The organism is Photobacterium aquimaris (assembly GCF_002954455.1).
In the GTDB taxonomy this organism is placed as follows: domain Bacteria; phylum Pseudomonadota; class Gammaproteobacteria; order Enterobacterales; family Vibrionaceae; genus Photobacterium; species Photobacterium aquimaris.
The window spans coordinates 1,859,580-1,903,540 of the sequence record NZ_MSCC01000001.1 but is presented as its reverse complement, the minus strand read 5'-3'; the positions used below and the strand labels follow the sequence as shown (position 1 = coordinate 1,903,540).

Below are 43,961 nucleotides of genomic sequence, written 5' to 3'. Positions count from 1 at the left end.
AAAGACCAATATAATGCCAAGAAACAAGACTTTGAGAGTGCATTTATTTCTTCTGATATTCCTTATGACAGCGAAGATCTAATAAATAAAACGTCGCTAAAATACAAGATTGAAGGGGGTGGTGATGCATTTAATATGAAAGAGCTCAACATCACTGCGACCGCAGAAGATGTTGAGGAATTTGACCTTTTAAATCCAGAACGAGCAGGAAGCTTAAAAGTTGGAGGCGGTTTACCAAAGCTTAGCCCACATGATTTACGGCGGAGCTTTGTTGTCTTTATGGTGAAAAACCGACTGGGCAGTGCACTCACAGTTAAATATCAGCTTAAACACCGCAATATAAACATGTCTAACTGGTATGCAAATTACTCTGAACTAGCACGTACCACCCAACTGTTGATGGATGAGCAGCTAATGCGTGATTTTGATGAAGCCATTGAAGTGTCTGCTGTGGATGCATGGGATGAGATTTATAACGTATCCGACACCTTAAGCGGCGCAGAGGGCGAACGCATCGCCAAGAATAAAGCAGAGCGATTAGCACAGGGTGAAGGAATTGTTATGTCACGAAGTGAGTTGCTCGCTTTGGTTCGGTCTGGTGATAAATCCATTGTATTACTTCCTACTGGTGGTTATTGCACCAATCGTAATTGTGAGCGTCTTTGCTCTCTGATGGATATTGTTGAAGCCCCCTGTGAGCATAAGGTAATCACTGATAAAGCGGCTAAAAGGCTATCAAGAGAGCGGGATAACCTAATTGCCTCATTCAGAGCTATAAATGACATGAGTGATTATGCCAATGAATTAATTCTGGATGCCAGAAAGAAGAAGATTTTGTCTATTGAACCAACGCTGGCAAAACACAGCATACCATTTGATGAATTTAATGATGATATTAAGGCAGTATGGTCATGAATGTAGAATATAAAGCAACCTGTAAGGCAGAAGGGTTACTGGTCAATGCATTTCAGCGCTTATTGGATGGTAAGCCGCTTCATGTTAAGGCTACGGGCAAACTTACGTTAAACCGAATCAACAATGAAGCCCAGCTAGGCAATAGCTATGTCCATAAGTTCAAAGAGTTCGTGGCTTACGCAAAACCTGTTATCGATGAGTACAATCTCAACCGCGATAAAGCAATGACAACAGGGTTAGATATTGAACTAGATGTCCCTTTATCTGAGTTTGATAGGCTAAAACTCCAGTTAAAAAAAGCCAATGAGTTAAAAGATAAGTACAGGATTCAACGAGACAATGCAATTGAAGCCCGAAAGCAGTTAGAGGCTGAAAATGCTAGGCTCCGCTTCAGGGTGTTTGACCTCCAACAAGAATTATTAGATGAAAATTCAATTGTGACACCAATCAAGTCTTGAATTGATAAGTAACTACAACTGGATCTCACGCTGGAAGTGTAACGGGGCTAAGGGGTATAACGCATTTCTGTCCAAAAGTTTGCTACGCGAGGTTATGGTCGTATGGTTCAAAGGAATAGCTATAAGGTTGAGTGTTTTCTCGTATCGTAGAGCGCTGACAAGAATTAAAATGCCGTGATTTTCTTTGATCGAGTTGATGGGATAGTTGAGAATTTTTGGATGATTTTCTCAGGTTTTGGTTAGAGAAAGGGCTTTTTGTTGAGAAAGCTCTGAATCCATTGAGATTACTGGCTTCTCTCATGATTCATAAAAGTTAAAGTTAATTATTGCACATTTTGAACCATCCCAACCGTATCAGTGAATAAAAGACTCATTGCTGATTAGATAAAAAACGCCTTCATCACTACAACAGTGATCGAGGCGTTTTTATTTATAGAGAGTAAGTTATAACACGTACGTTGTTATAGGCTAAAGCGCTCGCCTTGAGCTGGAAAATGGAAGTTGACTCCAAAAGTATTAGCAGCAATAAGTTGCTGTTTAATGATAGCTTGTGGGTTTATGTCTTTCAGTAAGCTGTATTTTATATGAGTAATCACAATTGGTAGCCCAGTTAAACTGCCTTTACCGCCAGCCTTATATTCAAGTATCGCTAATTCTTCTAATAATAATTTAGGGGTTAAATGGCCATATAAAGAACGTTCTGGCACTTTATTGGTGAAAGAGGTTTCAATCATGATCCCTTTTAATTGTTTATTCTTAATATAAGGCGCTAACGTTGACCATAAACTATTGAGGTGATCGCTTTGCTCAACGCTATCAGCCCCGGTGTCACCAAGATAGACCATGACTTGTTGTTGGTTATTTTTAATAATAAATGCCGATGATTCAACTCCAGCATGACTTAACGGTAAGGCTTTCACCTTCAAAGATGTGTCTTTAATTGGTAACCATGTTTGAGCTGATAAATCACGGTATTGGTATTTACCTAATTGATAACCTTGGCCTTTATTTCCAAAATTTGGCCATGCCTGCCAATTAAAATAAGTTTTAGCGATGGTTTCATTTACTGACGGTAAACTATAGATATTTTTATGACTGTCATCGGGGGAGGCAATGATCATTCCTGCAAGATGATCAAGATGCGCATGGCTAATTAAATAACCTTTTATTTTTTCACGCAGGATATAACCGACGTTGGTATAAGGTGAATTTTTTGGAATATCAATATCTTTAAAGGCTTGTTTTTCTTCTGCAACAATGAGGCCATTAACCACCGTTCCGGCATCAAGGGTGACGTAATTAGTATCACGGCTGTCTTTGAGTAGAAAAGCGGTTAAATTACCATCTTGAATACCGCCCTTACTCCCTAAAGTGATAACTTCAAATCCTGCCTGTGCATAAGCTGAAAAGGAGCACAGTAAGACCAACAAACTTTTTTTGAACATTCTATTTTCCCTATAGAAATAAAACTAACTTCGTTTATATAAGTAACTATCTTGAAAAACACCGCTATATTTGGAGTATGACGGTATACGAATAGTAGTGGAGAGAAAACCTATAATTGTAAATAAATGTGATTATAGAAAACGCTACAATAACAACGGCTCATTAATAAAAACATGAGCCGCTATTTGGAATATAAAAACACTATTAATAGTGATCAGTTGAGCGTGAATTAAGGCTGAGTAAAGGTGTTACACGCACGAGGATCGCCGCTTTTAAATCCTTTTTTGAACCATGCAATCCGCTGTTGTGAACTACCATGGGTAAAGGCATCCGGTTGTACCGCTTGTCCTGCCATTTTTTGTAAACGATCGTCACCAACGGCACTAGCAGCATTGAGGCCTTCTTCAATATCGCCCTCATCGAGCATGCCTTGTTGGTTAACGTAATAACCCCAGACTCCGGCATAGCAATCTGCTTGTAGCTCTAATTTTACACTGAGCTGATTGGCTGTGCGCTTATCACTACGCCGCTGCAGTTGGGATACTTTATCGCTGGTGCCGAGTAGTTTTTGAACATGGTGACCCACTTCATGTGCAATAACATATGCAAATGCAAAATCGCCAGGTGCACCAAGTTTTTTTAATTCATCGATAAAGCCAAGATCAAGATAGATTTTTTGATCCGCAGGGCAATAAAAAGGGCCTGATTGTGCAGAGCCGGTACCACAACCGGTATGGGTTATATTGTTATATAACACCAATGTCGGTGGTTGGTATTTACCTGCCAGTTGTTTATTCCAAACACTCTCAGTTGAGCCCAAAATAGCTGCTACAAACTGTTTATTTTCATCATTTAACTGTATTGGTGCTGTTTTAGATGACTGTGATTGTTGAATACCAACAGAGTTACCGCCACCAGTAAAATATTGGTAAGCAAAGAATAGAGCGCCAATAACTAATATAATTCGTCCGCCTTTACTGCGCATGAGTAAAGGGACTAAGCGTAATAATCCCGCACTGGGTGTACTGGCTTGCTGCGGGCTGTCACCACGTCGATCTTCAATATTTGAGCTTTGGCGGGAGTTCTTCCAACGCATTATTAATCCTTTATTGTTATAGATAGCTGATTAAATAATGGCTCAAAAATTCGCAGCTGTGGAATAATTTTATTGTGGAAGGTGTTATTGAGTGCGGGACTGAAGCGTTTGTTTATTCCTCCTCTATACATGCGTTAGTAAAAGAGGAGGAGATAATCACTATTACAACTGCTGTTGAGCTTGTTGTAATCGTTCAATAATTGGCGCAGCTTTATTTAGGCAACGAATATCGGTGAATAATAGCTTAGCTTGTGGGTACTGATGGCGTAGATAGGCGAACCATTGTTTGACACGGTTAGGATAATATAAGCCTTTATCGCCTTTAATCTCAAATTGAGAATAAGTTAATAACAGGGCTAATACTTGCTCCCACGTCATTGGTGCTTGGTTATGTTTCACCACATTGCCTAAGTTAGGTAAGTTTAATGCGCCACGACAAACCATTAAGGCATCAGTATTGGTAGCTGCTAAACAAGCTTGACCATCGGCATAGTTCCATACTTCACCATTGGCAATAATGGGTAATTTTACATGTTGGCGCAATTGGCGAATATAATCCCATTTGATGGTATCTGCTTTATAGCCATCATCTTTGGTACGTGCGTGGATAACCATTTCATCAGCGCCAGCTTGGGCAATGGCATCGGCAATCTCAAAACATTGCTGAGGATCATCCCAACCTAAGCGTACCTTTGCTGTCACCGGTTTGGTTGGATTTACTGCTGCGCGGGTGGCTTTAACGATTTGATAGATTAACTCGGGCTCTTTAAGTAATACGGCACCGCCACGGCTTTTATTGACCGCTTTAGCTGGACAACCAAAGTTAATATCGACACCTGCTGAACCAAGATTACAAGCACGATGAGCATTTTCTGCCATCCATTGAGGATATTGACCCAGTAATTGCACTCGCACTGGTGTGCCTGAGCGTGTTTGGCCGCCTTGGTGTAATTCAGGACATAAACGATAGAAAACACTATTAGGTAAGAGGCTATCAATAATACGTACAAATTCAGTGACACAAAGGTCATAGTCATTAATTTCGGTTAGCATCTCGCGCATTAGGTGATCTAATACGCCTTCCATCGGGCCTAAAATAACTCGCATAGGGGGGGGCTCTACTCAGTAAATACGCTAAGGGGCAAGAGTCTAGTGCGAGTTAGATAATTTGTCATCTTTGTTTTTATATTGATCGTAAATGATGACCCGAAATAATCGTTGTCGGTTGAAGGTGGTGCTTATCACAAGCGATGGCCATTTTTACCATGCAAGTTGCCACATTTTCAGCTGGAATTGGTGTGAAGTGTTTGAGTGGACCTACCATTATTGGGTGAATGGTTTCAAAGATACGTTGAATGGCGATCTCATCTTTACGTGGCGTATTGCGTTCACCTTTAAGTGGACCTGGGCGCACAAAAATACAATGTTCAAACCCTAGTGCTGTTAGGGCTTGCTCCATTTTACCTTTACAGCGTAAATAATGCGATGGTGAGTGTTTACATGCTCCTAAGCTTGAAACAATGATGAGGTGTTTAATCCCAAGATTTTTCATGGTAATTGCTACGCTTTTGACTAAATCGACATCTATTGCTTCAAGGGCTTGATTGGTACCGGCCTTTTTTTTAGTTGTACCTAAACAAATAAAACCATATTCAGGAACGGGTTGATCATCTTCCCAAGCAATAATACGTAATTGACTGTCTATAATTTGATGTAATTTCTTACTATGAAAAGGTAGTGACTGACGTGTCAACGCGTAAATGTGGTTAAAACGAGGGTGATCGAGTAATTGATGTAATAACTCTGTACCGACTAAGCCACTGGCTCCGGCTATAATCGCATTCAGTGAATGGGGTGACATAGGTGTATCCATCATAATAAGTCGAAGGCTATAAATAACGTATTTTTATCTAATTTGCTTTTAAGTGCATCAAATTTCAATCATTGAAGGCGATTTATGGTGCAGTAATGGCTGTTGTCACACATATTCGACGTATAATATCCCTAAAATGAATCAAAAGAATTAACTAGGACAGCCCATGAATACATTAATGACCTTACCTGCACAGTGGCAAGGTATGTCGGCAGCTTTTATTGAAGGTGCTTTATTTGCCGCAAATGCTAACCCTAAGCCAATGGAGCCAGAAGTATGGCTATCAGCTTTAATCAACGGTGGCGGCGATGATGCTGCAACGGTAATGGTTAATGATGCCGATAAAGTGGCGATTCTTAATCAATTTGAAATGCAATATCGATTCGTTAAAGCGGGTGAATATCAATTGCCTGCGAGTTTGGTTTGGCAACAAGACGGTGCTAATCAAGTTGCATTACGTGAGTTTGCTCAAGGCTTCTTAGCTGTATGGGTATTTATTGAGCCAAATTGGCAACAGCAAACAGTGTCAGATGGCACCATGCGAATGTTATCGGCGTTATTAACCACTTTAATGTTGCTGGTGGATGAAACTGAAACATTAGCATTAATGGAACAAGCTGGTGTAACGGATGCCCCTGTGCCAACTGAGTTGTATGCTCAATTACCTTTAATGCTAACAGAAGTCATGATGGCGGCAGATCAATTACAGATTGGCGCTAGCGCACAAGCAATTAATCCGTTTAAAGGTATTGGACGTAATGATCCATGCCCATGTGAAAGTGGTAAAAAGTTTAAAAAATGCTGTGGAAAAACGCTGTAATGACAGAGCATAAACCGCATTTGGTTGTCGTGGCAGGTGTCATTGAAAAAGACGGTTGTTATTTTATTGCGCAGCGGTTAGAAAATGCGAGTCAAGGGGGCTTGTGGGAGTTCCCTGGTGGCAAAGTTGAGTTAGGTGAAACGCCAATGCAAGCACTTGAGCGAGAACTATCTGAAGAATTGTCGATAGTCACTAAGACAGGTATGTGGCTTGCTGATAGCGTATGTGATTATGGTGATAAAGTTGTTGAACTGAAAGGTTATTTATCCCAGTGGCAGCAAGGTGAGATTCAATTAAATAGCCATCAACAAATGGCATGGGTTGCACTAGCACAATTGGATAATTACCGTTTTTGTGCGGCAGATTATCCGATAATCACTGCTCTACATGATCATCTTGCATTGGTGAATACCGCTAAATTATAACGTGTTTGATGTTGCTTCAATAGATGATCAAAAAAGCGAAGCCTTAACTTCGCTTTTTTATTTATTTGAATGTTCGATTAACGTTTGTGACCAAAAAATTGTGCAATAACCATTACTGCCCATACAATCAGATTAGCAGCAAAAATAATCACCAGCCATTGTGGCATTGACAGGTCAAGGAACGTCCAAACTACCTTGGCGCAATCACCATAAGCTTCAAACATCCACGGAATCCAATGATTTAATGGTGCCCATGATGGAAATTGGACAAACAAATCACAGGTTGCAAATGGTGATGGATTAAACTGGTATCCTACATGTTCATAGGCTAGCTCTAAACCACGGAATGCGCCATAGCCCCAACCCGCTAAACCAATCCAACGTAATATACCATTGCGAGGTGCAAGCAGACCGATTAGCGCAGCAATGCCAATCCCCATCATAGCAACACGTTCATAAACACACATTACACAAGGTGCAAGGTTCATGACATGTTCAAAAAACAGTGCTGAACTTTCAAAGAAAATAATTGATAACAGCAGTAGTAACCAAGCTAAACGTGTTTTTGAAAAAGAATTAAGCACTTGCATTATCGGTACTCTAATGACTAACTGGATAAAACAAGACCCTGAATATCAGGGCCTTGAAAGTTATTGAGTGTTATTCAAGCATAGCTCTAAAGATAAGTAAATCAGCATTAACTCGTTATCGCTTTTTAATGACCGACAACAGGAATAGCTGCAGCTGCATCGACTGTTGTTTGTGTTAACCAGCCCATGCTGTAGAACCAATCTGTCATTGGAACCAATAATAATTCAATACCTGCTAAGCCAACAAAGGTCAGCATAATCGTATAAGGTAGAGCCATATAAACCATACGTCCATAAGACAGACGGATTAACGGGGCTAGTGCAGAGGTGAGTACAAATAAGAAGGCAGCTTGACCATTAGGGGTTGCTACTGACGGTAAGTTAGTACCAGTATTAATCGCAACCGCTAACATATCAAATTGATTACGATTGATCACACCATTAACCAATGCTGATTTTACTTCGTTAATATAAACAGTACCGACAAACACATTATCGGAAACCATCGATAATAACCCATTTGCAATATAGAACATGGTTAATTGTGCGCTACCTTCAAGGGTTAATACCCAGCTGATAATTGGCGTAAATAGCTGTTGATCAATGATCACGGCAACTACTGAGAAGAAGACCGCTAATAACGCGGTGAAAGGTAATGCTTCTTCAAATGCTTTACCCAAAGCGTGTTCTTCGGTTATGCCCGTAAACGCTGTTGCAAAAATAATCACTGTTAGACCAATTAATCCTACAGCGGCCAAGTGCATCGCCAGACCTACAATAAGCCACACCGCAATAATGCCTTGGACGATAAATTTGGCATAATCAAGGTTAGTACGGTTTTTACGCTCTTCGTTATCAAGATCAACTAAAATGGTACGCACATTTTCAGGTAATTTTGCACCATAACCACAGACTTTAAACTTCTCAACCAAAACACAAGTAAACAGACCACAAATGAATACCGGAATAGTGACAGGTGACATACGAATAATAAACTCACCGAATTGCCAGCCTGCTTGATCGGCAATGATTAAGTTTTGTGGCTCACCAACCATTGTCATCACGCCACCAAGTGCAGTACCTACACCAGCGTGCATTAATAAACTACGTAAAAAGGCGCGATAGTTTTCCAGATCATTTCGGCTAAGTTCTTGAACATGATCATCATCAGTATGATCATGATGAGCATTAGGATCCTGTCCTGAAGCGACTTTGTGATAGATGCTATAGAAGCCAACAGTAACGCTGATGACTACAGCAATAACCGTTAGTGCATCAAGAAAGGCTGATAGGAAGGCAGCCATGAAACAAAAAGCCAGTGAAAGTAGGATCTTTGACTTAATGCTTATGAGTATTTTAGTAAAAATAAACAGTAGCAGCTGCTTCATAAAGTAGATGCCAGCAACCATAAATACCAGCAGTAATAATACTTCGATATTAGCGACAAGCTCATGTTTTACTTGTTCAGCACTGGTCATGCCGATAGCGACGGCTTCAATAGCAAGTAAACCACCAGGTTGAAGAGGGTAACATTTAAGTGCCATTGCGAGAGTAAATATAAACTCTACTACCAATAACCACCCAGCAACAAAAGGATCAACGAGAAAGAAAACCAATGGGTTAATGATAAGAAAAGAAATGATTGCAATCTTGTACCAGTCAGGTGCCTTACCTAAAAAGTTTTTTATAAAGGCATTCCCTAGCGATATAGCCATGTTTAAATCTCTTATTAGTGCAAATTTGAAGGTATAAATGGTACGAAGGCTTGCTAGCACTAATCAGCTGACAATTAATGGCATCATGCTAAAAATTTTCAGTAGTGATTAAGTTCTCTAAGATAAACACCATAGATAAAATGATGATATTTAACTTAAAGCAGGCAGCAGCGTCCATTTGCTCCCAGTGTGTAATGATAACTCTACCGACTGAATTCTATTAGTCAACCGAAGACACATATATGTAAAGTTATTATGACATTTTCATCACAAACTGAGGGTGATACCTAAGACATTAGCGCTACAATATACAGAATATTGCAGGCTAAATATTGCAAGCTAATAAAATAGTGCCATTAATCGAGCTATTGATGGTGTAAATGGTTTATTTTTGTACATATCTATCTGCTTAGTGTCAGAGTTATAGACTAGATTTCAGCAATTGAAGAACTAGTGGTATGATGAGTGTTAATAAATAACATAAGCAAGAAGCGAATTGGATTGAACTTAGATGGTTATTAAGGCTGATAGCCCAGCGACGTTTGCTGAGAAATACATTATTGAAAGTATCTGGAATAATCACTTTCCTCAGGGCTCGATTCTTCCTGCTGAGCGTGAACTTTCAGAATTGATTGGTGTAACTCGCACAACATTACGTGAAGTATTACAGCGTTTGGCACGAGATGGTTGGCTAACGATTCAGCATGGTAAACCGACTCGTGTAAATAATTACATGGATACTTCAGGTTTAAGCATTCTCGATACGTTAATCACATTAGATGGACAGGATGTCCAACGAGTTTTGGCCGATTTATTGGCTGCTCGTACGGATATCAGTAGTGTTTTTATGCGCTATGCTGTCAAAGGTAATCCTGAAAACTCTAGCGAATTAATTCAACATGTAATTGAATCATGTCAGCGATTATTAGCCGCTGAGAGTTTTGCTGAGTTTATTGAAAATAGTGACGATCGAGTAAACTTACTCCAAGAAGTAAAAAAAATCGTTGATAAATACGGTAAAAATGACCCTCAATTGTGTGAGGAAATTTGTCGAGCACGCGCTTTTAACTACTATGATTACCGCTTGTTCCAAGGTATGGCTGGTAAATCAGGTAACACGCTTTATGTGCTAACAATCAATGGACTTCGTAAAATTTATACTCGCGTTGGCGGTTATTACTTTATGAATCCTGAAGCTTGTCAATTAGCTCTGAATTTTTATGGTGATTTACAAGCTTATTGTAATAACCATCAACCAGAATTAGTTGCTGATCGTATTAAAAAGTATGGTCGAGAAAGTGGCGCGATTTGGTATACCCACCGCGTTAAAATCTCTAAATATTTATACGAAGAAGAACAATAAATATACATCGTGCAGATATCAATAAAAAGAGAGCTTATTAGCTCTCTTTTTTATAAACGTCATATCTTATTGGATAAAGATGTTAAAAGTAATATTGTCATGATCAGCAGTAAAATATATCAAATTGGCCCTATCCGTTATGACCGTTCAACGCGAGTATTGACACATGAAAATGGCTATACCGAGTATTTTATGCCAAGAGTGAGTGATGTCTTTATCATAAAATAATAAAACCGCCTTGATATAACAAACAAGGCGGTTTTTATTAATTATATATCGGTATTATATTGAGTATTGGCAGGGCAGGTTGCAATTATTTTTCCACGTCCATCTGGTAATTCTTCTTCTAAAGTAACGTTAAAGCCCCATAACCGATGTAAATGTTTTATTACTTCAGTATGACTTTCCGCAAGCGGAATACGGTTATGGGGAATATAGCGTAATGTCAGTGAGCGATCACCGCGTAATGCGACATTCCAAATTTGTAAATTAGGCTCATTATTGCTGAGATTATATTGTGATGATAATTTTTCACGAATCATGCGATAGCCTTCCTCATTATGTATCGCACTGACTTCGACATAGTTATGACGGTCATCATCGTTAACAGCAAACAGTTTAAAATCACGCATTAATTTGGGTGATAAAAACTGGCTAATAAAACTTTCGTCTTTAAAGTTTTCCATCGCAAAATGTAATGTTTCAAGCCAATCAGAACCCGCGATATCTGGGAACCAATATTTATCTTCATCGGTTGGGTTTTCACAAATACGACGTATATCTTGGAACATTGCAAAACCTAACGCATAGGGATTAATGCCACTGTAGTAGGGACTATTATATTCAGGTTGTGCGACTACGTTAGTATGGCTGTGCAAAAACTCAATAATAAATCGGTCAGTAACCAAACCGTCATCATAAAGATGATTTAAAATAGTGTAATGCCAAAATGTAGCCCACCCTTCGTTCATTACTTGGGTTTGTTTTTGCGGGTAAAAATATTGGCTAACTTTACGAACAATACGCACTAATTCTCGCTGCCAAGGTTCAAGCAATGGCGCATGTTTTTCAAAGAAATACAGAATATTTTCCTGAGGATCGGCTGGGAAACGCTCTTCTTCAATAATTGTTTCTTTTGCTTGGTGTTGAGGGATTGTTCGCCATAGAGAATTCACTTGTGATTGCAGGTAATCTTCTCGCGCTTTTTGGCGAGCGGTTTCTTCTACTAATGATATTTTTTGTGGGCGCTTGTAGCGATCAACACCATAATTCATTAGCGCATGGCAAGAATCGAGGAGTTTCTCAACATCATTTACACCATACTTTTCTTCACATTCAGTAATATATTTACGAGCAAAAAGCAGGTAATCAATGATTGAACTGGCATCAGTCCAAGTTTTAAAAAGATAATTGCCTTTGAAGAAAGAATTATGTCCATAACAGGCATGTGCCATTACTAACGCCTGCATAGTAATGGTATTTTCCTCCATCAAATAAGAGATACAAGGGTCTGAATTAATCACTATTTCATAGGCTAATCCCATCTGACCGTGTTTATAGCCACGTTCGGTTTCAATAAAACGTTTACCAAATGACCAGTGATGATAATTGATTGGCATTCCAATACTGGAATAGGCGTCCATCATTTGTTCGGCAGTGATAACTTCAATTTGATTTGGGTAAGTATCAAGACGATAGTGTGCAGCAACACGTTTAATTTCAACGTGGTATTGGTCAAGCAAATCAAAAGTCCAATCTGGTCCATCACTGAGTGGTTTTTTTTTGTCGTTATTGCCATCACTCAATCTCCCCATGTTTATTCAATTATCTAACTGATAAAGAGTGATAATCGGCACGTAGTTTATCGTGGTGCCGATTATATTCAGTTTGATGAAATGGTATGAATTTAACTAACTTGTTTTTTAAATAATTCCCTAAACACAGGGAAAATATCATCCACAGTTTTTATATTCTGCATTGCAAAGTTTTCGTGACCACTATGCAAGGTTTCATATTCTCGCCATAAGGTTTGATGTGCTCGACGTGTGATCTCAATATATGAGTAATAACGTGTCAGTGGCAGGATGTGTTTATCAAGTAATTCTCGACAGCCTGGCGAGTCATCTGCCCAGTTATCGCCATCAGAAGCTTGTGCCGCATAGATGTTCCATTCTTCAGGACGATAGCGTTGTTTAACAATGTCATGCATCATTTTTAATGCACTTGAAACAATGGTGCCGCCTGTTTCTTGTGAATAGAAAAACTCGTGTTCATCGACTTCTTTGGCTTGAGTGTGATGGCGAATAAACACCACTTCAACATTTTTGTAAGTACGGTTTAAAAATAAATACAGCAGTATATAAAACCGTTTAGCGATATCTTTTGTTGCTTGATCCATCGAGCCAGAGACATCCATTAAGCAGAACATCACCGCTTGGCTTGATGGTTGCGGACGACGTTCATAGTTCTTATAACGTAAGTCAAAAGTATCTATAAACGGTGTACTATTAATTTTTTTTCGTAAAGCGGTTATTTCCTGCTTGATACGATCCTCTTCAAAAGGCTGAGCGGGTTCGGTAGTAAACAGTAACTCAAGCGCTTGTTCAAGCTCACGCATTTTACGACGTTTACCCGCCGTCATTGCCGTTCGTCTTGCCAGTGAGTTTTGCAATGATTTGACGATCGCAATATTTGATGGCACACCTTGTGATTTATAACCTGCGCGGAATGTCTTCCATTCGACTAACTGATTAATGGCATTTTTCTGTAAATTAGGCAGTTCTAAGTCTTCAAATAATAAATCAAGATATTCATCTTTAGATATTTGAAAAACAAAATCATCTTGGCCATCACCATCAGGGCTTGCTTGACCTTCTCCTGCACCGCCTTGCCCGCCACCTCCTTGTGGGCGTTCAATGCGATCACCTGCAATAAATTGGTCATTACCAGGGTGGACGACTTCGCGTTGCCCACCTTTACCTTGATGAAATATTGGTTCACTAATGTCGCGAGAGGGGATGGTTATATCCTCACCACTATCGACATCAGTAATCGAACGTTTATTTACCGCATCAGCAATAGACTCTTTTATTTGCTGTTTGTGACGGCGTAAAAAACGTTGGCGATTGACGGTGCTCTTATTTTTACCGTTGAGCCTTCGATCAATAAAATGTGCCATAGTTCCCCCCTTTGTTGTCAGTTGGCTACGACGACTTACGCACGCGTAAGTACCATTCAGACAATAAACGTACTTGCTTACGGGTATAGCCTTTTTCCATCATTCGAGCGACAAAGTCATCATGCTTTTTCTGTTCATCGGTTGATGTTTTAGCGTTAAAGGAAATAACCGGTAATAACTCTTCTGTATTTGAGAACATTTTTTTCTCAATCACCGTGCGCAGTTTTTCATAACTGGTCCAGTTAGGATTTTTACCTGCGTTATTAGCACGAGCACGAAGTACAAAATTAACGATTTCATTTCGGAAATCTTTTGGATTACTGATGCCTGCTGGTTTCTCTATTTTCTCTAGCTCATTATTGAGTGCTGAACGATCAAATAATTGGCCAGTATCAGGATCGCGGTATTCTTGATCTTGTATCCAGAAGTCAGCATAACTGACATAACGGTCAAAAATGTTCTGGCCATATTCGGAATAAGATTCAAGGTATGCCGTTTGAATTTCCTTACCAATAAACTCAACATATTTAGGTGTTAAAAAGCCTTTGAGATGTTCAAGGTATTTTTCAGCAATATCTTGTGGGAATTGTTCACGCTCAATCTGTTGCTCAAGTACATAAAATAGATGTACAGGGTTAGCCGCAACTTCGGCATGATCAAAGTTAAATACTCGAGAGAGGATCTTAAAGGCGAAACGGGTTGAAAGACCATTCATACCTTCATCGACACCGGCGTAATCACGGTATTCTTGATAAGATTTTGCTTTTGGATCGGTGTCTTTGAGTGTTTCGCCATCATAAACACGCATTTTTGAATAAACACTCGAATTTTCAGGCTCTTTAAGACGAGACAGAACCGTGAAGCGAGCAAGAATTTCAAGGGTACTTGGGGAACATGGTGCGGATGATAACTCACTGTTTTGTAGTAGCTTTTCGTAAATTCGTATTTCTTCAGAAACTCGTAAACAATAAGGTACTTTCACGATATAAACACGATCGAGGAAGGCCTCGTTAGTCTTATTATTACGGAATGTTTGCCACTCTGATTCGTTTGAGTGCGCTAAAATCATACCATCAAAAGGCAATGCTGATAGTCCTTCAGTACCGTTATAGTTGCCTTCTTGAGTCGCCGTTAATAATGGATGTAGCACCTTCAGTGGCGCTTTAAACATCTCGACAAACTCCATCAAGCCTTGGTTTGCTTTGCATAACGCACCAGAATAGCTATAGGCATCGGGATCATCTTGAGAAAAGTGCTCAAGCTGACGAATATCTACTTTACCGACTAACGATGAGATATCTTGGTTGTTTTCATCACCAGGCTCAGTTTTTGCAATACCAACTTGATCAAGAATTGATGGGCGAACTTTTATAACTTTAAATTGCGTTATATCACCACCAAATTCATGGAGTCGTTTTGCTGCCCATGGCGACATAATCGTATTTAGATAACGTCCTGGAATACCGTATTCATCTTTTAGTAGCCCACCATCTTCTTGTTTATCAAACAAACAAAAAGGGTGATCGTTAACAGGACTACGCTCGCCATTGGCCGTCAGAATGTAAATAGGCACTTTTTGCATTAAACTTTTTAGTTTTTCAGCAAGTGATGATTTACCACCACCAACAGGACCTAATAAGTACAGAATTTGTTTTCGTTCTTCAAGCCCTTGTGCTGCGTGCTTAAGATAAGAAACAATCTGTTCAATGGCTTCTTCCATGCCATAGAAGTCTTTAAATGTGTCGTAGCGTGATATTACGCGGTTTGAAAATAAGCGACTAAGATGTGGATCTTGCGCTGTATCAATCATTTCTGGCTCGCCGATGGCCATTAGAAGACGCTCTGCTGCATTGACGTAAGAACTTCGATCGTCTTTACAGATATCAAGGAATTGTTGTAATGAAAGCTCTTCGTCCTTAGCTTCTTCATAGCGCTGACGATAGTGGTCAAAAATACTCATAGTATGCCCCCTGAATCGTTCTTATATTTGAGAGTAACTAGTGAAAAACATGATGTTTTTGCATTGGTTACTTATTTAAGCCTAGTCTGAACTTATCACTTTGTATTGCTGAGTTACTGGTTGGTAAATAAATAAATGTATAAGGAATGGAATAAAACTGCTGGTTAAGTAACCAATATCAATCACTATCCTTTAATTACAGGGGGTTCGCAAGCTTATTTGTTGCAAAATCAACTTATATGTGATTGTTTATTTTGTTTTAATTGATGGTTGTGTTAGTAGAGTGTTAATGCTTAATGTTGAGGGTTTATTGGTTGTTATGACCATTTTGAATGATTAAGTTGAATCAATAATTTGGTTTTATTGTTAGCTATAGTTTTATTGTGTTTTTTTGTCATTAGGGTGTTTTTTTATTCTGTCTTAGAATCAAGAGTAAATGAAAAATTGTAAGAATTTTGGCGACAAAGCTTATTTTTTTCACAAAACTTCCATCGCTGACTTAATCTCAATAGATAACGATCGATATTGTTTTTTGAATATGGAGCAAGATGCTATGGCTATTTGTCGTGTCGATACCATTTCGATTCCTGTGTCTGATCAAAATCAGGCGCTGCAATTTTACCGTGATGTATTAGGCTTTGAATTGATAAGAGATCATGCTGATAATCAGCATACGCGGTGGGTACAGTTGGTGCCTAAAGGCGCAGAAACGACGATCAGTTTAGTAAAACCATTTGCGGGAATGGAAGCTGGGGGAGTACAAGGGTTAGTGGTTCAAACGCATGATATTCAGTTAACCTACCAAGAACTGAGTGGTAAAGGTGTGGCATTGTCAGAAATTATTACAATGATGGAAGGGCGATTTGCGACGTTTAATGATCCTGATGGCAATGGGTGGGTGCTGATTCAATCAACAGCAACGATGTTGGCATAAATCGCTAGCAAGACAACATTGCTTGCTAGCGATTTATGATAACTTAGCGCTGAACTGCAATACGTGTTGATAACGTATGTGTTTGTCCAGGTTGTAATTCAATGGTTGGCGTATGGATCGTTGATTCGACACATACCATTGTTTCAAAACTGTTGTTGGCCATATCACCCATACTGATGGATAGCTCTTGCCAAGGGTTCCAAATAACAGCGGCGTTATGGCCTTGATTAGTCACCAAAATAGTACGTTGGTTGTTTTTGTCATTAACTTCAATTGTCGCCTGAGGATGTGTATAAACACGATCTGTTTCAGTATTGAATGTTAACACATCACCACCTTGACAAACTTTCCCTGCTTGAGTGCTATCGAGGTATTCTTCACCCATGCCAGTGATAGTAACAGCATTAATATCGGCGATATTGAAGTAAGTGTGTAATGCACCACCATATGACCAAGGTTGAGTGTCTGTATTCGTTGATGTTAGGCTAACATTTAACTCAGTACTCATTTCAAACGTCATTTGGTTATGGAACTTATGTGGCCAAATTGCACGTGTGTTTTGATTATCTTCCAGCGTTAAAGTAACAATAACACCATTATCATTTTCACGGTGTTGCGATAATGTCCACTCACTAGTACGAGCAAAGCCATGTGATGGTGCAGCAGCTTTGCCAAACCATGGCCAGCAGACTGGAATACCACCACGAATTGCTTTTGTTATATCAAATTCAGCTTCTTCGCTTAACCAAATAAGGTCTTTTTCACCCGCAGGTTTAAACCAAAGCAAATGACCGCCGTGGAGAGAAATACCGGCTTCAACCATTGGGTGAATGATGCGAATAATCTTCACGCCTTGATATTCACATACGGTAATAGCATCAGATAATGCATTAATTGTCGAAAGTTGACGTAAATCCATCTGCTTTTCCTTAATGTTGAGTGGCACAAGCGCCTATTGTTTATGTTTTTGTCTATTTTTGACTCAAAAGCATGAACAATGGAAACTTATTTTTCGTTTTGAAATATCAAAGAATATAGAAAGTTATTTGTTATTTTTGTTACAGTTTTGATCTGTATGTTTCATGTTTTATGGCGCAAACGTGTATTTAGATGTTTGTTTTATAACATGCTAATTTATGATTGGTCATGAAAATAGCGCATTATTGGTGAGTGACTATATTTTAGATATAAAAAAGGCGACGCTCTTAAGCGTCGCCTCTTACTATCAGCTTTCAAAGAAAGTCAGCTAATTGCTTACATTATTACTTAGAGATGTGAGCGATTAGGTCTAGAACTTTGTTTGAGTAACCGATTTCGTTGTCGTACCAAGATACAACTTTAACGAAGTTATCGTTAAGTGCGATACCAGCTGCAGCATCAAAGATTGAAGTGCGAGTGTCGCCGTTGAAGTCAGTAGAAACAACTGCATCTTCAGTGTAACCAAGAATGCCTTTTAGTTCGCCTTCTGATGCAGCTTTCATAGCAGCACAGATAGCTTCGTAAGATGCACCTTTCTCTAGGTTAACTGTTAGGTCAACTACAGAAACGTTAGCAGTTGGTACGCGGAAAGCCATACCAGTTAGTTTGCCGTTGATTTCTGGAAGAACAACGCCTACAGCTTTAGCAGCACCAGTTGATGATGGGATGATGTTTTGAGCAGCACCACGACCACCACGCCAGTCTTTAGCTGAAGGACCATCTACAGTTTTTTGAGTAGCTGTAGTTGCGTGTACAGTTGTCATAAGACCAGAAACGATACCGAAGTTGTCGTTAAGAACTTTAGCGATAGGTGCTAGACAGTTAGTAGTACAAGAAGCGTTAGAAACGATATCTTGACCAGCGTAAGTTGCATCGTTAACACCCATTACGAACATAGGTGTAGCATCTTTAGATGGGCCAGTTAGAACAACTTTCTTAGCGCCAGCTTCGATGTGCTTACGTGCAGTCTCGTCAGTTAGGAACAGACCAGTTGCTTCAGCTACAACGTCAACATTGATTGCATCCCACTTAAGATCAGCAGGGTTACGCTCAGCTGTAACACGTACAGTTTTACCGTTAACGATTAGGTTACCGCCTTCAACTTCAACAGTACCGTTGAAACGGCCGTGAGTTGAGTCGTACTTAAGCATGTATGCCATGTATTCAACGTCGATTAGGTCGTTGATACCAACAACTTCGATGTCAGTGCGCTCTTGCGATGCACGGAAAACAAAACGACCGATACGGCCAAAACCGTTAATACCTACTTTGATTGTCATTACAGTTTGCTCCACAACTTAATTTCTAATGAAATATAACTGGTAGTAAAATTACAGAATCCTTTGTAAGCCTGCAAGCAAAAAAATCGTTTAAATTGCTTGAGGTCAAAAAAAAGTTCGGATATTTTTTACATTTCCACTACAACGACGGTAATTTGTACAAATATTGTTTAAATTACCGTCACAGTAATTATTAACTTTTAATCATATATTCAAAAACAAAACATGCTTTTTGGGTTTATGTGACTTTTTGCACAGGAAGTATGTGGTACAGTGGCCCTAAATAGCAAATATATTTATTCGGTTTAGTTACAATTTTTTTAAAAGGCAATGCAGAATGAATAAAAAAGATAATGCATATTGGCGAGATAAGTTATCTACAGCGGCTTATCAAGTTTGTCGTGAGCAAGCTACTGAAGCACCTTTTAGTGGTACATTGCTCCATAACCGTGAGACAGGGATCTATTCCTGTACCTGTTGTGGTCAATCTTTATTCTCTTCTATCAATAAATATGATTCTGGTTGTGGCTGGCCAAGTTTTGATGCGCCTATAACTAAAGAATGTATTCGTTATTTAAATGATAATAGTCATGGTATGGTGCGTACGGAGATCCGCTGCTCGGAATGTGATAGCCACCTTGGGCATATTTTTCAGGATGGTCCGTCATCAACAGGTGAACGTTTTTGCGTTAACTCAATTTCACTGCTATTTGCGGCAGATAATTAGTTCGGTGGGCTGATTGTTGTCTGAATATATTGACCATCATTTAATGCTTTAATGATATCAGTAACGGCAGTATTCAATTTCTGCTGTTCTTTGTCGGTTAAATTAAAGCGATTTTTAAGCGATGAAGTCACTGTTTTGGTCTGCGTATTTGAGTGATATTGATTGGCGACTTTAGTCCATACATACGCTGCTGAAGTGTTTTTTTGTTGGAAATATAATGTCGCTAGTGTATGTAATATATTGATATTAATATCATCATTAGCCTTATACAGACTAAGGCTATGGTGCAATATATTGAGCGTCTTAGTTTTATTTTTGTCGATATAATAGCTAGCAAGTGCTAATTGTAATTCTGGGTGCTCAAGTTCTGCGTTCCCTTCAAGGGCAAGAAATTGCTGTTTTGCATTTTGGTCTCCTTGCGTCCAACGGTATAAAATAATATGTGGATCTTGTGAGGACTGCAATTCTTGAGTAAGTCTATTGATAGCTTCATAGCTATGATGCAATGCTTGTATCCGCTTCGTTTTACGTTGCTTTAACTCAGTTGGTTCGATGCGCGCTGCGTATTCTAGGCAGAATTGATATTCTTGGGTTGCTTTTAGTTCTTTGAATTTGTGTTGAACAGTTGGGGTTTGTAGAGTGTCATAACGTTGCCAAATGAGATTGGTACGTTGAATTCGACATTGTCCATCATTAAGATTTAATGGTTGGCATAATTGAGGATTATCATTGCATAGGCTATCGGTAGTACGGTAACGATCAAAGCAGCCACTGACTAATAGTGGCAGTAATAAAATAGCCTTCATTGTGGGTATATTATAACGAGGCGTGATGGTCTGTGGTAAAGAGGCGATGGCCAAGATATGCACTTATTTGAAATGATAGATGCATAAATTTAGCATTAAATTGTCTTTTGTAAATGACTTGTTTTCTGTAACTTAAACGAGTGTGATGTGAGTGTCATTTTACGATGATGAGATAAGGGAACAATATGGATATTAGTCAGTTACTAGCCGTGATGACACCAGAGATTTACCAGCGAATATTAACCGCCGTTGAAACAGGGAAATGGCTCGATGGTTCAGTGCTAACACCACAATTGCGTGATAGTGCAATGCAGGCTGTGATGCTCTATCAATCACGACATAATATAAATGCTGATCATATGACAGTGGCAGCGGGCGGTGAAATAAAATTTAAATCAAAAGCAGAATTTAAACGTGATTTTGCCAATAATAGTTTATCTAGCCGCGATGATAACAATACTACTGATAATGATATTGCCCGTTTTGATCATGATCAGCTGTAATTATGCTGTTGATGGGGGCGGTAAGATCATTGGTTCACAATAGAAATCTTGTAATTGATGATCTTCTTCTGCAATAAGATTAGCAATCCACGGTTCAAGTTCGATACGTTGTAAATAAGCATGTAACTGTGGATAGTGTGGTTGTAAACGAAGCCCACTCATCCAACCATTACGAAATACACTCCATAAGCTAATTTCCGCCATTGAGAAATGATCGCTAATATACCCTTGAGACGGAATTTGTTGATTAAGGTAATGCAGCACATCAGGAAGATGGTGAGTTAAACATTGATTAACGGCTTCTTGATCACAGCTTTTTCCCTGCATCTTTTGGCGTAAGACTTTTTGGTAAAATAACACTCCACCAATTAACGAAGTTACTCGAGTGGCAGCATAAGATTCGAGCCAGCGTATTTGAGCGCGTTGTTGAGCATTGCCTGGATATAGCGGCGGAATCGGATAGACATCATCTAAATAATGCGCAATAACCGTTGAATCAATAATGGTTAATTTGCCATGTTCAAGTACAGGGACTTTCCCCATAGGATGCCGTTTGTGCGCCAACTCTTTTTCAAGGTAAGGATTTAGCGGTTGGAGTTCATAACGAATCCCTTTGTAATTGAGCGCTAACATTATTTTGCGTACAAAAGGTGAGATTGATGTGCCGTGTAAAATCATAGTCATTACTTATTGCTTGGCTCAATGAGCGATAGTATTGCAATAAGTGTAGTTGGCTTTATTGTAATCAGTGTTAGAAAGTTAGTGTAAAAAAAGAGCCATTATGGCTCTTTTTTTAGTGCTATTACTAAGTATATGATGCGTTGTTTTAGTGGGTTAATTCACCACGTAAATCTTGTTGCATCATGCTACGAATAGTTTCTGTGCTCAGGTTTTGGCTTAATAAATAATGCAATTTAGCCAGTGCTGCTTCAGGTGTCATATCATAGCCACTTAATACGCCAGCATCAGCGAGGGCACAGCCTGTCGCATAGCCACCCATATTGACTTTACCTGATAGGCATTGAGTGAGATTCATCACTATAACACCACGATCTGTCGCTGCTTTTAATTGCTCAAGCAACTCCTTATTTTGTGGTGCATTACCAACCCCAAAGGTCAGTAAGATCATCGCATTGACGGGTTGGCGTAAAGTATTACGAATCACCTCAGGAGAAATACCTGGATACATAGTGATTACCCCAATCGGTTGAGGTGTGATGGTATGTACCTTAAAAGTACCTTCTGGTTTTTTATCTATTTGAGCAATGCTATTAACACTAATATTGATCCCCGCTTCTAGCAATGGCGGTAGGTTTGGTGAAATAAACGCACCAAAACCATCAGCATGTGCTTTGGTGCTGCGGTTACCACGAATTAATTGATTATTGAAAAATACCGTGACTTCATTAATTGGGTAATTAGCAGCAATATGGAGTGCATTGAGCAGATTACTTTGGCCATCAGAGCGTAATTCAACTAATGGAATCTGTGAACCCGTTACAATCACAGGTTTGTCTAAATTCTCAAACATGAATGATAACGCTGATGCGGTGTAAGCCATGGTATCGGTGCCATGCAAAATAACAAAGCCATCATATTTATCATAGTTAGCTTTAATATCATCAGCAATGCGCTGCCAATCCATCGGTGTCATATCTGATGAGTCGATGAGTGGTGAATACTCATTGATGGTGAATTCTGGCATTTCTGAACGATGGAATTCTGGCATGCTTGCCAATTGTTTCTGCATAAAACCAGCTACAGGAACATAGCCATGATCCGATTTTTGCATACCAATAGTGCCGCCAGTATAAGCGATATAAATGTGTTTTCTTTCCATTTTGAGCTCAGAATGAACGAATGAGTGCGCGTATTATACGCAAACTATATGAAGATGCGAGGTTAGTTAGATTTGCAGTGTAATTGTGTGAGTTAAAATGTGATCGTAGTTAACTGTGCTGATTAATTGATCGGTTACAGTGTAAATTACTGCCTTTAGTGTGAGTGGAAATGATAACTCGCGAATAACCCGACCAATAAAACATGGTCGGGTTATCGGCGCTGTTATAGTTAGTTAACCGTACTGCAGTTTAAGCAGAAGGCATAACGGCCATTAGGATCATTAAAATTAGTTAATGAGGTCAGGTCCTTGGCGACTTTAGTAACAGGCGCTAAGGTCGATGGCATATCACCAAATACCATTGTCATTAGTTGGACTTTTACTTCGCCTGATAATTCTTTAAAGAATTGCTGTACTGGCGATAGTGGTTGTTGCATCCATACTAATTGGTAATCTTTCACCTTCGCTAATTCAACCGCAGCGGTAATAGCAGTATCAAAATCACCGAGTTCATCAACTAAGCCACGTTGTTGAGCATCTTTACCCGTCCATACTCGGCCTTGAGCAATTTTATCAGCTTGTGCTAATGACATATGGCGGTATTTGCTGACTAAACCAATAAAGCGTTGATAGCCATTATCCACTCCAAGTTGGAATACTTTTGCTACACCTTCAGGCAATGCACGGGTTACACCAACACCAGAGAAAGGAGTTGTGCCAACACCGTCGCTGTAAACGCCAAGTTTTTCTAAGCCTTTTTCAAAGGTAGTTAAAATCGCAAAAATACCGATTGAGCCAGTGATCGTTGTTGGCTGGGCTATAATTTCATTAGCGCTAGATGAGATCCAATATCCGCCAGATGCTGCCACACTTGACATTGAAACCACCACCGGTTTACCCGCTTTTTTAAGCGCGTCAACTTCATTACGAATAATCTCAGAGGCGAAAGCGCTGCCTCCTGGACTATCAACCCGTAGAATCACCGATTTCACTTGTTTATCAAAGCGTGCTTTACGTAATAGTGCAGCAATAGTGTCGCCACCCGCTGATCCTTGGCTACTTTTGCCATCGACAATCGCACCGTCTACGATAACCACCGCCACTTTATTGGTTGATGGTTGTTGATTATCCACTAATAACGGCAAGTAATCGTAATAGCTAATTTGTTTAAAGCTGTGTTTGTCGTTAGCACCGAATTTTTTGATCAAAAATTGAGTCATTTGATCACGGGTAACCAGTGAATCAACTAAGCCTAATTTTTTACTTAATTGGGCAAAATCACCATTAACAGCTTCTAGTTGAGTTACAAACTCATCAATATTTGGGGTTAATGTTTGCGGTTTAATATTACGATTTTGAGCAACATCGTTACTGAATGCACCCCATAATTGGGTTAACCATACGGTGTTAGCTTGTTTCGCTGCCGCTGACATGCCATCACGAATATAAGGTTCAACAAACGACTTATAAGTACCAACACGGAACACATGGGTTGTCACGTCTAACTTAGCCAGCAAACTCTTATAATACAGAGTGTAAGTACCGTAGCCCGTTAGCATCACACCACCATCAGGGGACAAAAACACTTTATCAGCATAACTGGCTAAGTAATATTGGCTTTGGCTGTAATTATCGCCATAGGCATAAACGGGTTTACCTGAAGCTTTAAACTCTTCGATTGCTTTAGCGATGTAACGCATTTTGGTTAAGCTGGTTTCAGACATGCCTTTCAGGTTAAGTACTAGTCCGGTAATGTCTTTATCTGTTGCGGCAGCACGAATTGCTTCGACAATATCGAACAATACATTCTGCTGTACATCAGGTTTACCTAATGCTTCATTCATAACGCTGTTAAATGGATTGTCATAATTCTTTTGTTCAACAATCGGACCAGACAGGTTAAGCACTAAGGCTGAAGGTTGTGTGGTATCGGTAGGTTTATCTTCATCGGTTAATGCAAAAATGATCGCGCCAATAATAAAAACGAACAAAATGTTAAGGACAAATTTGCGAGTAAAGTTAATTAACTTCCCGATAGCAAGGAAGAATTTTCCAATCCTTGAGAATATGGCTTTCATGAAAATTCCTGATAATGATGATGGCAATATCGTAACGTAGTCACTACTAAATTGCAGTTTTTTACGACTTAATTGTTAGCGTTCGTAAAATAAATAGACTCAATCGATTATAATTATTGAGTCGCATTATGTAAATGTTGCCTTTGTGTTAACAATGTTGGTGTTATTAACTAAGCTGAAATATACTGGTCAGACCATAACAGTTAGGAGCCGCTCATGGACGATACTATGTTTCCATTTTTATTAGCACCGCTGGATCTTGGTTTTACTCAATTACGTAACCGTGTATTGATGGGCTCAATGCATACTGGCTTAGAAGATGAACGCGGTGGTTTTGATAAACTGGCTGCGTTTTATGCTGTTAGAGCAAAGGCGGGGGTTGGACTGATTGTTACTGGCGGTTTTTCACCAAACTTTCGTGGCCGATTACATCCTTTCAGTGCTGAGTTTAGTAATGGTCGTCATGTGCGTAAACATCGTCTTATTACCACAGCTGTGCACCAACAAGGTGGTAAAATAGCACTACAGTTATTGCATGCTGGACGTTATGCAATGTCTCCGTTTGCGGTCAGTGCCTCTGCTATTCGCTCTCCTATTTCTAAATTTACCCCCTCTAAAATGAGTCATCGGCAAATTAACAATACCATTAATGACTTTGCTAATAGTGCAGAGCTTGCTCGAGAAGCGGGTTATGACGGTGTTGAATTAATGGGTTCTGAAGGCTATCTCATTAATCAATTTATTTGTCAGCGCTCGAATCAACGTTACGATGATTGGGGGGGGAGTTATGATAATCGGATTCGATTTGCACTTGAGATAGTACGTGCAGTGAGAGCGCGTGTTGGTACTGATTTTATTATTATATTTCGATTGTCGATGTTGGATTTGGTGGAGCAAGGCAGCACTTATGATGAAGTGGTGCAGTTGGCGACAGCATTAGAAGCGGCGGGAGTCACTATTTTAAATACTGGTATTGGTTGGCATGAAACACGTATTCCTACAATTGCGACTCAAGTACCACGAGCTGCATTTACCTGGGTTACTGAAAAAATAAAACAACAAGTATCGATTCCTATCGTGACCTGCAATCGCATCAATACGCCGCAAGTGGCCGAAGATATTTTGGCACAAGGGCAAGCAGATATGGTGTCGATGGCAAGGCCATTTTTAGCTGATCCTGAATTTGTATTAAAAGCGCAGCAAAACCGTGCCGATGATATTAATACTTGCATTGGCTGTAATCAGGCTTGCTTGGATCACGTCTTTGTTGGTAAACGTGCCAGTTGTTTAGTGAATCCTCAAGCCTGTTATGAGACAGAACTGGTATTAACGCCTGTAGCGACAAATCGAAGTGTTGCAGTGATCGGAGCTGGACCTGCGGGAATGGCGTGTGCGGTTGCCGCGGCTGAGCGAGGTTTTAAAGTCGATCTGTTTGAAAAAAATTACCATGTTGGCGGTCAGTTTAATTTGGCAATGCAGATCCCGGGTAAAGAAGAATTCAAACAAACGGTGCGTTATTTCACGCGTCGTTTAGAGCAAACAGGGGTTAAAGTTCACCTCGGTGTGGAAGCGAATGCCGAACAATTATTGAGTTATGATGAAGTCATTATTGCAACAGGCGTGCAGCCTCGTATTCCGCCTATTACTGGAATTGAACACTCAAAAGTAATTGATTATCAAACATTAATTCGAGACAAACTGACACTTGGAAAAAAAGTGGCGATTATAGGTGCGGGGGGGATTGGGGTCGATGTTGCCACCATGCTGACAGAGCCTGCTGATAGCGATCTTGATAGTTGGCTGCGTGAGTGGAATATCGATAAAAGTCTAACTTATAGTGGCGGCCTGCTGCCGAGCGAAGATTATATTAGTCCTCGTGAAGTGTGGTTAATGCAACGACGATCAGGAAAAGTCGGTAAAGGACCCGGACGCACAACCGGTTGGATCCATCGTCGTACGTTAGAAAAGCGCGGCGTACATTTATGGGACGGAGTGGAATATCACGCTATTGACGATCAAGGATTACATCTGATAATCGATGGGCGGGCGCGTATTTTAGAAGTGGATAATATTGTTATTTGCAGCGGTCAAACCTCGGTCGATAGTTTGTCAGCACTATTAATTGAGCAAGGTATTGCAGTACATGTTATTGGTGGTGCAGAGGAAGCTGGAGAAGTCGATGCAAAGCGAGTAATACGGCAAGGGGTTGAATTGGCGGCAAAGTTATAATGGCCATCACTTGTGCTCTACGCTTTACCTGTCTTATTATAGAGTAAACAATAATTATTTTCATTTTGAGGTTGTTATGGACGCGCTATCACTTCTGCTTAATCGCCGCTCACTACCAAAATTAGTTGATCCAGCACCAGCAGGAGAAGTTCTTGAGAATATCTTTCGTGCTGGATTACGTGCTCCTGATCATGGCGGCTTAACGCCATGGCGATTTATTGTTTCTCAAGGTGAAGGGTTAACGAAATTAGCGGATATTTTGGTTGCTGCTGCTAAGGCTGATGATCTTGATGATTTTGTGATTGAAAAAGCCTCTAAAGCCCCTTTTCGTGCCCCGATGGTGATCACTGTGGTTAGTAAAGTGACATCAGATCATAAAGTACCAGTTATTGAACAACATCTGTCTGCTGGTTGTGCAGCACAAGCAATGCAAATGGCAGCGGTTGCACAAGGGTATTCCGGTTTCTGGCGTACAGGTTCTTGGGCATATCACTCAGTTGTACGTGAAGCATTGGGTGTTACCGGCGAAGACATGATTGTAGGCTTTTTATATCTCGGTTCGATCGGTTGCCGCGAAGCTAAGGTCCATGAACGTGATCTGGCTCAATATGTTGAGTATTTGTAATCACAGATACACAATAGATGTAACATTAACGAGTATATAAATCTTCGTTGCTGTAAAACTAGAGTTAAAAATGGAAGGTGATAGTTATTTTATGGTGTTAAACCGTGAATAACATCACCTTTTTTATTCCTAATTGATGACTATTAGCACCAATGTGGGTTTGTTTTAGCAGAAAATGACCGCTTTTGAGTTGGAAAGATGACAGTTGTCGAGGGCAGGAGTAGAATCGCTGATTCTTTCTATATTTTGGAGCGTGTCATGGAAAATGTTCGCCTAACACAATACAGCCACGGTGCCGGATGTGGTTGTAAAATTTCTCCCCAAGTACTTGATACTATTCTTCGTACTCAATTAGCACCTTTTGCTGATCCTAATTTATTAGTTGGTAATGAGAGTAAAGATGATGCTGCCGTTTATGATATCGGTAATGGTCAAGCTGTAATTAGTACCACTGACTTCTTTATGCCAATTGTTGATGACCCATTTGATTTTGGTCGTATTGCAGCGACAAATGCAATCAGTGATATTTACGCAATGGGCGGAAAACCTATTATGGCAATTGCTATTTTAGGCTGGCCGGTGAACCTACTGTCACCTGAAATTGCACAAAAAGTGATTGATGGTGGTCGTTCTGTGTGTCGCGAAGCAGGTATTTCTCTTGCTGGTGGTCACTCTATCGATGCTCCTGAGCCAATTTTCGGCCTTGCTGTAACAGGATTGGTAAGTACTGATCGTGTTAAACGTAATGACAGTGCAGAAGCAGGTTGTCATTTATACCTAACTAAACCATTAGGTATTGGCGTATTAACCACGGCTGAAAAACAATCTAAGTTGGCTGATGAGCATAAAGGTTTGGCACGTGATTGGATGTGTAAGCTTAATAAACCCGGTGCTGACTTTGCTGATGTCGATGGCGTAAAAGCACTGACTGATGTCACAGGCTTTGGTTTAATGGGTCACTTAACTGAGATCTGTGAAGGCAGTAACCTTAAAGCTAATATTTGGTTTGATAAAATTCCAACATTACCAGGTGTATATGATTACATCGCTCAAGGTTGTGTTCCTGGTGGTACTGAACGTAATTTCTTGAGCTATGGACATAAAGTGGGTCAAATGACCGATCTACAAAAATCTTTATTGTGCGATCCTCAAACATCTGGCGGTTTATTATTAGCCGTTGATCCAAGTAGCGATGCTGAAGTACAAGCGATTGCGAAAAAACATAACATCTTGCTGGAAGCGATTGGTGAACTTGTGCCGATGGATGGCGATACCTTTATTGAGGTTTGCTAATGTCGCGTCCCAATTGCCAAGATTTCCGTCATCTGTTTGTAAATGATACGCCATTAATGGATATGCGAGCACCAGTTGAATTTCAACAAGGTGCTTTCCCTACATCAACCAGTTTGCCATTAATGACTGATGATGAGCGTGCTGCTGTAGGAACATGCTATAAAAACAGCGGCCAAGATGCAGCTATTGCTCTGGGTCATAAGCTAGTTAATGGTGACGTTAAAGCAGAACGTGTCGCGCAATGGAAAGCATTTTGTGAAGCAAATCCTAACGGTTACCTTTATTGTTTCCGTGGTGGCTTACGTTCTCAAATTACTCAACAGTGGCTAAAAGAAGCCGGTATTGACTATCCGTTTATTACTGGTGGCTATAAAGCATTACGCCGTTATTTAGTTGATACTATTGATGACGTTGCTACTAAACCAATGTCAATTGTTGCTGGTAATACCGGTAGTGGTAAGACGATCATGGTCAATGTACTGGCTAACGGTATTGATCTTGAAGGTGCTGCTCACCATCGCGGTTCATCATTTGGTAGCTATGTTACTCGTCAGCGTACTCAAATTGCCTTTGAAAATGATCTTGCTGTGCAGATGCTCAAGAAGTTAGATAATGGCATTGAACATTTTGTCTTTGAAGATGAAGGTAAAAATATTGGCTGTGCAACTGTACCGATTTCAATTAATCGTGCTATGCAAGATGCTGATATTGCCGTGATTGATGATCCTATTGATGTGCGTTTAGCGCGTTTATTGGATGATTATGTGATTAAAATGCAACGTGACTATGTGGCTCATTATGGTGAGGAACAAGGTTGGATTTTATTTACTGAGTATTTAGAAAAAGGCATGTTTAATATTCGTAAGCGTTTAGGTTTTGAACGTTATGAAGTGATGCTTAAAGCACAGCAACACGCCGTGAAAGTGATGCAATCTAGCGGTTCATTAGTTGAGCATGATGCTTGGTTAGCACCGTTATTAGAGCAGTACTATGATCCTATGTATACTTATCAATTAGATAAAAAAGCGGATCGTATTGTATTTAGAGGTGATTACCACCAAGTACAAGAGTGGTTAGCTGCTCGTCGTTAATATAAAAATAGAGAAAGGCGTTATTATCGTCTGATCGAATAAAAAAGCCGATTTAACATCCACTGTTAAATCGGCTTTTTTATTGATCTGCAACTGATCTTTAATTATTTAATTCATTATCAAGGATCATCTTCGATCGATCATCATGCTTTGATTGGTACTGGTTTTATATCCAGTGAAATGTTGCCGTTAGCATCAGTTTTCGGTAGAGTCATGGTATTCATTGTTGCAGATAAAGATCCCCATGAGTTGCTTATATATAGCTGAAAAACCAAGCCTAGGCCGAGCCATTGCTGCTGTATTACCTCGCCCGCATAAAAATAATACTGGCTATATTGAAGTGGGTAATGGCGATATTGTCACGTGGTGTATTGGTCACTTATTAGAGCAAGTTGAGCCAGATGCTTATGATGCCCGTTATAAAAAATGGCATTTAGAGGATTTACCGATAGTACCGCAGCAATGGCAATTAATTCCCCGTAAAGCGGCTAAGCAACAACTTTCGGTGATCAAAAAATTGGCTAAAACGGCTACATCAGTGGTACATGCTGGCGATCCCGATCGTGAAGGCCAATTGTTGGTGGATGAAGTGATTGATTACGTCAAAATATCAAAAACCAAAAAAGCCGCCGCGCAACGGTTATTGATTTCTGATTTAAACCCCGCTGCGGTTAAAAAAGCCTTAGCAACTATGCGCAGTAACCGTGATTTTATTCCGCTATCAGTATCGGCATTAGCGCGTTCACGGGCTGATTGGTTATATGGCATGAACATGACTCGTGCTTACACATTGCTCGGTCAAAAGGGCGGTTACCGCGGAGTATTATCTGTTGGGCGAGTACAAACACCTATTTTAGGACTGGTGGTTCGACGTGATGATGAGATTGCTAATTTTGTCGCTAAACCATTTTATGAAGTTTTAGCGTTAATTAGCTATGGTACACAAACAATTTTTGCTAAGTGGCAACCGAGTAAAGCCTGTGAACCACATCAAGATTCAGAAGGGCGAGTGCTAAACCGCAAATTGTGTGAAAATGTGGTTGAACGGATTAAAGGCCAACCAGCAGAAGTCACCCAATCGGAGCGTAAGCAAACCAAGCAAGCGCCACCATTGCCATATTCATTATCAGCATTACAGATTGATGCGGCAAAGCGGTTTGGTATGAGTGCAACCGATGTTTTATCAACCTGCCAGTCATTGTATGAAAAACATAAAGTGATCACTTACCCTCGCTCAGACAGTCGCCATCTACCATTAGATCATTTTAAACAAGCTAATGATGTTTGTCGTGCGATTGCATCTACAGATAATCAGTTAGCTGCCGCGGTTGATAATGCAAATACAGCATTAAAATCAAAAGCATGGAATGATAAAAAAGTGGATGCTCACCATGCGATTATTCCGACACCTAAATCATCATCAGTGTTAACGGGTTATGAGGCTAAAATATACCAATTAATTGCTCGGCAGTACTTAATGCAGTTTTATCCTGCGGCTGAATATGCTGATGCTAAGTTAGTGTTTACTATCGCGAATGGTATCTTTATTGCTAAGGGGCGACAGTTAATGTCACCCGGTTGGCGAGCATTACTGGGGCGCGATGATAAAAAAGAAGACAGTGATTTAGCTGATAAAGTACCACCGTTAGATAAAGGTACTGTATTAGTGTGCCGTGATGGCGAGATCAAAGATAAAATGACTGAGCCACCAAAAGCGTTTACTGAGGCGACGTTATTACAAGCGATGACGGGTATTGCTCGATTTGTATCGGATGCATCATTAAAGAAAATCCTGCGTGATACTGATGGCTTAGGCACAGAGGCAACGCGAGCAGGAATTCTAGAGATGTTATTTAAACGGCAGTTATTACAGCGCCAAGGTAAAGCTATTCATGCATCAGAGGCTGGAAAGGGATTAATTTATGCCTTGCCTGATAGTTCAACTTATCCTGATATGACCGCGCATTGGGAACATCAATTGCATGATATGGCAGATAAAAAATTTGCCTATCAACCATTTATGGCCACGTTAGAACAACAAGTTACCGCATTAATGGAACAAGTAAAAGTCAGTGAAGTACCACCAAGTTTGCGTTCACTCACCTCTCCTGAATTTAAGCCTCGTGCTAAAAAACGCAGTTATGCAAAAAAATCGACCTCGACCAAACCTAAGGCTGCACCAAAGCGTAAATCGTAGTGGATGATTTAATTACTGATTGATAACTTACAAAAAAGCAGCATAAAAATGCTGCTTTTTTGTTATTTATATCTTTAAAAATAGTTATCGCCATAAACGAAATAATCATTGTCATCGTTTTTTTGAAATTAAAGAATATCTGCTGGTTGGCAATCAAGTTGTTCGCAAAGTTTATCAAGTGTCGAAAACCGAACAGCTTTTATCGTTATTCGATAATTATTTTTTGTTTTGAAGAGTTAATTAAGTCGGTGATAGTACTTTAAAGCAGTTTTTACCCTTGGCTTTTGCTTGATAAAGTGCAGTATCCACTTGTTTGAAAAAATCATCATAAGATTTTGATTGTGAAGGAATAATTGTAGATATTCCAATGCTAATGGTCACAATGGTGTGATTATTATTCTTTAATCCGTCACACGGAAACGGCAAGGCGATGTCGTGGATGGTATTGAGCAAGCGTTGGGCATTATTTATTGCCTCTTGCTGATCTTGACCTGGTAATAACAGCACAAACTCTTCACCGCCATAGCGGGCAAATAAAGTGCCAGCGCGACGCTCTACTGTAGAGAGTGCTGTGGCGATCGTTTTTAAGCATTGATCGCCAGCAGCATGGCCAAGTTTATCGTTATAAGTTTTAAAGTTATCAATATCGAGAATGAGTAACGATAGTGGCAGCGCAAGTCGACTAGCTCGACGCCATTCTGCTATTACCGTCTCATCAAAAACGCGTCGATTAGCAATATTGGTGAGTGCATCAATCCGTGATAATTTTTGCAGTTGCTCATTGGCTTTATTTAGTGCTTCGGTACGACTTTGTACGCGCTGCTCTAAATCGTGATTGAGTTTTATCAAGTTCTCAGCGGCTTGTAGTCGTAAAATATGCTGTGACACAATAAAACCATATTGTTTAAGTAATTGATGGTGATAAGTGCGTAGTGGTTGCCCGGTAATTAAATTATCACAAGCAATCCATCCTATCGGTGTGTCTTCATCCCATAAAGCAATATAGGCACTCCAACCAAAGCCAACTTGTTTTAAATCATGAAATAAAGGCGTATTTTCTTGAATCGCAAGATATTCTTTATCTTTTAATGTCTTAGATGCATACCATTGATTAGGAATTGGCGAACAAAAATAAAATTCATCCACCGTATTACCATGAAGATCAGTGCCAAATGTTCCATGCATATTTTTTTGTTCATCAAATAAGAAAATAGCCATGCGATCTATTTGTAATTGTTTTTTTGCTTCGTCGATAGCAATGAACAACATGTCTCTCATTGAGTTACAGCGCCATAACTGAAATGAAATATCATGCATACTTTGGAGTTTATTCAATAATGTTTGCTGTTGTTCCTTAGTTGAAAGCAGTTCTTTTTCAGCATTAATGCAATTGATACTGTGAGATTTGGTTGTTTGTTTAGTTAGGTAATTGTTGATTTCAGCAGCAAGCAACGTGGTTAATATTGTAAAATGCTTAGGAGCTAGCTGAGAATCTAATGGTACAGCAAGCGTTAGGTGGCCAATAATTACCGAATGATGTTTTAGTGGCACTAATATGTAGCGATAATTAGGTAATACATCAATTGATGCGGTGGTTTTATTGGCGTAATAATGAATATTTTTATAATAATATTCACTTGAAGTCGGGGGAGTGATAGGCGGAAAGTGATATTGAATCCCTTGTGAGTTGAGATCTAACAATAATTTCCATTCGCCATTATATTTTATAATTAACTGGAGATGATTAACGGCAAGATGCTGCATCAGGTTGCGGCAGATTAATTCACAAATAGTTCTTAGACCATGTGCATTATTACATTGCTTAACAACGGTTTGATAAAAGACAGCAACCTGTTCGTTCATTAATACTCTATTCCATGAGTTAATTAGTAAGTAACATGGTTATTGTCAACTATTCCCTTATAAATTAGCAGGATATATACCACAAGTTAGTGATATCTTCTTTTTTACAATAAGAAATGTGATCTATTGCACGTTTATTATCGTCGTTATTCTTATTAATTTTACAGTTCAGTTATATAAAAAGTATCTATTTTTATTATGTTGAATATAAATTGAGTAGCATAATATTCGTGCTATGAAAGGAGGCACGAAGATGAAGACGATAATCTTGGTGACAATTGTTTATCTCTGTTTATTAAGTGGCTGTAGTAGTAGTCGTCATCAGCAATTAACGGAATTAGGCTTTGAACGGGCTTACCTTGATGGTTATCAAGATGGTTGTTATAGTCGAACTATCGCCGCTACGACTCACCAGAACGGCTTTCGGCGCGATCCTGAACGTTCAATGGTAGTGACTAAATACCGTCGAGGTTGGCAAGATGGTTTTGATCATTGTTATAGCGATGATCGTAATACATATCTTTAACTGATCTTAGAATAAATAAACAAAAAGCAGCTCGAAAGCTGCTTTTTGAATGGTGATTATTTAATTTTCATCATTAATGCTGTTTGGTACATAAAAACGTTTCAGTTCGTGCATTACTTGCATTAATGTCGACAACTTAGGCTTATCTTGTGCCATTAATTGATAGTGATCATTATAAACACGGTAGTTACCATATTTATCAACCACTGTGGTCGTTCCTTTTTGAATCACCACAATATCATTATTATTACCGGCTAAGATCCAGCGGCGATCATTATCGTTATCAAATAAGCTAATACCGGAGCTATAATTTGATGGGTTAGACGCGACATTAAATAACGACTCCATCAGTGTTGGTACTACATCAAGGTTACTGGTTGGGCGAGTGACTACTTGCGCACCATGCTGCGGCCAATGAATGATCATCGGTACTTTGATCTGGTATTGGCTGTAGTTGCTGTCTGAACCCCAAGTATTATTACCAGTCTCATTAAATTCAGTGCCATGGTTAGATGTCACAATAATAATTGTGTTATCCATCATGTGCTGTGCTTTCAATTGGGCGAATACTTTCGCCAAAATACCATCAATATGATAAGCCGCATTACGATAGCTATTTTTGAGTAAGATGCTGGAATCTACTTTATTATCATGGAGTAGATTACTGCCTAAAGACGGTGTGAATTTGGTTGGATAATCACTACTTTCTTCGTATTGATTGACCGATGTTAGCTCAAGTAAGCTAAACCATGGTTCATCAACTTTTTGTTTTTCAATCCAACGATGCCAATCATTAAATGCTAAACGATCACTTGGTGTACGTTTACCATTATCAAGGTTATCAATGGTTGCGAGTTGCGTTTTAGAAAAGATCGCATCACGATAAATAGGCTGTTCAAACCCTTCGCCACTGAATAAGCCAAAGTGATAACCACGACTTTGTAGAGTATCAAGTAATAATGGTGATTTACCTTCAGCGCGAATACTATTGGCATACCCGCTAGGCAAGCCATACAGTAGCCCAAACACACCACTATCATTATTGCTGGTACTGTAATTATTGGTATAGTTTATGTTATCAGCAGCAAAAGCGGTTAAGTTAGGCATGGTATCGCTATTAACCATGTCGCTACGTAAACTATCAACCATAATAATTAATAGATTTTGCTTGGTACCTTGATCAATAAAGTGAAGTTTATCAATAGGGTAACGCATCATTTCGCTATTGTTGATGCCTTGCTGAGCTTGACGTTTAGCGTATTCTTGGCGATCTAATAAACCATGTTTTTCCATAAAGGTTTTAGCTGTCATTGGGTATGACAATGGAAAGTTTGAGCGCTGCATGGTCACTGGGCGATAAAGATTAGCATCCGCCCAGATATAAATAATATGGCTACTTAGAAAGCATAAGCCAAACACAATGGCGATAGGGCCACCAACATTTTTACGGGTTAGCTTTCTAAGTTTACGCCAAATCCATTCTGAGAATATCATCTCGATCAGGAATATGACTGGAACGACAATAAATAGATATTGCCAGCGGGTATTCAATTCTGTTTTTTCGCCACTCAGCAGCAAATCCCACACCAGCGGACTTAGATGTAAGTCAACACTTTGGTAGGCATAAGTATCGAGAAGTAGCGTTGTCAGTCCTACAGTTGAAACTAATACCGCAAACACCCGCATCAAGCGTTGTGAAGGGATAAGAAAACTTGCAGGAAAGAGGATCAGTATATAAATACCAAAGACAAGGAAACCAAAATGTCCGATCCAGCTTAATCCTAGATACAGTTGTCCGATAGTTGTTGTCGGCCATTCTGAATAGATAATATAACGTGTGCCAAGTAGCATGGCAGCGATAATATTAAAAAAGCTAAACCAGTGTCCCCAACTAATTAGTTGGGAAACTTTGTCTTTGTATGTGCTGGCGACCATAAATGTCAATTCTTCTCAGTCTTCAATGCTATGTTTAACCTTGAGAGCTAAACTTAATCTTTTTTAATTGAGGCCTGTAGTGCTTTTGCAAATTTTTGTGCAAGAACTTCACGTTGTGCAACAGGTACATTAGCATTGATAATATTAGTAGCAATATCACCAACAACCATTAAGGCTAACTCTGGTGATGTATTATGTTTGTCAAGAACATCGAACACGTCATCAATGATTTGTTCAACTTTTTTAGTGCTGTATTTTGAAGTAATTGGCATAAGAAATCTTGTTTAATGTTTAGGATAACGACTTATGATAACCTAGAGTTCAGTTTTCCTGAAAACCTTTTCCATTATGAGTCTTACACTTTCGAACGTCATTCTACACCAATTAGTAAAAAACGACCAAGATGAGCTAGAAATTCATCTTAGAAATCAAACTCTTGATAATGATTCTGCGACAGAGGATCTCGTTGCTGAATTGCATCGAATTTATAGCAGTAAGGGCACAAAAGGCTTTGCTCATTTTGCCGCAGATAGTGAGTTTGCTCACTGGTTAAAACAATTTCGTCAAGGAGAGTTAGATTTCCTGACATTTTCTAATCAATCAGTGCAGCGTTTACAGACAGAATTAGCAAAATATCCGTTCGCAGAAGCGGGTACATTGGTGATGGCTGAATACCAGTCATTGGCAACCGATTATTTGTTTATTGGTATGTTACCCACTTGCCACAGCATGAAAGTGACCGATCAGTTAGGCATTAGTGCGACCGATTATCTTGATATTAATAAGATGGATATTGTTGCGCGAATTGATTTGTCATCATGGGAAACTAACGCTGAATCTACCCGTTACTTGACCTTTGCTAAAGGACGAGTAGGGCGTAAGATTGCTGATTTCTTCCTTGATTTTATGCAAGCAGAGGTAGGTTTAGACGTTAAAGTTCAAAACCAAGTATTGATGCAAGCAGTAGAAGATTTTTGTGCAGATTCGCGTTTAGATAAAGAAGAAAAGCAGCAATACCGTAAGCAAGTTTACGATTATTGCAATGGCCAACTTCAAGCTGGTGATGAAGTTACAGTCAAAGAATTATCAGGTGAATTACCTGCAGCAGATGATGGCACTAATTTCTATGATTTCACCTCTAAACAAGGTTATGAATTAGAAGAAAGCTTCCCTGCCGATCGCAGTGCAATGCGTAAATTGACCAAGTTTGTTGGTTCTGGCGGCGGTATGACGCTTAACTTTGACAGCATGTTATTAGGCGAGCGTATCTTTTATGATGCAGAAACTGATACTTTGACGATCAAAGGCACACCACCTAATTTAAAAGATCAGCTATTACGTCGTTTAAATAGTGATAATTAATACTCGTAGTGAGTATGTCTGCTAGATCAATGATTGACTAAAGCCACCTTGAAGATGTACTCAGTATTGAGTGATATTTTCAAGGTGGTTTTTTGCTATTTACAGCTTTATAGCGGCGAGGATTATGCATTTTTTATATTTGTACGTTGTTCGTAATTTATTCGAACAATGTATTAAAGTGTAACAAATAAGCACCCGCCTGAACATCATTATGATTTTTGTTCATTAGGTTCTGATTTTTGCGTAAATTTGATCTTTATCATTGGCACTGAGCACTAGGGATGGATAATGGTGCAACTATGATAGTTATTAACAATCATTCAGTTCGTTCGCAGCGTGAACTGAATACAGTGAAAGCGATGATTCGCCTATATTGTAAAACGTTGCACCGTGGGGCCGTAATGTGCTCTGAATGTGAAAGTCTTATCGAGTATGTTGAAGAGAGAGTAACAGGTTGTCGTCTTGGTGAAGAGAAGCCAAGTTGTATGCATTGTATTGGGCATTGCTATCAATCTGCCAAGCGTCTTCAGATGATCCATGTTTTACGTTGGACGTATCCACGTTATTTTTGGCGCCATCCATTTCGGGCTATACAATTTAAGTTAGACAATTTACGTAGTGTCCAAATGTCATCCGAGAAAACAAATATTATCGCAAAAACCAGTTAAATCGCTATTAACTGAGTTAAGTGATATTAATTTAAGCTAACAACTGAAACGATTGTCCTTCCTTTTAAATAATGTCATTACATTATTTAAAAGGAAAAAAGGCTGCAGAAATGCAGCCTTTTTTAATTCTTTTTTATCAATTACTGGTGTGCGATTTTCACTAGCACTTGTTGTAATAAGCGAATACGTGGCTCAATGGAAGCCAAATCTAGCCATTCATCAGCACTGTGGAAACCTGCTCCAATCGGACCTAGACCATCTAAGGTTGGAATGCCTAAAACGGCGGTTAGGTTCGCATCTGAACCACCACCAACAGCTTGCCAAGTAATATCAATACCTAACTCTTGACCAACAGCTTCTATTTGAGCCATTAGTACTTCAGTTTGTGGGCTTGGTACCATTGATGGTTTATGAGCTTCGCGCTCAGCGGTGATCGTCACACCATCAACAAAAGGTGTTTCGGTTAATGCGCGAATTTTAGCATCAACCGCAGCATACTCATCGTTATCCCAGAAGCGAACATCCACCACTACTTGAGCAAAATCTGGAACAATATTTGCGCCAGCACCACCACTTACCACACCGGCATTTAAGGTTGTACCTGATTCAAAATCCGTCATTGCGTTAATCGCTAAAATCCAATGTGCCATTTCAGTGATTGCGCTACGACCATTTTGTGGTTCATTACCAGCGTGGGCTGCTTTGCCGTGAAAGCTTAGACAGTAACGTGCCATACCTTTACGCGCTTTAACTAATGAGCCATCAGCACGTGCAGCTTCTGCAACTAATACATGTTTAGCGTTAACGGCAACGCTTTTTAACCATTCTTCTGAGTGTAATGAACCGATTTCTTCATCCGGGTTCATACATACACAAATAGATAATGTTTCTAATGCTGCAGGATCAAGATCGCGCAATGCATAAACGACACTTAATAGCCCTGATTTCATGTCGGAAACACCCGGGCCGTAAGCACGTTCACTATCGTGTGTCATTGGGCGAGCGGCGGCTGTGCCAACTGGGAATACGGTATCCATATGACCAATAAGCATCACATCAATATGTTCAGCTTGGGGCTTATTACGTACCTCTAAACCTGTGCCTGCAATACCACAATCAATGCGCTTAACATTCCAGCCTAAATCAAGGTATTTCTGTGCCATGATCGTTGCTACAACGTCGATACCATCAACGGTTAATGTACCGCAATCAATGTTAATAAGAGGGCGTAGTTCTTCAAGGTAATCATTAAGAGAAAAAGACATAGTAAAGGCTCCAAGCCATGATGGCTTATCGATAATCTAAAATCTAAACAGAGAAACACACTGACACTAAGGTGGTATCAGTGTGGTCAGTCATTACACTAATACATTCATTACAAACATTGCTGCAAAGGCATTTAATACTGAAATTGCAATCATGATTGGAATGTAACGGCCTTCAGTACGAATAGGGCCCATAATACGACCCATGTATTGCACCTGTGAGCCCATTAGATAAATAGCAGGCGCAAGAATCGCAATATGGTCACCATTTAAAATACCTTGGTCAAATAAAGTAATAACCACACCAACAGCACCACCCATTGACATCCACGCGCCAATTAATACTGCTGCAGCTTCACCTGGAAGACCAAAGATAGCCATAATCGGTGAGAATAATGTCCCCATTAATTCAAGAGCACCTGTGATTTGTAATGCTTTAATGATAACGAACGCCATTAATACGTTAGGTACTGTTGAAGTCGTTGCAATTACCCAGCCTTTTTTAGCGCCTTCAACAAAAATATCAGTAACCATTGTTTTTTTGTAGTAGTAGTCATTATGCGTTTTCCTGAGCAACAGTTGTTGGTTTAGTGTCTTTATTGTCTTTACCTTCAGTGATGTTTAAGTACACACGGAAAAGGTTGGCACCGACGAATTTGAAGATAAACATAATCGCAACTGCAAGACCGATAGAAGAAGTTACTGCTGGTTCACCTGATGCTGTAGTTAATGTGAATAGTACAGCCCCTGATGAGAAGAAGTTAACAATCGCAGCACCGGCAGAGAACTGGAACATGGTGAAAATATCCGTTTCTCGTTTGGTTAAATGGCCTTCATCCTGTAACTGACGGGTCATTGCAGCACCGGCATCGGCACTTTGTAGTGAAGCAATTAAAGCCAAACCTGAGTTACCCGGAATACCTATTAGTGGACGCAGTAATGGGGTTAATAATTTACGTGCGGCATCAAGTGCACCGTAATGCTCAAGCACGTTGATCATACCTAGCGCAAACATCACTGTTGGAATGAGTGTTAACGCAAAAATAAAGCCATCACGAGCACCGCTACCACCTTTACCACGAAATGATGTTGAAGCAGCTTCTACGCCGTCGGTGGTATCGCTAACCGAATAAACCACACTACCAAATGAGCCGTTTAGGGTCGTAAAGTCAAATACGCCATACCATTGATTAGATTGCAGTGCGCCTGAGAAGAACACTACGGCAAAAATAAGGGCAAGATAGCTGCCAATGGTAACTTTACGACCTTCTATTGGGTTATTGCTCATAGATATATCCTTATAAACGGAAAATAAAAAATTGTTTGACTAAATAAATCCCGATAATTATTTTTTGGGATGCGTTACCAAGTAACGTATTTAGTGGTTAATTCGGTAATGGCGGTATTTTGATTAAAAATGAATTTGGAATATTGATTGGGGTCAAGATGTGGGAGTGAAAAGTAAGTTTGATGAAATGTGCGTGTAGTATTTGTGATCGGGCTCTATATCGATGGTGATATTTGAGTCAATAACGCAGAAATGGAAATTGTCTAATCAATGATAATGAGTATAAAAATAAATAATCTTTTATATCTATCAATTACTTAGGTTGATAACTTAAAAATAAGACCGCCAAAAAAGCAAAAAAAAACGCACCTCTTTAGAAGTGCGTTAATGTCATTATGATGATTTAATTTAGTTTACGATGTTAAACGTTTTACTGTCATTAACTCATCTTCGTCATCTTGTGCCAGTTGTGCCTCTGTTGCTGGTGGACAGCGATCGACAAACCAGCCCATGTAAGAGCTGACAATCGTGACGATAATACAAACAAAACTTAGCCACATAAATGGTGCGTATGAGAAGGTAGCAACACCTAAAATACTGGCCATATAGATACCATTATCACTCCAAGGCACCATACCAGAGGTTAGCGTGCCACCGAACTCGGCATTACGAGATAGGTTTTTGCGTTGATAACCTAAACGGTCATAGTTTTTAGCACAAATCTTAGGTGTCAGAATTAACGATACGTACATCGCTGAACCAAATACGTTACCAAGGAAAGCGGTTGCAATGGTTGATACTGCAAGACTGCCTGCTGAGTTTACTTTGCGCTCAAATAAACGTGCGATGGTTTGAAGAACGCCGACTTTATCAAGTAAGCCACCAAAACCTAAACCAAAGATAATCACCGCTACAGAGCCCAGCATTGATGACATACCACCACGATTTAGAATCGCATCAATAAACTCAACTCCAGAACTGATTGAAAACGGTGCCCATGCTGCATTAATAGCTTTGATTGGATCCATACCTTGAACCATTATAGCCCATACAATACCCAGTAGTGAGCCAAATGAAATCACAGGGAAAGACGGTAAACGGAACGCCAGTAAAACCAATACCACAACCACTGGAATAAACGATAATGGCGAAATAACAAATTGTTTATCCATTGCTGCAATTACAGAATTGACTTGTGACATATCAATATTGCCAGCGTAGTGGAAACCAACAGCTGTAAATAAAATAGCAGTGATAATATAGCTGATCAGTGAGATCGGTAACATACCTTTGATATGTTCCATGATTTCAACGTTAGACATTGAAGAAGCAAGGATCACTGAATCAGACAGTGGTGACATCTTATCACCAAAATAACAGCCAGAAAGTACCGCACCCGCTGTCATTGGTGCTGGAATGCCCAGACCTTGACCAATACCCATCATTGCAATACCAGCGGTACCTGCGGCTCCCCAAGAAGTGCCTGTTGCTAATGCCGTTAATGAACAGATGATCATTGTCGCAAGCAAGAAAATGGAAGGGTGGATAGCCTCAAGACCATAATAGATAATGGTTGGAACAATGCCGCCAGCAATCCAAGTACCGACGAGAGAACCAACGGCTAATAAGATCAGTACAGCGCCTAAACCATTAGCAATACCTTTAGTGGCTGCTTTTTCTAACGATTTATAATCGTGTCCAAGTTTGATACCGAGTGCAATAATTACAAACCAACCGATATACAGCGCCAGTTGGATTGGCAAATTCAATTTTGAGGTAAAAGAGAATGCAAGGGCAAGGAAAATACCTAGGGCAATAATGACTTGCATTACTGAGGGTAGTTTCACTATTGTCTGTTTTTCCATACTTCTAACCTTGTTTTATCGAGCTTGTTGAAATTGGGTCCAACCCAACCAATCAATACTATTTATCATTGGTTTGTAAATCGGATTGAAAAAGACAGCGACTTAAGCGGCGCTACTTTAGCAAATTGATTTATCATCGTGATAAATAATGTTTTTTTCTGTGATCTAAGTCTTTTTGGTATGGATCTTTCGTAAAACACTGACTTTATTTGTTCTTTTGGTGTTAATTAATGGTTCATATGTTGTGTTTTATATTTTTTGTAAAGTCGTAGTATGTCTATAAAAATCGCATAAAAAGTAGTATCTAGAGTATAAAAAGCTACTAGTTATAATAGTGGTGAACTATCTACCTGCTTATTCACAGTGAGGGAGATTATCAGGGAAAGGCTTTTTTTTCAAAGTTATACCAATGTTAACTTTTTACTAGTTTGATTGCATATTTAATAAATAAGCTCTTTTAATAGCCATTAAGTGTTGTTTTTAGTGGTTTATTGGTTGGTTTTTGTGCTTTTTGGAGCGTTAAAATCAGTGATAATAAAACCTAATATGGCTGATAAGAAACTCAAATGATAATCAAACGGTAAAATATGGTTGGTGATAAACAGCAGTATATTTTACTTATAATTGCAAATTATGCTTGTTTTTGGCTGCGTAAATCTCTATAGATGGGTAAAGAAATTTAATACCACAGGGAGTGTAGTTGCAAATGATGACAGTAGGTTTAGTTGGTTGGCGCGGCATGGTTGGTTCAGTCTTAATGCAGCGCATG

Annotated in this window: 38 protein-coding genes and 2 pseudogenes (1 of these 40 only partly in view); 17 read left to right on the top strand and 23 right to left on the bottom strand. The window is 39.5% G+C overall.

Annotated features, from left to right (window positions below; translation table 11 throughout):
* Both BTN98_RS08330 and BTN98_RS08325 read left to right on the top strand, forming a co-directional pair.
* A pseudogene (locus BTN98_RS08330) lies at window positions 1-915 on the top strand (hypothetical protein); the annotation flags it as partial.
* Window positions 912-1,373 (top strand): hypothetical protein, encoded by a 462-nt coding sequence (locus BTN98_RS08325; RefSeq protein WP_060998133.1) that lies wholly within the window; start codon window positions 912-914, stop codon window positions 1,371-1,373. The pseudogene BTN98_RS08330 and the gene BTN98_RS08325, both read left to right, overlap by 4 nt.
* A 461-nt stretch (window positions 1,374-1,834) precedes the next feature.
* On the opposite strand, the gene BTN98_RS08320 is transcribed toward BTN98_RS08325, so the two are convergent.
* From BTN98_RS08320 to BTN98_RS08305, 4 genes are all read right to left on the bottom strand, one after another.
* Window positions 1,835-2,818 carry an MBL fold metallo-hydrolase gene (locus BTN98_RS08320; RefSeq protein ID WP_060998134.1) on the bottom strand — a complete coding sequence of 328 codons (984 nt, stop codon included), beginning with the start codon at window positions 2,816-2,818 and terminating at the stop codon, window positions 1,835-1,837.
* 230 nt (window positions 2,819-3,048) lie between these two features.
* A complete protein-coding gene (gene ypfJ, locus BTN98_RS08315; protein ID WP_060998135.1) occupies window positions 3,049-3,915 on the bottom strand; it encodes a KPN_02809 family neutral zinc metallopeptidase in 867 nt (288 codons plus the stop codon).
* A 162-nt stretch (window positions 3,916-4,077) separates the two neighbouring features.
* Window positions 4,078-5,022 (bottom strand): tRNA dihydrouridine(16) synthase DusC, encoded by a 945-nt coding sequence (gene dusC / locus BTN98_RS08310; RefSeq protein WP_060998136.1) that lies wholly within the window; start codon window positions 5,020-5,022, stop codon window positions 4,078-4,080.
* Window positions 5,023-5,098: 76 nt separating this feature from the next.
* The gene (locus BTN98_RS08305) at window positions 5,099-5,776 is read right to left on the bottom strand and encodes an NAD(P)H-binding protein (RefSeq protein ID WP_060998137.1); all 678 of its coding nucleotides are present in this window, start codon (window positions 5,774-5,776) and stop codon (window positions 5,099-5,101) included.
* 178 nt (window positions 5,777-5,954) lie between these two features.
* Here BTN98_RS08305 and BTN98_RS08300 point away from each other — a divergent pair, with 178 nt between their 5' ends.
* Entirely contained in the window at window positions 5,955-6,608 is a 654-nt protein-coding gene (locus BTN98_RS08300; RefSeq protein WP_060998138.1) for an SEC-C metal-binding domain-containing protein, read from the top strand.
* Window positions 6,587-7,033, top strand: coding sequence for a (deoxy)nucleoside triphosphate pyrophosphohydrolase (locus tag BTN98_RS08295; protein WP_146107010.1), 447 nt, complete (start codon window positions 6,587-6,589; stop codon window positions 7,031-7,033). The genes BTN98_RS08300 and BTN98_RS08295 overlap by 22 nt, the downstream gene beginning before the upstream one ends.
* Window positions 7,034-7,110: 77 nt before the next feature.
* Here the strand turns inward: BTN98_RS08295 and dsbB are convergent, their stop codons facing one another.
* Both dsbB and nhaB read right to left on the bottom strand, forming a co-directional pair.
* Complete coding sequence (gene dsbB, locus BTN98_RS08290; RefSeq protein ID WP_060998140.1) at window positions 7,111-7,623, bottom strand: disulfide bond formation protein DsbB; 513 nt, start codon at window positions 7,621-7,623, stop codon at window positions 7,111-7,113.
* Window positions 7,624-7,748: 125 nt separating this feature from the next.
* Window positions 7,749-9,338: a Na(+)/H(+) antiporter NhaB gene (gene nhaB, locus BTN98_RS08285; protein WP_060998141.1), complete on the bottom strand. Its 1,590-nt coding sequence runs from the start codon at window positions 9,336-9,338 to the stop codon at window positions 7,749-7,751.
* A 511-nt stretch (window positions 9,339-9,849) separates the two neighbouring features.
* Here nhaB and fadR point away from each other — a divergent pair.
* A complete protein-coding gene (gene fadR / locus BTN98_RS08280) occupies window positions 9,850-10,701 on the top strand; it encodes a fatty acid metabolism transcriptional regulator FadR (RefSeq protein WP_060998142.1) in 852 nt (283 codons plus the stop codon).
* A gap of 269 nt (window positions 10,702-10,970) precedes the next feature.
* Here the strand turns inward: fadR and BTN98_RS08275 are convergent, their stop codons facing one another.
* From BTN98_RS08275 to BTN98_RS08265, 3 genes are all read right to left on the bottom strand, one after another.
* Window positions 10,971-12,515: a SpoVR family protein gene (locus BTN98_RS08275; RefSeq protein WP_105029978.1), complete on the bottom strand. Its 1,545-nt coding sequence runs from the start codon at window positions 12,513-12,515 to the stop codon at window positions 10,971-10,973.
* Window positions 12,516-12,607: 92 nt separating this feature from the next.
* Window positions 12,608-13,879, bottom strand: coding sequence for a YeaH/YhbH family protein (locus tag BTN98_RS08270; RefSeq protein WP_060998144.1), 1,272 nt, complete (start codon window positions 13,877-13,879; stop codon window positions 12,608-12,610).
* A gap of 25 nt (window positions 13,880-13,904) precedes the next feature.
* Window positions 13,905-15,839 (bottom strand): PrkA family serine protein kinase, encoded by a 1,935-nt coding sequence (locus BTN98_RS08265; protein WP_060998145.1) that lies wholly within the window; start codon window positions 15,837-15,839, stop codon window positions 13,905-13,907.
* A gap of 553 nt (window positions 15,840-16,392) precedes the next feature.
* On the opposite strand from BTN98_RS08265, the gene BTN98_RS08260 reads away from it, so the two are divergent.
* Window positions 16,393-16,773 carry a VOC family protein gene (locus tag BTN98_RS08260; RefSeq protein ID WP_060998243.1) on the top strand — a complete coding sequence of 127 codons (381 nt, stop codon included), beginning with the start codon at window positions 16,393-16,395 and terminating at the stop codon, window positions 16,771-16,773.
* Window positions 16,774-16,816: 43 nt separating this feature from the next.
* Here BTN98_RS08260 and BTN98_RS08255 read toward each other — a convergent pair whose 3' ends face one another.
* Together BTN98_RS08255 and gap are read right to left on the bottom strand one after the other, a co-directional pair.
* The gene (locus BTN98_RS08255) at window positions 16,817-17,692 is read right to left on the bottom strand and encodes a D-hexose-6-phosphate mutarotase (protein ID WP_060998146.1); all 876 of its coding nucleotides are present in this window, start codon (window positions 17,690-17,692) and stop codon (window positions 16,817-16,819) included.
* Between the two features lie 343 nt (window positions 17,693-18,035).
* The gene (gene gap, locus BTN98_RS08250; protein WP_060998147.1) at window positions 18,036-19,031 is read right to left on the bottom strand and encodes a type I glyceraldehyde-3-phosphate dehydrogenase; all 996 of its coding nucleotides are present in this window, start codon (window positions 19,029-19,031) and stop codon (window positions 18,036-18,038) included.
* A gap of 337 nt (window positions 19,032-19,368) precedes the next feature.
* Here gap and msrB point away from each other — a divergent pair, with 337 nt between their 5' ends.
* Window positions 19,369-19,758, top strand: coding sequence for a peptide-methionine (R)-S-oxide reductase MsrB (gene msrB / locus BTN98_RS08245; RefSeq protein WP_060998148.1), 390 nt, complete (start codon window positions 19,369-19,371; stop codon window positions 19,756-19,758).
* Here the strand turns inward: msrB and BTN98_RS08240 are convergent.
* Complete coding sequence (locus BTN98_RS08240; RefSeq protein WP_231730691.1) at window positions 19,755-20,618, bottom strand: DUF2989 domain-containing protein; 864 nt, start codon at window positions 20,616-20,618, stop codon at window positions 19,755-19,757. The two genes, msrB and BTN98_RS08240, sit on opposite strands and share 4 nt — an antisense overlap.
* A gap of 131 nt (window positions 20,619-20,749) precedes the next feature.
* Between BTN98_RS08240 and BTN98_RS08235 the strand changes: the two genes are divergently transcribed.
* Window positions 20,750-21,067, top strand: coding sequence for a YeaC family protein (locus tag BTN98_RS08235; protein WP_060998149.1), 318 nt, complete (start codon window positions 20,750-20,752; stop codon window positions 21,065-21,067).
* Here the strand turns inward: BTN98_RS08235 and BTN98_RS08230 are convergent, their stop codons facing one another.
* The 3 genes from BTN98_RS08230 to sppA form a co-directional block, all read right to left on the bottom strand.
* On the bottom strand, window positions 21,068-21,751 hold the full coding sequence (locus BTN98_RS08230) for a glutathione S-transferase family protein (RefSeq protein ID WP_231730692.1): 684 nt from the start codon (window positions 21,749-21,751) through the stop codon (window positions 21,068-21,070).
* Between the two features lie 142 nt (window positions 21,752-21,893).
* Complete coding sequence (gene ansA, locus BTN98_RS08225) at window positions 21,894-22,907, bottom strand: asparaginase (RefSeq protein ID WP_060998150.1); 1,014 nt, start codon at window positions 22,905-22,907, stop codon at window positions 21,894-21,896.
* Between the two features lie 230 nt (window positions 22,908-23,137).
* Complete coding sequence (gene sppA / locus BTN98_RS08220) at window positions 23,138-24,985, bottom strand: signal peptide peptidase SppA (RefSeq protein WP_060998151.1); 1,848 nt, start codon at window positions 24,983-24,985, stop codon at window positions 23,138-23,140.
* Between the two features lie 216 nt (window positions 24,986-25,201).
* On the opposite strand from sppA, the gene BTN98_RS08215 reads away from it, so the two are divergent.
* From BTN98_RS08215 to BTN98_RS08195, 5 genes are all read left to right on the top strand, one after another.
* Window positions 25,202-27,214, top strand: a complete 2,013-nt coding sequence (locus BTN98_RS08215) for an NADPH-dependent 2,4-dienoyl-CoA reductase (protein ID WP_060998152.1) — start codon at window positions 25,202-25,204, stop codon at window positions 27,212-27,214.
* A 76-nt stretch (window positions 27,215-27,290) separates the two neighbouring features.
* A complete protein-coding gene (locus tag BTN98_RS08210; RefSeq protein ID WP_060998153.1) occupies window positions 27,291-27,839 on the top strand; it encodes an NAD(P)H nitroreductase in 549 nt (182 codons plus the stop codon).
* 258 nt (window positions 27,840-28,097) lie between these two features.
* Window positions 28,098-29,132: a selenide, water dikinase SelD gene (selD, locus tag BTN98_RS08205; protein ID WP_060998154.1), complete on the top strand. Its 1,035-nt coding sequence runs from the start codon at window positions 28,098-28,100 to the stop codon at window positions 29,130-29,132.
* Window positions 29,132-30,223: a tRNA 2-selenouridine(34) synthase MnmH gene (gene mnmH, locus BTN98_RS08200; protein ID WP_060998155.1), complete on the top strand. Its 1,092-nt coding sequence runs from the start codon at window positions 29,132-29,134 to the stop codon at window positions 30,221-30,223. Before selD ends, mnmH begins: the two co-directional genes overlap by 1 nt.
* A 244-nt stretch (window positions 30,224-30,467) precedes the next feature.
* Entirely contained in the window at window positions 30,468-32,420 is a 1,953-nt protein-coding gene (locus tag BTN98_RS08195; RefSeq protein ID WP_060998156.1) for a DNA topoisomerase III, read from the top strand.
* Window positions 32,421-32,548: 128 nt separating this feature from the next.
* Here the strand turns inward: BTN98_RS08195 and BTN98_RS08190 are convergent.
* Window positions 32,549-32,620, bottom strand: a pseudogene (locus tag BTN98_RS08190) (helix-turn-helix domain-containing protein); the annotation flags it as partial.
* 40 nt (window positions 32,621-32,660) lie between these two features.
* A complete protein-coding gene (locus BTN98_RS08185) occupies window positions 32,661-34,283 on the bottom strand; it encodes a sensor domain-containing diguanylate cyclase (protein WP_060998157.1) in 1,623 nt (540 codons plus the stop codon).
* 253 nt (window positions 34,284-34,536) lie between these two features.
* Here BTN98_RS08185 and BTN98_RS08180 point away from each other — a divergent pair, with 253 nt between their 5' ends.
* On the top strand, window positions 34,537-34,809 hold the full coding sequence (locus tag BTN98_RS08180) for a hypothetical protein (RefSeq protein ID WP_060998158.1): 273 nt from the start codon (window positions 34,537-34,539) through the stop codon (window positions 34,807-34,809).
* A gap of 60 nt (window positions 34,810-34,869) precedes the next feature.
* On the opposite strand, the gene BTN98_RS08175 is transcribed toward BTN98_RS08180, so the two are convergent.
* A complete protein-coding gene (locus BTN98_RS08175) occupies window positions 34,870-36,744 on the bottom strand; it encodes a DUF3413 domain-containing protein (protein ID WP_060998159.1) in 1,875 nt (624 codons plus the stop codon).
* A 53-nt stretch (window positions 36,745-36,797) separates the two neighbouring features.
* Entirely contained in the window at window positions 36,798-37,016 is a 219-nt protein-coding gene (locus tag BTN98_RS08170) for a YejL family protein (RefSeq protein WP_036793798.1), read from the bottom strand.
* A gap of 76 nt (window positions 37,017-37,092) precedes the next feature.
* Between BTN98_RS08170 and yejK the strand changes: the two genes are divergently transcribed.
* Together yejK and BTN98_RS08160 are read left to right on the top strand one after the other, a co-directional pair.
* Window positions 37,093-38,106 carry a nucleoid-associated protein YejK gene (gene yejK, locus BTN98_RS08165; RefSeq protein WP_060998160.1) on the top strand — a complete coding sequence of 338 codons (1,014 nt, stop codon included), beginning with the start codon at window positions 37,093-37,095 and terminating at the stop codon, window positions 38,104-38,106.
* Between the two features lie 299 nt (window positions 38,107-38,405).
* Window positions 38,406-38,774, top strand: coding sequence for a nitrous oxide-stimulated promoter family protein (locus tag BTN98_RS08160; protein WP_060998246.1), 369 nt, complete (start codon window positions 38,406-38,408; stop codon window positions 38,772-38,774).
* Between the two features lie 140 nt (window positions 38,775-38,914).
* Here BTN98_RS08160 and BTN98_RS08155 read toward each other — a convergent pair whose 3' ends face one another.
* The 4 genes from BTN98_RS08155 to nhaC form a co-directional block, all read right to left on the bottom strand.
* Window positions 38,915-40,039 (bottom strand): M20 family metallopeptidase, encoded by a 1,125-nt coding sequence (locus tag BTN98_RS08155; RefSeq protein ID WP_060998161.1) that lies wholly within the window; start codon window positions 40,037-40,039, stop codon window positions 38,915-38,917.
* A gap of 93 nt (window positions 40,040-40,132) precedes the next feature.
* On the bottom strand, window positions 40,133-40,573 hold the full coding sequence (locus tag BTN98_RS08150) for a YjiG family protein (protein WP_105029977.1): 441 nt from the start codon (window positions 40,571-40,573) through the stop codon (window positions 40,133-40,135).
* Between the two features lie 22 nt (window positions 40,574-40,595).
* A complete protein-coding gene (locus BTN98_RS08145) occupies window positions 40,596-41,327 on the bottom strand; it encodes a nucleoside recognition domain-containing protein (protein WP_060998163.1) in 732 nt (243 codons plus the stop codon).
* Between the two features lie 413 nt (window positions 41,328-41,740).
* Window positions 41,741-43,192 (bottom strand): Na+/H+ antiporter NhaC, encoded by a 1,452-nt coding sequence (gene nhaC, locus BTN98_RS08140; protein WP_060998164.1) that lies wholly within the window; start codon window positions 43,190-43,192, stop codon window positions 41,741-41,743.
* A gap of 709 nt (window positions 43,193-43,901) precedes the next feature.
* On the opposite strand from nhaC, the gene asd reads away from it, so the two are divergent.
* Window positions 43,902-43,961 carry the 5' end (the start) of an aspartate-semialdehyde dehydrogenase gene (asd, locus tag BTN98_RS08135; protein WP_105030004.1) on the top strand. Its footprint extends 1,056 nt past the window's final position, so 60 of the gene's 1,116 nt are visible here — the first part of the coding sequence; it begins with the start codon at window positions 43,902-43,904; its stop codon lies beyond the right edge, outside the window.

Bases quoted from the DNA above. Each gene is read 5' to 3' on its own strand.
- BTN98_RS08325 (WP_060998133.1), top strand. From the start codon at position 912: ATGAATGTAGAATATAAAGCAACCTGTAAGGCAGAAGGGTTACTGGTC.
- BTN98_RS08320 (WP_060998134.1), bottom strand. From the start codon at position 2,818: ATGTTCAAAAAAAGTTTGTTGGTCTTACTGTGCTCCTTTTCAGCTTAT.
- ypfJ (WP_060998135.1), bottom strand. From the start codon at position 3,915: ATGCGTTGGAAGAACTCCCGCCAAAGCTCAAATATTGAAGATCGACGT.
- dusC (WP_060998136.1), bottom strand. From the start codon at position 5,022: ATGCGAGTTATTTTAGGCCCGATGGAAGGCGTATTAGATCACCTAATG.
- BTN98_RS08305 (WP_060998137.1), bottom strand. From the start codon at position 5,776: ATGTCACCCCATTCACTGAATGCGATTATAGCCGGAGCCAGTGGCTTA.
- BTN98_RS08300 (WP_060998138.1), top strand. From the start codon at position 5,955: ATGAATACATTAATGACCTTACCTGCACAGTGGCAAGGTATGTCGGCA.
- BTN98_RS08295 (WP_146107010.1), top strand. From the start codon at position 6,587: ATGCTGTGGAAAAACGCTGTAATGACAGAGCATAAACCGCATTTGGTT.
- dsbB (WP_060998140.1), bottom strand. From the start codon at position 7,623: ATGCAAGTGCTTAATTCTTTTTCAAAAACACGTTTAGCTTGGTTACTA.
- nhaB (WP_060998141.1), bottom strand. From the start codon at position 9,338: ATGGCTATATCGCTAGGGAATGCCTTTATAAAAAACTTTTTAGGTAAG.
- fadR (WP_060998142.1), top strand. From the start codon at position 9,850: ATGGTTATTAAGGCTGATAGCCCAGCGACGTTTGCTGAGAAATACATT.
- BTN98_RS08275 (WP_105029978.1), bottom strand. From the start codon at position 12,515: ATGGGGAGATTGAGTGATGGCAATAACGACAAAAAAAAACCACTCAGT.
- BTN98_RS08270 (WP_060998144.1), bottom strand. From the start codon at position 13,879: ATGGCACATTTTATTGATCGAAGGCTCAACGGTAAAAATAAGAGCACC.
- BTN98_RS08265 (WP_060998145.1), bottom strand. From the start codon at position 15,839: ATGAGTATTTTTGACCACTATCGTCAGCGCTATGAAGAAGCTAAGGAC.
- BTN98_RS08260 (WP_060998243.1), top strand. From the start codon at position 16,393: ATGGCTATTTGTCGTGTCGATACCATTTCGATTCCTGTGTCTGATCAA.
- BTN98_RS08255 (WP_060998146.1), bottom strand. From the start codon at position 17,692: ATGGATTTACGTCAACTTTCGACAATTAATGCATTATCTGATGCTATT.
- gap (WP_060998147.1), bottom strand. From the start codon at position 19,031: ATGACAATCAAAGTAGGTATTAACGGTTTTGGCCGTATCGGTCGTTTT.
- msrB (WP_060998148.1), top strand. From the start codon at position 19,369: ATGAATAAAAAAGATAATGCATATTGGCGAGATAAGTTATCTACAGCG.
- BTN98_RS08235 (WP_060998149.1), top strand. From the start codon at position 20,750: ATGGATATTAGTCAGTTACTAGCCGTGATGACACCAGAGATTTACCAG.
- BTN98_RS08230 (WP_231730692.1), bottom strand. From the start codon at position 21,751: ATGACTATGATTTTACACGGCACATCAATCTCACCTTTTGTACGCAAA.
- ansA (WP_060998150.1), bottom strand. From the start codon at position 22,907: ATGGAAAGAAAACACATTTATATCGCTTATACTGGCGGCACTATTGGT.
- sppA (WP_060998151.1), bottom strand. From the start codon at position 24,985: ATGAAAGCCATATTCTCAAGGATTGGAAAATTCTTCCTTGCTATCGGG.
- BTN98_RS08215 (WP_060998152.1), top strand. From the start codon at position 25,202: ATGGACGATACTATGTTTCCATTTTTATTAGCACCGCTGGATCTTGGT.
- BTN98_RS08210 (WP_060998153.1), top strand. From the start codon at position 27,291: ATGGACGCGCTATCACTTCTGCTTAATCGCCGCTCACTACCAAAATTA.
- selD (WP_060998154.1), top strand. From the start codon at position 28,098: ATGGAAAATGTTCGCCTAACACAATACAGCCACGGTGCCGGATGTGGT.
- mnmH (WP_060998155.1), top strand. From the start codon at position 29,132: ATGTCGCGTCCCAATTGCCAAGATTTCCGTCATCTGTTTGTAAATGAT.
- BTN98_RS08195 (WP_060998156.1), top strand. From the start codon at position 30,468: ATGAGTTGCTTATATATAGCTGAAAAACCAAGCCTAGGCCGAGCCATT.
- BTN98_RS08185 (WP_060998157.1), bottom strand. From the start codon at position 34,283: ATGAACGAACAGGTTGCTGTCTTTTATCAAACCGTTGTTAAGCAATGT.
- BTN98_RS08180 (WP_060998158.1), top strand. From the start codon at position 34,537: ATGAAGACGATAATCTTGGTGACAATTGTTTATCTCTGTTTATTAAGT.
- BTN98_RS08175 (WP_060998159.1), bottom strand. From the start codon at position 36,744: ATGGTCGCCAGCACATACAAAGACAAAGTTTCCCAACTAATTAGTTGG.
- BTN98_RS08170 (WP_036793798.1), bottom strand. From the start codon at position 37,016: ATGCCAATTACTTCAAAATACAGCACTAAAAAAGTTGAACAAATCATT.
- yejK (WP_060998160.1), top strand. From the start codon at position 37,093: ATGAGTCTTACACTTTCGAACGTCATTCTACACCAATTAGTAAAAAAC.
- BTN98_RS08160 (WP_060998246.1), top strand. From the start codon at position 38,406: ATGATAGTTATTAACAATCATTCAGTTCGTTCGCAGCGTGAACTGAAT.
- BTN98_RS08155 (WP_060998161.1), bottom strand. From the start codon at position 40,039: ATGTCTTTTTCTCTTAATGATTACCTTGAAGAACTACGCCCTCTTATT.
- BTN98_RS08150 (WP_105029977.1), bottom strand. From the start codon at position 40,573: ATGGTTACTGATATTTTTGTTGAAGGCGCTAAAAAAGGCTGGGTAATT.
- BTN98_RS08145 (WP_060998163.1), bottom strand. From the start codon at position 41,327: ATGAGCAATAACCCAATAGAAGGTCGTAAAGTTACCATTGGCAGCTAT.
- nhaC (WP_060998164.1), bottom strand. From the start codon at position 43,192: ATGGAAAAACAGACAATAGTGAAACTACCCTCAGTAATGCAAGTCATT.